This window comes from Aquibium sp. ELW1220 (assembly GCF_030398385.1).
Lineage (GTDB): Bacteria > Pseudomonadota > Alphaproteobacteria > Rhizobiales > Rhizobiaceae > Aquibium.
The window spans coordinates 57672-112478 of record NZ_JAOAOQ010000010.1 but is presented as its reverse complement, the minus strand read 5'-3'; the positions used below and the strand labels follow the sequence as shown (position 1 = coordinate 112478).

Annotated in this window: 62 protein-coding genes and 1 tRNA gene (2 of these 63 running past the window's edge); 14 read left to right on the top strand and 49 right to left on the bottom strand. The window is 67.3% G+C overall.

From position 1 onward, the window contains the following. From N1F91_RS11855 to N1F91_RS11820, 8 genes are all read left to right on the top strand, one after another. Positions 1 to 371, top strand: partial view of an OB-fold domain-containing protein gene (locus tag N1F91_RS11855; RefSeq protein ID WP_289992363.1) — the 3' portion only. The gene continues 46 nt to the left of window position 1, outside the view; only the last 371 of its 417 coding nucleotides appear in the window; its start codon lies off the left edge, out of view; the stop codon is at positions 369 to 371. Positions 372 to 385: 14 nt separating this feature from the next. Further along, positions 386 to 1375: a quinone oxidoreductase gene (locus N1F91_RS11850; RefSeq protein ID WP_289992362.1), complete on the top strand. Its 990-nt coding sequence runs from the start codon at positions 386 to 388 to the stop codon at positions 1373 to 1375. Positions 1376 to 1382: 7 nt separating this feature from the next. Then, on the top strand, positions 1383 to 2459 hold the full coding sequence (locus N1F91_RS11845) for an amidohydrolase family protein (RefSeq protein WP_289992361.1): 1077 nt from the start codon (positions 1383 to 1385) through the stop codon (positions 2457 to 2459). 7 nt (positions 2460 to 2466) lie between these two features. Further along, positions 2467 to 3324 (top strand): GntR family transcriptional regulator, encoded by an 858-nt coding sequence (locus N1F91_RS11840; RefSeq protein ID WP_289992360.1) that lies wholly within the window; start codon positions 2467 to 2469, stop codon positions 3322 to 3324. A 27-nt stretch (positions 3325 to 3351) separates the two neighbouring features. Then, positions 3352 to 4143 (top strand): alpha/beta hydrolase, encoded by a 792-nt coding sequence (locus tag N1F91_RS11835; protein ID WP_289992359.1) that lies wholly within the window; start codon positions 3352 to 3354, stop codon positions 4141 to 4143. 292 nt (positions 4144 to 4435) lie between these two features. After that, positions 4436 to 4765: a hypothetical protein gene (locus tag N1F91_RS11830; RefSeq protein WP_289992358.1), complete on the top strand. Its 330-nt coding sequence runs from the start codon at positions 4436 to 4438 to the stop codon at positions 4763 to 4765. A gap of 81 nt (positions 4766 to 4846) precedes the next feature. Continuing rightward, positions 4847 to 5245 carry a PRC-barrel domain-containing protein gene (locus N1F91_RS11825; RefSeq protein WP_289992357.1) on the top strand — a complete coding sequence of 133 codons (399 nt, stop codon included), beginning with the start codon at positions 4847 to 4849 and terminating at the stop codon, positions 5243 to 5245. Then, positions 5233 to 6210: a CAP domain-containing protein gene (locus N1F91_RS11820; protein ID WP_289992356.1), complete on the top strand. Its 978-nt coding sequence runs from the start codon at positions 5233 to 5235 to the stop codon at positions 6208 to 6210. The genes N1F91_RS11825 and N1F91_RS11820 overlap by 13 nt, the downstream gene beginning before the upstream one ends. A 64-nt stretch (positions 6211 to 6274) precedes the next feature. On the opposite strand, the gene N1F91_RS11815 is transcribed toward N1F91_RS11820, so the two are convergent. The 11 genes from N1F91_RS11815 to N1F91_RS11765 form a co-directional block, all read right to left on the bottom strand. Then, positions 6275 to 7309: a sodium:calcium antiporter gene (locus tag N1F91_RS11815; protein ID WP_289992354.1), complete on the bottom strand. Its 1035-nt coding sequence runs from the start codon at positions 7307 to 7309 to the stop codon at positions 6275 to 6277. Between the two features lie 212 nt (positions 7310 to 7521). Continuing rightward, the gene (locus tag N1F91_RS11810) at positions 7522 to 8415 is read right to left on the bottom strand and encodes an intradiol ring-cleavage dioxygenase (RefSeq protein ID WP_289992429.1); all 894 of its coding nucleotides are present in this window, start codon (positions 8413 to 8415) and stop codon (positions 7522 to 7524) included. Between the two features lie 10 nt (positions 8416 to 8425). Next, a complete protein-coding gene (locus N1F91_RS11805; RefSeq protein WP_289992353.1) occupies positions 8426 to 10180 on the bottom strand; it encodes an FAD-dependent monooxygenase in 1755 nt (584 codons plus the stop codon). Continuing rightward, positions 10173 to 11267, bottom strand: coding sequence for a branched-chain amino acid ABC transporter permease (locus tag N1F91_RS11800; protein WP_289992352.1), 1095 nt, complete (start codon positions 11265 to 11267; stop codon positions 10173 to 10175). Before N1F91_RS11800 ends, N1F91_RS11805 begins: the two co-directional genes overlap by 8 nt. A gap of 7 nt (positions 11268 to 11274) precedes the next feature. Beyond that, complete coding sequence (locus N1F91_RS11795; protein ID WP_289992351.1) at positions 11275 to 12138, bottom strand: branched-chain amino acid ABC transporter permease; 864 nt, start codon at positions 12136 to 12138, stop codon at positions 11275 to 11277. Further along, positions 12135 to 12845 carry an ABC transporter ATP-binding protein gene (locus N1F91_RS11790; RefSeq protein WP_289992350.1) on the bottom strand — a complete coding sequence of 237 codons (711 nt, stop codon included), beginning with the start codon at positions 12843 to 12845 and terminating at the stop codon, positions 12135 to 12137. The genes N1F91_RS11795 and N1F91_RS11790 overlap by 4 nt, the downstream gene beginning before the upstream one ends. Beyond that, the gene (locus tag N1F91_RS11785; RefSeq protein ID WP_289992349.1) at positions 12842 to 14068 is read right to left on the bottom strand and encodes an FAD-dependent monooxygenase; all 1227 of its coding nucleotides are present in this window, start codon (positions 14066 to 14068) and stop codon (positions 12842 to 12844) included. The genes N1F91_RS11790 and N1F91_RS11785 overlap by 4 nt, the downstream gene beginning before the upstream one ends. Then, positions 14065 to 14787: an ABC transporter ATP-binding protein gene (locus N1F91_RS11780; protein ID WP_289992348.1), complete on the bottom strand. Its 723-nt coding sequence runs from the start codon at positions 14785 to 14787 to the stop codon at positions 14065 to 14067. Before N1F91_RS11780 ends, N1F91_RS11785 begins: the two co-directional genes overlap by 4 nt. 77 nt (positions 14788 to 14864) lie before the next feature. Beyond that, positions 14865 to 16145 carry an ABC transporter substrate-binding protein gene (locus N1F91_RS11775; protein WP_289992347.1) on the bottom strand — a complete coding sequence of 427 codons (1281 nt, stop codon included), beginning with the start codon at positions 16143 to 16145 and terminating at the stop codon, positions 14865 to 14867. Between the two features lie 19 nt (positions 16146 to 16164). Further along, positions 16165 to 17226, bottom strand: a complete 1062-nt coding sequence (locus N1F91_RS11770) for a maleylacetate reductase (RefSeq protein WP_289992346.1) — start codon at positions 17224 to 17226, stop codon at positions 16165 to 16167. Beyond that, a complete protein-coding gene (locus tag N1F91_RS11765; protein ID WP_289992345.1) occupies positions 17223 to 18098 on the bottom strand; it encodes a dioxygenase in 876 nt (291 codons plus the stop codon). Before N1F91_RS11765 ends, N1F91_RS11770 begins: the two co-directional genes overlap by 4 nt. Before the next feature lie 84 nt (positions 18099 to 18182). Between N1F91_RS11765 and N1F91_RS11760 the strand changes: the two genes are divergently transcribed. Then, positions 18183 to 19133, top strand: coding sequence for a LysR family transcriptional regulator (locus N1F91_RS11760; RefSeq protein ID WP_289992344.1), 951 nt, complete (start codon positions 18183 to 18185; stop codon positions 19131 to 19133). 11 nt (positions 19134 to 19144) lie between these two features. Here N1F91_RS11760 and N1F91_RS11755 read toward each other — a convergent pair whose 3' ends face one another. Beyond that, positions 19145 to 19582, bottom strand: coding sequence for a YqaA family protein (locus N1F91_RS11755; RefSeq protein WP_289992343.1), 438 nt, complete (start codon positions 19580 to 19582; stop codon positions 19145 to 19147). 338 nt (positions 19583 to 19920) lie between these two features. Here N1F91_RS11755 and N1F91_RS11750 point away from each other — a divergent pair, with 338 nt between their 5' ends. Further along, positions 19921 to 20205: a nitrate reductase gene (locus tag N1F91_RS11750; RefSeq protein WP_289992342.1), complete on the top strand. Its 285-nt coding sequence runs from the start codon at positions 19921 to 19923 to the stop codon at positions 20203 to 20205. Between the two features lie 230 nt (positions 20206 to 20435). On the opposite strand, the gene N1F91_RS11745 is transcribed toward N1F91_RS11750, so the two are convergent. From N1F91_RS11745 to N1F91_RS11710, 8 genes are all read right to left on the bottom strand, one after another. Then, on the bottom strand, positions 20436 to 23171 hold the full coding sequence (locus tag N1F91_RS11745; RefSeq protein WP_289992341.1) for a cation-transporting P-type ATPase: 2736 nt from the start codon (positions 23169 to 23171) through the stop codon (positions 20436 to 20438). A gap of 222 nt (positions 23172 to 23393) precedes the next feature. After that, on the bottom strand, positions 23394 to 23624 hold the full coding sequence (locus N1F91_RS11740) for a formate dehydrogenase subunit delta (RefSeq protein WP_289992339.1): 231 nt from the start codon (positions 23622 to 23624) through the stop codon (positions 23394 to 23396). Further along, positions 23614 to 24444: a formate dehydrogenase accessory sulfurtransferase FdhD gene (gene fdhD / locus N1F91_RS11735; RefSeq protein ID WP_289992338.1), complete on the bottom strand. Its 831-nt coding sequence runs from the start codon at positions 24442 to 24444 to the stop codon at positions 23614 to 23616. Before fdhD ends, N1F91_RS11740 begins: the two co-directional genes overlap by 11 nt. Beyond that, positions 24441 to 27320: a formate dehydrogenase subunit alpha gene (gene fdhF / locus N1F91_RS11730; RefSeq protein ID WP_289992337.1), complete on the bottom strand. Its 2880-nt coding sequence runs from the start codon at positions 27318 to 27320 to the stop codon at positions 24441 to 24443. The genes fdhD and fdhF overlap by 4 nt, the downstream gene beginning before the upstream one ends. Before the next feature lie 211 nt (positions 27321 to 27531). Further along, the gene (locus N1F91_RS11725; RefSeq protein ID WP_289992336.1) at positions 27532 to 27744 is read right to left on the bottom strand and encodes a DUF4287 domain-containing protein; all 213 of its coding nucleotides are present in this window, start codon (positions 27742 to 27744) and stop codon (positions 27532 to 27534) included. After that, positions 27741 to 29297 (bottom strand): NADH-quinone oxidoreductase subunit NuoF, encoded by a 1557-nt coding sequence (locus N1F91_RS11720; protein WP_289992335.1) that lies wholly within the window; start codon positions 29295 to 29297, stop codon positions 27741 to 27743. The genes N1F91_RS11725 and N1F91_RS11720 overlap by 4 nt, the downstream gene beginning before the upstream one ends. After that, complete coding sequence (locus N1F91_RS11715) at positions 29294 to 29767, bottom strand: formate dehydrogenase subunit gamma (protein WP_289992334.1); 474 nt, start codon at positions 29765 to 29767, stop codon at positions 29294 to 29296. Before N1F91_RS11715 ends, N1F91_RS11720 begins: the two co-directional genes overlap by 4 nt. A 99-nt stretch (positions 29768 to 29866) precedes the next feature. After that, entirely contained in the window at positions 29867 to 30760 is an 894-nt protein-coding gene (locus N1F91_RS11710; protein ID WP_289992333.1) for a LysR family transcriptional regulator, read from the bottom strand. A 132-nt stretch (positions 30761 to 30892) separates the two neighbouring features. Between N1F91_RS11710 and N1F91_RS11705 the strand changes: the two genes are divergently transcribed. Further along, a complete protein-coding gene (locus N1F91_RS11705) occupies positions 30893 to 31735 on the top strand; it encodes a GNAT family N-acetyltransferase (RefSeq protein WP_289992332.1) in 843 nt (280 codons plus the stop codon). Positions 31736 to 31765: 30 nt separating this feature from the next. Here N1F91_RS11705 and N1F91_RS11700 read toward each other — a convergent pair whose 3' ends face one another. Next, positions 31766 to 33007: an AGE family epimerase/isomerase gene (locus N1F91_RS11700; RefSeq protein WP_289992331.1), complete on the bottom strand. Its 1242-nt coding sequence runs from the start codon at positions 33005 to 33007 to the stop codon at positions 31766 to 31768. A 427-nt stretch (positions 33008 to 33434) separates the two neighbouring features. Here N1F91_RS11700 and katG point away from each other — a divergent pair, with 427 nt between their 5' ends. Next, complete coding sequence (gene katG, locus N1F91_RS11695; protein ID WP_289992330.1) at positions 33435 to 35651, top strand: catalase/peroxidase HPI; 2217 nt, start codon at positions 33435 to 33437, stop codon at positions 35649 to 35651. A 90-nt stretch (positions 35652 to 35741) separates the two neighbouring features. Here the strand turns inward: katG and N1F91_RS11690 are convergent, their stop codons facing one another. The 3 genes from N1F91_RS11690 to N1F91_RS11680 form a co-directional block, all read right to left on the bottom strand. Continuing rightward, positions 35742 to 37100, bottom strand: coding sequence for an aspartate aminotransferase family protein (locus N1F91_RS11690; RefSeq protein ID WP_289992329.1), 1359 nt, complete (start codon positions 37098 to 37100; stop codon positions 35742 to 35744). A gap of 209 nt (positions 37101 to 37309) precedes the next feature. Next, positions 37310 to 37498: a hypothetical protein gene (locus tag N1F91_RS11685; protein ID WP_289992328.1), complete on the bottom strand. Its 189-nt coding sequence runs from the start codon at positions 37496 to 37498 to the stop codon at positions 37310 to 37312. Between the two features lies 1 nt (position 37499). Next, positions 37500 to 38348, bottom strand: coding sequence for a glycosyltransferase family A protein (locus N1F91_RS11680; RefSeq protein WP_289992326.1), 849 nt, complete (start codon positions 38346 to 38348; stop codon positions 37500 to 37502). 242 nt (positions 38349 to 38590) lie between these two features. Between N1F91_RS11680 and N1F91_RS11675 the strand changes: the two genes are divergently transcribed. Together N1F91_RS11675 and N1F91_RS11670 are read left to right on the top strand one after the other, a co-directional pair. Further along, positions 38591 to 38664 (top strand) — tRNA-Gly (locus N1F91_RS11675). A 201-nt stretch (positions 38665 to 38865) separates the two neighbouring features. Continuing rightward, the gene (locus N1F91_RS11670) at positions 38866 to 39888 is read left to right on the top strand and encodes an AI-2E family transporter (protein ID WP_289992325.1); all 1023 of its coding nucleotides are present in this window, start codon (positions 38866 to 38868) and stop codon (positions 39886 to 39888) included. Positions 39889 to 39910: 22 nt separating this feature from the next. Here the strand turns inward: N1F91_RS11670 and N1F91_RS11665 are convergent, their stop codons facing one another. From N1F91_RS11665 to rplB, 25 genes are all read right to left on the bottom strand, one after another. After that, entirely contained in the window at positions 39911 to 41263 is a 1353-nt protein-coding gene (locus tag N1F91_RS11665) for a replication-associated recombination protein A (RefSeq protein ID WP_289992324.1), read from the bottom strand. A gap of 13 nt (positions 41264 to 41276) precedes the next feature. Further along, on the bottom strand, positions 41277 to 42827 hold the full coding sequence (locus N1F91_RS11660; protein WP_289992323.1) for a DegQ family serine endoprotease: 1551 nt from the start codon (positions 42825 to 42827) through the stop codon (positions 41277 to 41279). 189 nt (positions 42828 to 43016) lie between these two features. After that, complete coding sequence (rplQ, locus tag N1F91_RS11655; RefSeq protein WP_126701555.1) at positions 43017 to 43445, bottom strand: 50S ribosomal protein L17; 429 nt, start codon at positions 43443 to 43445, stop codon at positions 43017 to 43019. A gap of 112 nt (positions 43446 to 43557) precedes the next feature. Next, positions 43558 to 44568, bottom strand: a complete 1011-nt coding sequence (locus N1F91_RS11650) for a DNA-directed RNA polymerase subunit alpha (RefSeq protein ID WP_289992322.1) — start codon at positions 44566 to 44568, stop codon at positions 43558 to 43560. 106 nt (positions 44569 to 44674) lie between these two features. Continuing rightward, positions 44675 to 45064 carry a 30S ribosomal protein S11 gene (gene rpsK / locus N1F91_RS11645; protein WP_289992321.1) on the bottom strand — a complete coding sequence of 130 codons (390 nt, stop codon included), beginning with the start codon at positions 45062 to 45064 and terminating at the stop codon, positions 44675 to 44677. 135 nt (positions 45065 to 45199) lie between these two features. After that, on the bottom strand, positions 45200 to 45568 hold the full coding sequence (gene rpsM / locus N1F91_RS11640; RefSeq protein ID WP_289992320.1) for a 30S ribosomal protein S13: 369 nt from the start codon (positions 45566 to 45568) through the stop codon (positions 45200 to 45202). 183 nt (positions 45569 to 45751) lie between these two features. After that, the gene (locus N1F91_RS11635) at positions 45752 to 46348 is read right to left on the bottom strand and encodes an adenylate kinase (RefSeq protein WP_289992318.1); all 597 of its coding nucleotides are present in this window, start codon (positions 46346 to 46348) and stop codon (positions 45752 to 45754) included. Beyond that, the gene (gene secY, locus N1F91_RS11630; RefSeq protein WP_289992316.1) at positions 46345 to 47685 is read right to left on the bottom strand and encodes a preprotein translocase subunit SecY; all 1341 of its coding nucleotides are present in this window, start codon (positions 47683 to 47685) and stop codon (positions 46345 to 46347) included. Before secY ends, N1F91_RS11635 begins: the two co-directional genes overlap by 4 nt. Before the next feature lie 121 nt (positions 47686 to 47806). Further along, entirely contained in the window at positions 47807 to 48277 is a 471-nt protein-coding gene (gene rplO, locus N1F91_RS11625) for a 50S ribosomal protein L15 (RefSeq protein WP_289992315.1), read from the bottom strand. A 19-nt stretch (positions 48278 to 48296) separates the two neighbouring features. Continuing rightward, a complete protein-coding gene (rpmD, locus tag N1F91_RS11620; protein WP_126701548.1) occupies positions 48297 to 48491 on the bottom strand; it encodes a 50S ribosomal protein L30 in 195 nt (64 codons plus the stop codon). Positions 48492 to 48519: 28 nt separating this feature from the next. Further along, positions 48520 to 49086: a 30S ribosomal protein S5 gene (gene rpsE / locus N1F91_RS11615; protein WP_187972026.1), complete on the bottom strand. Its 567-nt coding sequence runs from the start codon at positions 49084 to 49086 to the stop codon at positions 48520 to 48522. Between the two features lie 76 nt (positions 49087 to 49162). Continuing rightward, positions 49163 to 49522, bottom strand: a complete 360-nt coding sequence (rplR, locus tag N1F91_RS11610; protein ID WP_289992311.1) for a 50S ribosomal protein L18 — start codon at positions 49520 to 49522, stop codon at positions 49163 to 49165. 80 nt (positions 49523 to 49602) lie between these two features. Continuing rightward, on the bottom strand, positions 49603 to 50136 hold the full coding sequence (gene rplF / locus N1F91_RS11605) for a 50S ribosomal protein L6 (RefSeq protein WP_289992310.1): 534 nt from the start codon (positions 50134 to 50136) through the stop codon (positions 49603 to 49605). Between the two features lie 41 nt (positions 50137 to 50177). Continuing rightward, the gene (gene rpsH, locus N1F91_RS11600; protein ID WP_126701544.1) at positions 50178 to 50576 is read right to left on the bottom strand and encodes a 30S ribosomal protein S8; all 399 of its coding nucleotides are present in this window, start codon (positions 50574 to 50576) and stop codon (positions 50178 to 50180) included. A 12-nt stretch (positions 50577 to 50588) separates the two neighbouring features. Beyond that, positions 50589 to 50894: a 30S ribosomal protein S14 gene (rpsN, locus tag N1F91_RS11595; protein WP_126701543.1), complete on the bottom strand. Its 306-nt coding sequence runs from the start codon at positions 50892 to 50894 to the stop codon at positions 50589 to 50591. Between the two features lie 27 nt (positions 50895 to 50921). Beyond that, positions 50922 to 51479, bottom strand: coding sequence for a 50S ribosomal protein L5 (gene rplE, locus N1F91_RS11590; RefSeq protein WP_289992308.1), 558 nt, complete (start codon positions 51477 to 51479; stop codon positions 50922 to 50924). After that, entirely contained in the window at positions 51472 to 51783 is a 312-nt protein-coding gene (gene rplX, locus N1F91_RS11585; protein WP_289992307.1) for a 50S ribosomal protein L24, read from the bottom strand. The genes rplE and rplX overlap by 8 nt, the downstream gene beginning before the upstream one ends. A gap of 12 nt (positions 51784 to 51795) precedes the next feature. Continuing rightward, a complete protein-coding gene (gene rplN, locus N1F91_RS11580) occupies positions 51796 to 52164 on the bottom strand; it encodes a 50S ribosomal protein L14 (protein WP_126701540.1) in 369 nt (122 codons plus the stop codon). A 63-nt stretch (positions 52165 to 52227) separates the two neighbouring features. Further along, a complete protein-coding gene (gene rpsQ / locus N1F91_RS11575; RefSeq protein WP_126701539.1) occupies positions 52228 to 52479 on the bottom strand; it encodes a 30S ribosomal protein S17 in 252 nt (83 codons plus the stop codon). A gap of 10 nt (positions 52480 to 52489) precedes the next feature. Further along, entirely contained in the window at positions 52490 to 52690 is a 201-nt protein-coding gene (gene rpmC, locus N1F91_RS11570; protein WP_126701538.1) for a 50S ribosomal protein L29, read from the bottom strand. Between the two features lie 13 nt (positions 52691 to 52703). Beyond that, the gene (rplP, locus tag N1F91_RS11565; protein WP_289992306.1) at positions 52704 to 53117 is read right to left on the bottom strand and encodes a 50S ribosomal protein L16; all 414 of its coding nucleotides are present in this window, start codon (positions 53115 to 53117) and stop codon (positions 52704 to 52706) included. Positions 53118 to 53150: 33 nt separating this feature from the next. Further along, on the bottom strand, positions 53151 to 53867 hold the full coding sequence (rpsC, locus tag N1F91_RS11560) for a 30S ribosomal protein S3 (protein WP_289992305.1): 717 nt from the start codon (positions 53865 to 53867) through the stop codon (positions 53151 to 53153). Next, on the bottom strand, positions 53867 to 54256 hold the full coding sequence (rplV, locus tag N1F91_RS11555; RefSeq protein WP_187972035.1) for a 50S ribosomal protein L22: 390 nt from the start codon (positions 54254 to 54256) through the stop codon (positions 53867 to 53869). Before rplV ends, rpsC begins: the two co-directional genes overlap by 1 nt. Before the next feature lie 2 nt (positions 54257 to 54258). After that, positions 54259 to 54537, bottom strand: coding sequence for a 30S ribosomal protein S19 (gene rpsS / locus N1F91_RS11550; RefSeq protein ID WP_126701534.1), 279 nt, complete (start codon positions 54535 to 54537; stop codon positions 54259 to 54261). 14 nt (positions 54538 to 54551) lie between these two features. Then, positions 54552 to 54807 carry the 3' portion of a 50S ribosomal protein L2 gene (rplB, locus tag N1F91_RS11545; protein WP_289992304.1) on the bottom strand. 578 nt of this gene lie beyond the right edge of the window, so only the last 256 of its 834 coding nucleotides appear in the window; the start codon falls outside the window, past its right edge; its stop codon occupies positions 54552 to 54554.

The window sequence follows — 54807 nt, the reverse complement described above, 5'->3', positions numbered from 1 at the left end:
ATGACGAGCCGTTCTGGCGGCACATGAAGGACGACGGGCGCATGCACCTGCAGTGCTGCCGCGATTGCGGCGCCTGGCGCTATCCGCCCGGCCCCGCCTGCCATGCCTGCCTGTCGCCCGCCAGCGACTGGAAGCCGGTCTCCGGCGGCGGCGAGCTCCTGAGCTGGGTGACGTTTCACAAGCAGTACCTGCCGGCCTACCCGGCGCCCTACAACGTCATCGCCGTGCGGCTGGACGAGGGGCCGACGCTGATCAGCAACCTGATCGAGGATCCGGAGCCGGATCAGCGGCCGATCGGCCGCAGGGTGCGCCTGAAGGTCGTCGCCATGGCCGACGGCGTGGCGCTGCCCCGCTTCGAATTCGCGGATTGAAGGGAAGACAGACGATGGTCAAGGCGGTTCGCGTTCATGAATATGGCGGTCCCGAAAAGCTGCGCTACGAGGACGTCGAGATCGGCGAGCCGGGTCCCGGCCAGGCCTATGTGCGGCACACGGCGATCGGGCTGAACTTCGCGGACACGCACAATCGCGAGGGCCGGTATCCGCTGCCGTCCCTGCCGCACGTGCTGGGCGGCGAGGCCGCCGGCGTCGTCGAGAAGGTCGGGCCTGGCGTCACCGACGTGAAGGTGGGCGACCGGGTGGCCTATGCGGCTGGCGGACCGGCCTTCCCGCCCGGCGCCTATGCCGAGGCGCGCCTTTTCGATGCGAGCCGCCTGGTCCTCCTTCCCGACGAGATCGACGACGTGACCGCCGCAGGCATGATCGTGAAGGGATTGACGGCGCAGTATCTGCTCAAGAGCGTCTATCCGGTGAAGCCCGGCGACACGATCGTCGTCCATGCCGCAGCCGGTGGCGTCGGCACGATCCTGACTCAGTGGGCCGCGCATCTCGGCGCGAGGGTCGTCGGTGTCGTCGGCTCGCAGGAGAAGGCCGGCATCGCCCGCGCCAATGGCTGTCATCACGCCCTCGTGTCGAGCGAGGAGGACGTCGTCGCCCGCGTCCGGCAACTGACCGCAGGCGAAGGCGTGCCCGTCGTGTTCGACGGCGTCGGCCGCGACACGTTCCAGCTCTCGCTCGCCTGCCTCAGGCCGCACGGCCTGCTGGTGAGCTACGGCACCGCGTCGGGAAAGGTTCCGCCCTTCGACATCTTCGAGCTCAACCGGATGGGATCGCTTTCCGTGACATGCGCCGCCTTCGCGTGGTTCGTCCGCAGCCGCACCGAACTCCTGTCCCGGGCTAACGACCTCATGGACGTGGTGCTGCGCGGGGCGGTGCGGATCCAGGTCAACCAGACATTCGCCCTTGCCGACGCCGCCGACGCGCACAGGGCATTGGAAAGCCGCCGCACGCAGGGTGCGAGCGTGCTGATCCCGTAGCGCAGCGATGGCCTCCCAAGCCACGCCGAAGCACATTCCCGTCCGCAAGGATTGGCTGGCGCTGCGAACGGAGGAGGCGATCGAACCCGAGCGGCCGATCGTCGACGCCCATCACCACCTCTGGGACAAGCCGGGCGGGCGCTATCTGCTCGACGAGATGCTCGCCGACATCGGCAATGGCCACAACGTGGTGGCCACCGTCTTCGTGGAGGGCAAGTGCCATTGGCGGACCGACGGTCCGGAAGCCATGCGCCCCGTCGGCGAGACCGAAATGGTCGCGGACATTGCGGAAGACGCGGTGATGCGGGAGGCCGCCGCGCATGTCGGCGCTGCGATCGTCGGCTATGCGGACCTGCGCCTCGGCGAGGCGGTGGGTCCGGTGCTCGACGCGCATGTCGAGGCCGGCCGGGGACGCTTTCGCGGCATTCGCGACACCAGTGCCTGGCATGCCGACCCGGAAGCCCGCGGGTCGGTGATCGTCCAGCCTGCGGGCATGCTGTACGACCCGGGCATACGGGCCGGACTGGAGCAGCTTGCGCGGCGCAAACTCGTCTTCGACGCCTGGATGTACCACACGCAGCTGATCGACGTGATCGATCTCGCGCACGACCTTCCGCAACTGGCCATCGTGCTCAACCATGTCGGCGGGCCGATCGGCAACGGCCCCTATGCGGGTCGCCGCGGAGAGGTGGCGCAGGACTGGCGACACTTCATGATGCGGCTGTCGCGGTTCGACAACGTCGTGGTCAAGCTTGGCGGGTTTGGCATGCCGATGACCGGCTTCGATTTCCACGAGCGGCCCCTGCCGCCGACCTCGCGGGACCTGTCGTCCGCCTGGGGCGACACCATGGGCGCGGCAATCGACATCTTCGGAGCCGAACGCTGCATGTTCGAGAGCAATTTTCCAGTGGACAAGGGAACGGCTTCCTATCCAGTGTTGTGGAACGCCTTCAAGAAGATCGCGTCGCGTCGAACGGAGACCGAGAAGGATGCGCTGTTCTTCGAAACGGCGCGGCGGGTCTACGGCCTGACGTGTGTCGACAGGCGGGGAGAATTGTCGTCGCGAATGGCCGAAACGGGATGATCGACGGATGCCGGGCCTAAGCAGCACTCGACTGGACGATGCGGGCGTGTCCGGGCTGGCCGGTCCATCGCCGCGCGGGCTCGACCGGCCGCGCGGCAAGGACGGCAAGATGCTGCCGGAGGCATCGCTGGCCCAGGCGCAGCACGTCATCCGCTCCGTGGTGGCAAGCCGACACGACCGGCCCTCGCTGGTGGCGCAGATCGCCTCCGAGATCGGCGCCGAGATCGTGGAAGCGGTGATACCGCAGGGGCACGATCTCAACACGGTGGATCTGGCACGCCGGTACCACACGTCGAGGACGCCGGTTCGCGAAGCGCTGATCCTGCTCGAAAACGAAGGGCTGGTCGACATCCCCCCTCGCCGGCGCCCGCGGGCGCACATCCACACGATGACCGAGGTCTCGGAGATTTACCGGACCCGGACGGTGCTGTTCGAGCTGATGGCGATCGACCTCGCCAAGAAGGCGACTGACGATCACATCGCCGCGCTGGAAGCGATCCTCGAGCGCATGCGCGCGGCCGTGGCGATCGACGACGTCATCGCCTTCTCCTGGCTGAGCGTCGAATTCCACGACAAGGATACCCGCGCCTCCGGCAACATGACGGCGAAGCGGATTCACGATTCGCTGCTGCTGCGCACGCTGGCCATCCGGCGGCTGAGCCTGGCGTTGCCGGGCCGCATGGCGAAGTCGTTCGAAGACCATACCCAGTTGGTGAAGGCCTACGTCAACCACGATTCCAACCTCGCCGGCGCGATCCTGCGTGCCAACCATACAGCAGCCCTGGCAGCGCTGGAGCGGCACTTCCAGCAGACGGGCGCCCTGCGCTTCGCCGACGTCGCCGCCCAGCCGGCGCAGGCGCGGTAACCGCAGCGCCAGCGGCAGGGTCCACCGATGCAACTCGACGGCAATCTCAATTTCGAACGGGCAGGCAACCGCGCCGGGCGCACTCTGCTGCTTGTTCATGCAATGGGCGCCGACCTGACCTTCTGGGAGTCGTGCCGGTCGGTCTGGGAGCCGCATCTCGAATGCGTGGCGATCGACCAGCGGGGCGCAGGCCGGTCGCCGGCGTCCCCGGCGCCGCTGTCGCCTGCCGACCACGCGGCCGATCTCGCCGCCTTCTGCCAGCGCGAGAGCCTCGGCCCGGTCGTCGTCATCGGCTGCGCCGTCGGCGCCATGGCGGCGGCCCTGCTTGCCGCGCGCCGACCGGATCTCGTCGAGATGCTCGTCCTTTCCAACCCCGGATACCGGATCGACGAGGCGGCGCGGTCCGCGCTCGCCACACGGGCTGCGACCGCGCGTGCCGGAGGCATGGCCGCGATCCTTCCGGCCGCAACGTCGGCTGCCTTCGAGGGTTGCCCCGACGACGAGCGGCAGCGCGCCTATGTCGCGCGCTTTGCCGCGCTGGACCCGCAGGCCTATGCCCTTCAGATCGAGGGGATGTTGGAAGCCGACATTTCCGCAGTTGCAGGGTCGATCACCTGTCCCACCCTGATCGTCGCCGGCGGACGGGACCGCCTGCTTCCGGCCCGCCACGCCGAAGCCATCCATGCCGCCATGCCCGGCTCGCGACTTGTGCGCTTCGAGGATGGCGCCCACTTCATTCCGTATCAGCAACCGGAGCGTTTCGCGCATGAAGTGCTGACCTTCATCGCCCAGGCGGCGGGCGGGACGGCAGACTCTTGACCCGAAGCCTTCGCCATTGATGTGGGCGGCGGACACGCTTTGCCGGCAGCCTGGCCTGCTCCGGCCCCCTCGGCCGAGATAGCGACGCAGACCATTGCTCGCCAGGCCTCGCCAGGGTCCGTCGATGATGTCCGGGCGACGATGTCCCTGGGCTGACTTGCCGTCGAAAGAGGCCCGCCATCACCCCTCGGCCGGGAACCGACAGCCCGTGCTTCCGTGTCAAAGTCCTCGGCCGGCGGAACTTCCCGATCCCCGCGCGGTTGCATGCGCGAGAAGCCCAGGAAGGAGAAGGATGATGCAGGACGATCGAAGGACGACGCGGCCGCGCGCTTCCGATGAGGCATCGATCGCCTCCGGCAGCGGCACCGAAAACCGCCATGAACGCCGCGGCGGCGAGCCCGACGCCGGCGATCTGCGCGACCCGAAGGAGGTCTGGTCAGACGCTGAGACGAGCCCGCGTCCCGACGGCGAGACCACCGGCATGCCGGGGCGTGTGGCTGACCCCGGCGACCTCGGCAAGGCCAATCCCCAGCCCTACTCGACCGAGACCCAGGCTGATTCGCTGGCGCGGCAGACCGAACGGACCGGGGAAGAGCGTGCGGCGGAGAAGCCGAAACGCTGAGGCCGGGGCGGCGCGGCTTGCGGAACTTTCGGCGCGGGCATCGGTTTCGGAAGGGAAGTTCAACCTGACGGAGTAGACCGCATGAAGCCCACATTCGCCATCCTGTTTGCCACCACCCTCCTCGCGGCACCCGCTCTTGCCCAGCAGTCCCCGGCGCCTGCGCCCGCGCCCGCCGCCGGTGACGTCCTCGTCGAGATCGAGCGCGACGAGACCATCGTTCCCGGCCTCGGCATTTCGGTGGACGAACTGGAAGACATGCGCATCTTCGGGGCCAATGGTGAGGAGATCGGCGAGATCGACGACGTGCTCGGCGATGCGGCCGGTCAGCCTTCGGCGGTGACGCTGGAGGTCGGCGGCTTTCTCGGCATGGGCGAGCGCGAGGTGGTGATCGGACTCGACGAGATCGAGGTCATCGGCCTGCGCCTGACCCTCAACCGCACGCGCGAGCAGATCGAGGCACTGCCCGAATGGGCCGACTGATCGTGCCGCTGAAGCCAGGCCTCCGTCACGCCGCCCCCGCCCTGATCGCGGGCGCGCTCGTTCTCGGGGCGAGTGGGACGCTGGCGCAGCCGGTAACCCATGATGATCCTGCCCTTCGCGAACGAGCGCTCGAACTGGTGAATTCCGCCCGCGCGGAAAACGAGCTTCCGGCGCTCGAAGCCGACGACGTACTCGACGAGGCGGCGCTGGCGCATGCCCGCGACATGGCAGAGCGGGATTTTTACGCGCATGAATCGCCGGAGGGCGAGACGGTGCGCGACCGCTTCATGGAGGCCGGCGGCAGCCGCTGGAAACTGGTGGCCGAGAACCTCGCCCGTTGCGAGGGATGTCCCACTCCTCCGGGCGTGGAGCGTGTCGAGGGTTTCCAGAGCGGCTGGATGGATAGCCCCGGTCACCGCGCCAACATTCTGGCACGGGGGCTCGAAGGGTTCGGCTTCGCCATCGTCACGGATGACCGCACAACCTATGCCGTACAGACCTTCTCCGGCCCCGGTGCGCCGGAGGGCCTTCAGCCGGGTGAGGAACAGACCGCCCTCGCCGCCGAGGATGTATCCGAACGCGCGCTCAGCGCCCTGAACCGGGCCCGCAGGAACGAGAGTCTTGCGCCGCTCGAATCGAACGCAGCGCTCGACCGCGTCGCCGCGCAACTGATCGCCGGCGGCGATGGCGACCGGCTGATCGACGGTTCGGGGGACCTCTTCGACAAGTTGCCGGAGGGCGAACGACGCGACTGGTCCGGCCTCAACGTCGTCGCTGCCGGATGCGGCGGCTGCGGCGCCACGCCGACCGCGGCCGACATCCGGCGCTTCGTTCAGCAGTGGCTGGACAATCCGGCCTATGAAGGCACGCTCCTCGGCGGTTCGGCCGATCACGCCGGCTTTGCCATGGACGCAGACGGCGAAGGCCGCAAGGTTGCCGTCGCCGTCGTCGGAACCCGCCGCTGATAGCGACCCGGTGGCTGTGCTGTCTGGCCAAGATTCGCGGAGGCATGGCCTTGCGTCCAGCCGATCAGACGAACAGCACGACGACCGAGAAGGCATAGAGGAGGAGCACGCCGACGCTTTCGAATCCGATCCCTCCTGGACCACTTCGCTCGCGGCGGATCATGCCCAGCAGCAGGACGCCCGTCATGATCATGGCAATCAGCGCCGTGCTGCGGTCGGCCTCGCTCATCGCCGAATAGATGGAGCCGTCGTAGAAGAGGTCGGCAGCGGAGAGAAACATGACCTCGAAGGAGTTTCCTCCGACCACGTCTCCGACGGCAAGGCTGACGGCGCCGATCCGCACCGCGGCGATGGCCGTGACCAGTTCGGGCAGCGAGTTGGCGATGGCGGCAAAGACCGTCCCGACCGCCGTCTGCGACAATCCCGATCTCGCAACCAGCGCCAGGCTCGCTTCGCCGATGGCATAGCCGGCTGCGGCGGTGAAGCCCGCGAGCACGATGAAGCGGATCCACAGCGACCGGTCGGAATCCGCTCTCTGGCCTTCGTCTTCGGGTTCGGAGAGCGCCTGGCGCGTCTCGTCCGTCTGGACCGGTGTCCACATGGGTTCGTCGTGGATCTGCGTCAGGAGCCGCAGCCCGAAGGCGTAGGCAACGATGATGGCGAGGGACGCCGGATGGATGCCGAACATCGCGAAGTCCGGCTGGGCGTTGGCAAAGAGCGGGATGGCCAGCAGCACCACCAGCAGGACACCCTGCCCGAGGCCGGTGACGCTGGCAGCCGCATGTTCCAGATTGGCGCGGCGATAGAAGATGTCGGCGACGGCGATGAAGGCCGTCTGGGCGGTCAGCCCGCCGAGCGCGTTGCCGATAGCCAGTTCCGGCGCATCCTGCGCGGCGGTCGAAATCGAGGTGATGGCGCCGGGGAGCGACGTTGCCGCACCGACGAACAGGGCTCCGGCGATGACTTCGCCCATTCCCGTCCGATCTGCCAGCTTGTCGGCGACGGACGAGAGCTTGACGCCCGCCACGCCGATCACGGCGGCGGCCGCGACGAAGACGCCGCCGATGACCCACAGCGAATGGGACGCGAGATCGATCACCGGCCCACCGCCGGCGCCCGCAGGCACTCCTGCTCGGCTGGTTCCCGTGGAAGTATGGTTCGCGTCGGATGCGTCACAGGCTCAAAGGTGCCAGTTCATCGTTCCCGACGCGAACCCCGTTCCCCGCGATTCCGTTCCATTGCGGCTGCGATTCCGTGGCCGGCGCGACTTGAGGCGCGACCGACGCCCGAGCCGGTTCTGCCCCCTGCGCCTCAGGCCCCGGTCGCGCTGTCGCGCGCCAGCACGAAGTCGTGCTCGACCGACCAGAACCACCCCGGGAAGCCGAGATCCTTGGCCCGTGCGGGGTCGTCGACCCGGACGAACTCGGCCAGCAGGCTTTCCTTGACGCCGAACACCGCGTCCGTCCCGATGTAGGGGTCGTGAGGGTCGAAGATGTGGGTGGTCAGCGTCTCGAAGCCGCCTGCCTTGATGATGTAGTGCAGGTGCGCAGGCCGGAACGGATGGCGACCGAGGCGGCCGAGCAGCTTGCCCACCGTTCCGTCGTCTGGGATCGGGTAGAATTTCGGTTTCACCGCGCGGAACCAGTAGCGGCCATCGGCGCCGGTGCGGAAGATGCCGCGCAGGTTGAAGTCGGGCTGGATGCCCTTCTGCTGCACGTCGTAGAAGCCTTCGTCGTTGGCCTGCCAGACGTCGATGACCGCGTCGGCGACCGGCCGGCCCTCGGTATCGAGGATGCGGCCCGACACCACCATGTCCTCGCCCTTGGCGTCGAGGCAGATGTTCGCGCCCATCGGCAGTTCCGGCGCGTCGGCGACGTGAAAGGGTCCGAGCACCGTGCTTTCCGAAGCGCCGGACGGCTTGCGGTTGTTGATCGCGTCGACCAGCATCGAGACGCCGAGCACGTCGGAGAGCAGGATGAATTCCTGCCGCCATTCGTTGCAGAGGTGGCCGGTCTTCGTCAGGAACTGGATCGCCTCCATCCATTCGTCCTGCGTCGGCTCGATCTCCTTCACCGCTTCATGCAGCTTGCGGGTGATCACCTCCATGGCGAATTTCAGCCGCTCGTCCTTCGCCAGCGCGTTGCGGCCGGTGACGACGGCGACAGAGTTCTCCTCGGTGAAATAGCCCTTCTCGTGCTCGTGCATCATCGTCTCCTCAGCGTGCCAGAATCTGCGTCAGGACACGGCGGAGCTCGGCCGCCGGATCCGCCGGCATCGCCTCGCTGCGCCAGGCGACGTGCTGGTCGGGACGCACGAGCACCACGCCGCCGTCGCGCACCTCGCGGGCGCGCGCCCAGTCGCCGGTAAAGTCCTGCCAGTGCTGGCGCGGTCCGATGACGTGGGCTGCGATGTCGATGCCGAGCTCGGCTCCGACCGTCCTCGCCGCCTCGATCCAGCCCTGGCCGCCGATGCCGGTGAAGATGGTGAAGCGTCCCTGCCCGGCCAGATCGAGCGACGACACCCTCTCGCCCCGGTCGTCGAAGAGCCAGACATGGGGCAGCCGGGCGCCGGGCCAGGTCGTCGGCTGGTAGTGCAGTTCGCGGTCCTTCTCGAAGGCCGGCTCCGGCTGGCCGTCGGTCATGATCGCATCGGACGCATAGCGCTGGTTCATCTCGACGCCATGTGCGTCGAACTCGTAGACCTTGAAGGCGATCGCCTTGCGGATCGCCGCGCGCTGTTCCTCGGCCTCGGCGGTGTCGTCGCAGCGCGCATCCATGTTCTGCTGCATCTTCACCGGATCGATGGAATCGAGCAGGCCGAGCGCCTTGAAGATCGGCCCGAACTCCTCGATCGACTGGTTGGCACGGGTGACGATCTGTTTGGCGATGGGCGCGCGCTCGGTCGAATAGCTGTCGAGGAGCCTTTGGCCCGCCTGCCCCTTCACCACCATGGCGAGTTTCCAGGCGAGGTTGAAGCCGTCCTGGATCGAGGTGTTGGAGCCGAGCCCGTTCGACGGCGGGTGCCGGTGCACGGCATCGCCCATGCAGAACACGCGGCCGTTCTGGAGGTGCGTGGCGTACATGTTGTTGACGGTCCAGGTGTTGGCGGAGATCAGCTCGATCTCCAGCTCCGGGTCGCCGACCAGATCGCGCGCCACCTTGGTGGCCATCGCCGCGTCGACTGCCGGGGCCGGTTCGTTGATGTCGTAGCCCCAGACGATGAGCCACTCGTTCCAGGGCCGCACCATGCGGACCAGGCCCATGCCGATGCCGCCGACATTGGAGCCCGGCTGCATCACCCAGTAGAGCACCGACGGCCGGTGCGCGACGTACTTGGACAGGTCGGCGCGAAACAGGATGTTCATCGAGCCGGCGACGCCCATCTTGCCCTCGAAGGGCAGGCCGGCATGCTCGGCCACCAGCGAATTGCCGCCGTCGGCGCCGACGAGGAACTTCGAGCGGATGGTGAACTCGCGGTTGGTCAGTCGGTCGAGGCAGGTCGTGGTGACGCCCTCGTCATCCTGCTCGTGCCGGAGATACTGTGTCGACATGCGTGCCTGGGTGCCGCGCGAGCACGCCGTCTTGAACAGGATCGGCTCCATGAAGGTCTGCGGCAGGTCGTTCATGTGCGAGGGCGACGACAGGAGATGCTCGGCGCGCGACAGCGGGTGCTTGCCCCAGCTCTTCATGCGTCCGATCTCCTCGCCGGCAAGCGACGTGCAGAAGATGTTCTCGCCCATCAGGTCCTGGTGCGTGGCGTGGAGATAGGCCTCCTTTTCGACCTCCGGACCGAGGTCGCGCAGCACTTCCATCGTGCGCTGGTTGGTGATGTGGGCACGCGGCGTATTGGCCAGCCAGCGGTAGCGGTTCACCACCATGTTCTCGATCCCGTAGGTCGAGAGCAGCGCGGCCGTGGCAGAGCCCGCCGGGCCGGTGCCGATGATGAGAACGTCCGTGGATATGTCAGCCATGCGGCCCTCCCCTGGTGCCTTGATGATCGATGGATGGTCCGCCCTTCAGGATGCGGCGGACGGGAAAGAACTGGATGCCGGTGCGATCGCTGAAGAGCCCCCACAGCCCGCGCGGCGCAAACAGCATGACCGCGATGCCGATCAGTCCGAGCACCAGCAGGTACCAGGAGCCGAAGTCGGCGAGCGACTTCTGCAGCACGAAGAACACGATGACGCCGATGATCGGGCCTTCGAGCGTGCCGATGCCGCCGATCACGACGATGAAGATGACATAGGCGGTCCAGTCGATGACGGAGAAGGCTGCATCCGGCGAGATGCGCGCCTTCTGGACGTAGATCAGCGCGCCGGCCATGCCGGTGACGAAGGCGACGCAGACATAGACCGCCCACTTGATGCGCCGCGCGTCGACGCCCACCGAGCGTGCCGCCTCCTGGTTGTCGCGCACGGCCGAGAGGCCGAGGCCCTGGCGGGTGCGCAGCAGCCAGTAGATGAAGCCGATGGTCGCGCAGCAGAGCAGCAGCGCCAGCCAGTAGGTCAGGATGTCGGCCGCCTGCGAGGCGCGAACGGAGAAGGCTTCGGCAATCCACTGCACGGCCGCCATGTCGCGCGTGGCGGCATTGGGCAGCGACGTGCCGGTGCCGCCGCCGAGCGCGCGCCACTGGGCAAGCACGAGCCGCACGACTTCCGCCACAACCCAGGTTCCGATGGCGAAATAGGCGCCCTGCAGGCGGAACACGAAGAAACCTGTGGCCACCGAAAGCAGCGCCGCAGCCATGCCGGCGATCAGGATGGCCAGCATCGGATCGAGCCCGCCGAGGCTGACACAGGCGAACATCGCATACGCACCGAAGCCGACGAAGGCCTGCTGCCCGACCGAGACGAGCCCGGCATAGCCGGCGAGCAGGTTCCAGTTCTGCGCCAGAACCAGCATGGTCAGGATCAGGAACAGGTCCTGCAACAGGCTGCGCGAGACGAAGAGCGGGGCAGCGAAGGCCAACGCGATCAGGACAACCGCGAAGAAGGCGAAGCCGGTCGCCGCGCGCGTCCGCGTCTCGACCGTCCAGCCGGAGGAGGAAGGTGCTGACATCGCGGCCTCAGTCGTTGGCGCGCGGGAACAGCCCGCGCGGCCTGAGCAGGAGCACCAGAAGGAAGGCGACGTGGCCGGCCAGGATCTGCCATTCCGGGTTGATCGCGGCCCCCATCGTCTGCGCCACGCCGATGATGACGCCGCCGGCGAGTGTGCCCCAGAACGAGCCCAGCCCGCCGATGATCACGGCCTCGAAGGCATAGATCAGCCGCGCCGGGCCGATGGTCGGGTCGATGTTCGACCGCGTGCCGAGGTAGAGCGCGGCAATGGTTACGACGATCATGGCGATGCCGGTCGCGGTGGCGAAGAGCCGCTTCGGGTCGACGCCCATCAGCCCGGCCGTGACCGGGTCGTCGGAAGTCGCGCGGAAGGCGCGGCCGAGCGCGGTGCGGTAGAACAGCGCGTTCAGCGCCACGATGACGGCGACCGCCGACAGGAAGGTGAGCAGCGGCATGACGCCCACAGCGATCGGCCCGAGGCTGACGGAGGCCGCTTCCAGGCCGCCGACGGAGATGCGGCGGCTGTCGGCGGAGAAGCCCTCGAGCAGCGCGTTCTGGATGACGATCGACAGGCCGAAGGTGACGAGCAGCGGCGGCAGGATGTCGTCGCCGAGCGTGCGGTTGAGCACGACATACTGCAGGCCCCAGCCGAGGCAGAACATCACCGGCATCGCCACCAGCGCGGCCAGGAACGGGTTCAGCCCGAGCGCCGAGACGATGACGAGGATCAGGAAGGCGCCGAGCACGATCAGGTCGCCATGGGCGAGGTTGACCAGGCGCATGACGCCGAAGACGAGGCTCAGCCCCGCCGCGAACAGCGCATAGAGCCCGCCGAGCAGCACGCCCTGGACGATGGTGTCGACCCAGATCATGCGTGCACCCCGAAATAGGCGGCGTGGATGTCCTCCCGCGACAGCTCGGCGGGGCGGCCGGACAGCGTGACGCGGCCCTCCATCATGCAATAGACGCGGTCCGCCACCTTCAGCGCCTGGCCGATGTCCTGCTCGACGATGACGAGCGAGGCGCCGGCCGCGCGAATCTGCGGAAAGGCAGCATAGATGTCGCGGATCACGACGGGCGCGAGGCCGAGGCTGATCTCGTCGCAGAGCAGCACGCGCGGGTTCGACATCAGCGCCCGTCCGATCGCCACCATCTGCTGCTGCCCGCCCGACAGCGCGGTGCCCGGATTGTTGCGCCGCTCCTTCAGCACAGGAAACAGGCCGTAGACCGTCTCCAGCCGCCACGGCCCCTCGACCTTGCGGCCAAAGCAGCCCATCAGGAGGTTTTCCTCCACCGAGAGCGACGGGAACAGCTTGCGCCCTTCCGGCACCATGGCGATGCCGCGCGCCATCACCTGCGCGGCCGGCAGCGCGCCGATCGGCTGCCCGTCGAACGCCACCTCGTCGGGACCGTTGACGAGCACGCCGGCGATGGAGCGCATCAGCGTCGTCTTGCCGGCCCCGTTCGCCCCGATGATGGCGACCGTCTCGCCGGCGTCGAGCTGCATGTCGACCCCGAACAACGCCTGGAAATCTCCATAACGGGCCGTCAGGCCTCTCGTTTCGAGCAGCGCGTTCACTCGGCCCTCCGGGTGAAGCCCGCGATCTGGCGGTAGCGGCTTGCCACCGCCTCGACTTCGTGCGGCGCGATCAGATCCTCGATCCGGTCGTCCGGTCCCTTGATCCGCGCATCCGCAATGTCGAGCACCTGCTCGGGGCCTGCCTGCCTGTTGGCGAGCACGACGGCGGAGGTCTTTGGTCGCCGATCCGCCTCGTATGCTGCAAGGCCGTCGACGAGCGAGCCGGCCCCGGCCAGGTGCGCGGCGAGCGCGCCGCCATCCACCACGGCCTGCGAGGCGCCGTTGGCGCCGATCGGATACATGGGATGGGCGGCGTCGCCCAGCAGCGTGACACGGCCCTGGCCCCAGGAGGCGAGCGGGTCGCGGTCGATCATCGGATATTCCAGCACCGTCTCGGTCGCTTCCATCAGGGCCACGATGTCGATGTCGGGCATGCGGAAGCCGCGGAAGGCGTCGACGAAGCTGCGGTCGCCGCGATCCGCCCAGTCCGCCTCGGTCGCGGGGCGCGGCCGGTCGTGACGGACCTCTGCAACCCAGTTGACCAGCGCCCGCCCGCGCTGCCGGGCCTCTTCCGAGATCGGGTAGCAGACGAACTTCACGTCGTGATTGCCGGCGATGAACATCGTCCGCCCGTCGCCGAACGGCGCGCGCTCCACCGCGCCGCGATACATCATCATGCCCTCGGCATGAGCCGGGCCTTCGTTCGGGTGCAGGATGCGGCGCACCCGCGAGTGGAAGCCGTCGGCACCGACGAGCAGATCGCCCCTGACCAGCAGGGTTCGTTCGTCGGCGGCGCGGAAGATCGCGGTCACACCGTCTCCGTCCTGCTCGAACTCCTGCAGCCGCATGCCGGCCCGCACCGCGTCCGGACCGAGCCGCTCGCGGACCGCGTCGAGGAGCAGCATCTGCAGCTGGCCGCGATGGATGGAGTACTGCGGATGCTCAAAACCGGCTTCGATGCCGCGCAGGTCCGACGCGACGAGATGGCCATAGCGGGTGCGGTACTCGATCGCACGCGTCCGCACACCGATCCTGTCAAGCCGGTCGGCAAGGCCAAAGCCATGCAGCAAGCCGGCTCCGTGCGGCAGGAGATTGATGCCGACGCCGAGTGGCCGGATTGACGAAACCGCTTCGAAGACGGTGACGTCGTGCCCCTTCGCGTGAAGCGCGAGCGCCGCGGCCAGCCCGCCGATGCCGCCGCCGATGATGATGGCACGTGTCATATGTCGAGCCCCAGATAGATTTCGCGCACCTCCTTGGAGGCCATGATGTCGTCGGGCCTGCCCATGCCGATCACCTTGCCGAAGTCGAGGACGAGGAGCCGCTCCACGACCGAATTCAGCGCATGAAGCACGTGCTCGATCCAGATGATCGACATGCCGGATCTGTGGATGTCGCGGATGGTACCGACGAGCGCCGTGCATTCGCCCTCGGTCAGTCCGCCGGCGATTTCGTCGAGCAAAAGCACTCTGGGCGCCGTGGCGAGCGCGCGCGCGAGTTCAAGCCGCTTGCGCTCGAGCAGTGAGAGTTGCCCCGCCGGCACGTTGGCGCGGCCGATCAGCCCGGTCTGGACGAGGATGTCGCCGCAGCGCGCCGCCACCTCGGCTTCCCGCGCACGGGAGCCGAACGCGCCGGCGACGAGCAGGTTCTCGAACACGGTCAGTTTCGCGAAGGGTTGCGGAATCTGGAAGGTGCGGCCGATCCCCATCAGGCAGCGCTGCATGGGCGGTGCATTCGTGACGTCGCTGCCTTCGAAGACGATCCGCCCGCCGTCGACCCGCAGGTTGCCCGTGATCAGGTTGAACAGCGTCGACTTGCCGGCGCCGTTCGGCCCGATGATGCCGAGCGCCTCGCCCGGGGCCAGCGAAAACGTCACGCCGTCGGCCACCGTCAGGGCGCCGAACCGCTTGTTGACGGCCGAAATGTCGAGCACGGGCTGCACGCCGTCGGGCCTCCTTGCCGCGAACCGGTTTCATATGGCGGGGACGGGCGGACCGCCCGCCCCCGGATCGGCACCGATCAGGCGATCGGTTCCATCTTGCCGCCGACGGGGATCATCGGCGCGGTCTTGTTGTCGGTGATGACGAGGTCGTAGCCGCCGCCGTCCTTGAGCCGCCACTGGCCGCCGACCAGCGGCGTCTTGGCGACGTTCTTCTGGGCAAACGGCGGCAGCGGGCCGTCGCCCCACGACAGCGGCCCGACGATGGTGTCGAGCTTCGTCGCCGCGACCGCCTCGACCATGGCGGCGGAGTCGGTCGGGTCGGACGCCCGCTTGATCGCGTCGGCCGCCACCTCGAAGAGCGCGTGCACGAAGCCGATCGGCTGCGTCCAGGGCCGCCCCGTCGCCTGGGTGAAGCCGCGGGCAAGGTCGGCCGCGCTCTGGCCGGTCAGCGACGACTTGAACGGATGGCTGGGGGTCCACCACACCTCGGAGGAAAGATTGTGGCCGGCATTGCCCAGCGCCTCGACCGCCTGCGGGAACAGGATCGCCTTGCCGATCGAGGCCACCTTGGGAGCGAAGCCCTGCTGCTTGGCCTGGTTCCAGAAGGTCGTGAAGTCCGGCGGGATCATGACGCCTGTGATGATCTCGGCGTTGGCCTGCTTGAAGGCGTTGATCTGCGCCGAGAAATCGTCGGTCAGGTTCTGGTAGCGGCCCGGATCGGTGAGGGTGTAGCCCTGCTGTGCGAGCACTGGCGGGAAGCCGACGTTCGGGTCGCCCCAGGCATTGCCGTCGCCGTCGTTGGGAAAGAGGCCGCCGACCTGCTTGTTGGTCTCGACCTGCGCCCACATGTTGGTGAAGACGGCGATCACGTCTTCCAGGCCCCAGAAGAAGTGGAACGAGCTGTTGAACGGCTTCCAGGTCGACGGGTCGCCCGGATTGGCCTGCTGGCCGATGAACCAGGGCTGCCAGGGCGCCACGGTGGAGATGCAGGGGATTTCCTCGCCTTCGCAGGTCGTCGTCACCGGGTTCGTCGTCTCTGGTGTCGAGGCGACCAGCATCAGGCTGATCTCGTCCTGCACGATCAGCTCGTTGGCCACCTCGGCGGCGCGGTTGGGGTTGGACTGGCTGTCCTTGACGATCACCTCGACGTTCATGCCCGCGGCCTTGGCCGCCGCCTTGAAGCCCTCGATTATGAAATTGTCCGCCTCGGCGAAGGCGGCGAGCGGCCCGGTCTGCGGGCTGACATAGCCGATCTTCACGGCCGATCCCTGCGCCAGCGCCGGCATGGCGAGGCCCGACAGGCCGGCGAGCGCGCCGGTGGCGGCGGTGTTCTTCAGAAGCGTGCGTCTGTTGATCATGTCTTCCTCCCTGTGTGTTTCACGCCGCCGGACGCCGACCTTCCCAGGCGTCCTGCAGCAGGCTGCGTATGCCCCCGCGCTCGATCGGGCGCGGGTTCCAGTAGGCGTTGGCGGTGGCGAGATCGGCCGCGCGGTCGAGATCGGCCTGCGTCAGGCCGAGGTCGCGCAGCGCAAGCGCTGCGCCGATCGATGCTGCGAAATCCCACAGTCCCGCGCCGGGCAGGCCGCCGAAGATCTCGCCTACGGGAGCCAGCAGGTCCGGCACGGCGGCGACGTTGTAGGCGATGGTGTGCGGCAGCATGATCGCATGCGTCTCGGCATGCGGCGTGTCGAAGCTGCCGCCCAGCACGTGGCAGATCTTGTGGTGCAGGGCCATGCCGACATTGCCGAGCACGGTGCCGCAAAGCCATGCGCCGTAGAGCGCGTCGGCACGCGCCTCGGCGTCTCGCGGGCTGGCGACGATGGCCGGCAGCGCCGACTTCAGCGCCCGCAGCGCTTCGGTCGCCATCAGGCTCGCGACCGGGTTGCGATCCTGCGCGTACAAGCCTTCGGCGGCATGCGCCATGGCGTTCAGCCCGCTGGTCACGCTCATGCCGACCGGCAGGCCAAGCGTCAGGTCCGGATCGTAGAGCACGACCTCCGGCAGCACCTTCGCATCGCGCAGCGTGGTCTTCTTCCCGCCTTCGGTCTGGCCGAGGATGTCGGTGACCTCCGAGCCGGCATAGGTGGTCGGAATGACGATCTGCGGCAGGTCCGTGCGCAGCGCCAGCGCCTTGCCGAGCCCTGTGGTGGAACCGCCGCCGAGCGCCACGAAACAATCAGCACCCGCCGCGCGCGCCGCCGCCAGCGCCCTGTCCGTCACCTCGACCGGCGTGTGCATCGCGGCACCGGCGAAGATCCCGGCGGCCAGCGGTCCCAGCCGTCCCGCGAGCGCCTCGGCCTCGCCCGCCTGCTGCGGCGTCGAGAGCACCAGGGCGCGGGAACAGCCGAGCCTGTCGATCCAGGTGGACGCCTCCGCGCTCCGTCCGGGACCGAAAACGACCGTCGACGGACGAGCGGTGTAGACGAAGGCGCGGGTCATGCCGGTCTCCTCGCCGGGCGCGCCCGCGCCATCACGAAATCGAAGTCGAGAGCCCAGGCCGGCCGGCCGGCGGCTTCGCCGGCACGCCGGAAATCGCCCACCAGCCCCGGCTTCACGCCGAGGATCGCGTCCTCGTGCAGATATGGGTCGCAACCGTCGTAGACATGGGTGGTGAGCGTGTCGAAGCCGGCCGCCGAGACGATGACATGCAGGTGCGCCGGCCGCCGCAGCGGATAGCCGATGCGTCCGAGCAGTTGCCCCGCCGGCCCGTCGTCGGGCACCTTGTATCCGGACGGCTTCACCGTGCGCCAGGCGAAGCGGCCATCGGCTCCGGTCTGGAACACGCCGCGCAGGTTGAACTCCGGCTGCAGGTCCGGTTGCTGGTTCTCGTAGAACCCTTCGGCGTTGGCCTGCCAGGTCTCGACCGTCGCGCCGGCGATCGGCTTGCCGTCGAGATCGCGCACATGGCCGGACACGGACAGCGGCTCGCCCTTGCCGTCGAGGCAGATGTCGGCGCCCAGCGGCAGGCGCGGCGCGTCGGCGCGGTAGAAGGGGCCGCGCAGCGTGTTGGGCGTGGCACCCTTCGGCCGCTGCGAGTTGATGTCCTCCACCAAGGCGGTGACGCCAAGCAGGTCGGACAAGAGCACCCATTCCTGGCGCCGCTCGTCGGCCGCATGGCCGACCTCGGTCAGGAAATCGACCGCCGAGCGCCATTGCGCAGCCGTCGGCCGAACCTCGCGAACCAGCTGGTGGAGATGCGTCACGACGGCAGCCAGCCCGCGAACGAGATCGTCCTGCCCGGCGCGCGACAGCCGCTCACCGACGATCTCGGACGAGTTCCCTTCGCTGAAGGCGATGCTCACCGCGCTCATGTGTCTCCCCATGTTCGATGACAAGGTAACAGGCAGGGACCGTCAGGTTGATGATTTCTTCCGCCATCAATATAACGATCCGTTATGAAGCTCGACGAACGCCATCTGGTGCAACTCGCCGCCGTCGTCCAGAGCGGCGGCGTGACCGAGGGCGCCGCCTCGCTCGGCATGGCGCAGCCCGCGGTCTCGCGCACGCTGGCGATGCTGGAGAAGCGTCTCGGCGAGCCGCTCTTCGTCAGGGGACGCCGCCCGCTGCAGCCCACCCCGCTCGGCCGTGCGCTGGCCGAGCACGGGCAGGCCATGCTGCTCGCCTCTCGCAAGGCATCCGACCTCGTCACGAGCTTCCACCACGGCAGGAGCGGGCTGGTGCGCATCGGCGGCACGCCCTTCTTCATGGACGCGCTGATTTCGGGGACGATCGCGGAGTTCCAGAACCAGTTTCCCGACGTGCGCATCGACCAGAGCTACGGCTATCTCCCCGAACTCCAGGCCGGCCTGCTGGCGGGCCGGCTCGACCTTGCGGTCTGCCCGGTCGACATTCTCGACGAGGGGTCCGGGCTCCGCTTCCAGGAGATCCTGCCCGGCCGCAACGTAGTCGCCTGCCGCTCGACCCATCCGCTGCTGCTGAAGCGCAAGCTCAAGGCGCCGGACCTGCTCGATTATCCGTGGATCGCTCCGCCACCCGGCAGCCCGCTGCTCGCCGACCTGCGCAGCCTGCTCCTGTCGTTGGGCGCGACCGAGATCAAGGTGCGCTACTCGGGCGGCTCGCTCACCAGCGCCATGACCTACCTGAAGGGCACCGACGCGCTGACCGTGCTGCCGCACGGCGTGGTCTTCGCGTTTCGCAAGGAGAAGGCGATCACCGCCCTGCCGATCGGCCTGCCGCATCCCGAACGCGCGCTTGGCCTGCTCAGGCTCGCCGACGCGCCGCGCGCGCCAGCGGTGGAGGCCTTCGCCGGCCATGTCGGCCGGAGCTTCGACACGCTGCGCCATCTCATCAAGCGGCACGAGCAGGCCGTGGTCTGGGGCGCCTGAGGCGTTCCGGTTCAGACGAACCCGAGTGTCGCGGCGGCGAGCACCAGATAACGCCCGGTCTTGGCGACTGCGACCAGCACGAGAAAGCTCCAGAACGGCTCGCGCAGCACCCCCGCCGCCACCGTCAGCGCGTCGCCGACGATCGGAGCCCAGCTCAAGAGCAGGCTCCACCGCCCCCAGCGATGGTACCAGCCGGTCGCCCGGTCGAGCTGGGCGCGGCTTACCGGAAACCAGCGCCGGTCGCTGAAGCGCTCGACACCGCGTCCGAGCGCCCAGTTGACGACCGCTCCCAGCGTGTTGCCAAGGCTCGCCGCAGCAATCAGCAGCAGCACCGGCTGCGCGTCGGCGATAATCAGCCCGACGAGTGCTGCCTCGGACTGCGCCGGCAGGATGGTCGCCGCGACGAAGGCGACGGCGAAGAGGCCGGCATAGACGGCGAGATCACCCATCTCCGCCCTGCCCCGCCCGGCCCGCGTCCCGACGTCCATCCGCACCAAGCATCAGTTCCGCCTCATTCGTCATCCCGCGCGCGCGAATGCGTGCCGCGCGCGCGAATGCGTGCATCCCCGTCTTGATAGCGTCGGCTCCGACAAGGAAGGCTTAAGGCGCGCAGACAGCCGGGCGGGCCAGGTTCGACGTCCAGGGGAACCGGGAACCAGCACCGGCCCGTCGCCGCGCAACGCTTGACCGCCGCCGGCGGCGTGATAGAAACACCATATCGTTATAACATTACATGTCGCCGACCCGACCGGCACCGTCTTTTTCTCCACCCGGAGACTGCCTTCAGATGAGCCGCTTCTTCTTCAATCCGCTGGCGCCGAGGCCACGCCTGGACACCGCCCCGATCAAACGCTGGGCGCGCGCGGCGCTGGCGCTGTCGGATGACGTTCCGGTCTCGGTCTCGCAGGTGGCCTGCCGGGAGGCCGGATGTCCCGACATCGAGACGGTGATCGGCGTGATGAAACCCGGCTTCAACTTCACCAGCTTTCGCATCCCGATGCCGGTTGCCGAGGTCACCGAGGCCGATGTGCGCCGTGCGATAACGCCTCCGCCCGCCCCGGCTTCCGCCTAGCCTTCCTCGCCGAATGTGCCCGACCAGCGGAACGCGGCCAGGGCGGCGACGGCGATCAGGCCGAGTCCGACGACGTCTTCTCCGATCGAAAGGACCACGACGGCAGGCAGCATGGCGAAGGCTCCTCGATGTTGACCAGTCTCTCGCCGAAGTGCCGCGAAGCCTTCAGGTTCCATCGCGACCGCATCTTTTCGCCGCCACCGCTCCGCGGCCCCGTCGGCCGATCACGCTCACCGTCGCCATGCCTGAGCGACGCGCTTTTCGATCTCCACGATGACGAGCAGCAAAACGCCTGCCCCCACCACCACAAGACCATCGGCAAGCCCAACGGCCTCGGAGCCGAATATGGCCTGCAGCGGCGGCGCGTAGGTGAAGGCTGCCTGCGCCGCCACCACGACCGCCACGCCCGTCAGCACCGCCGGCGTCCCGAGCACGCCCCGCCAGGTCAGCGACGACCCGTGCACGTAGCGGACGCTGAACAGGTAGAAGATCTCCATCACCACGATGGCGTTGACGGCCATGGTCCGCGCCATGCCGACCGAGTGCCCCTCGGCGAGCGCGAACATGAAGATCCCCATCGTTCCGGCGACCATCAGTGCCGAGACGAAGAGGATGCGCCACAGCAGCCTGCCGGACAACAGCGCCTCGCGCGAACGCCGCGGCGGCCGCGACATGGCGCCTTCCTCCGTCGGCTCGAAGGCGAGCGTCAGCCCCAGCGCCACCGCCGTCACCATGTTGATCCACAGGATCTGGATGGCGGTGACCGGCAGGGTGAGGCCGAAGCCGATGGCGAGGATGATGGTGAAGGCCTCGCCGCCATTCGTCGGCAGCGTCCAGGCGATCACCTTGGTGAGATTGTCGTAGACCGTGCGCCCCTCGCGCACGGCGGCAACGATCGAGGCGAAATTGTCGTCGGCCAGCACCATCTCGCTCGCCTCCTTGGCGGCCTCGGTGCCCTTGCGGCCCATCGCGACGCCAACGTCCGCTCGTTTCAGCGCCGGGGCGTCGTTGACGCCGTCGCCGGTCATGGCGATGACGTCGCCATTCGACTGCAGCGACTCGACGAGCCGCAGCTTGTGCTCGGGGCTGGTGCGCGCGAACACCGAACCCTCGCGCGCCAGTCTGCTGAACTGCGGACCGTCGGACGCGTCGAGATCCTGCCCGGTATATGCCTTCGGATCGTCGGCGAGCCCGAGTTCGCGCGCGATGGCACGGGCGGTCGCGGCATGGTCGCCGGTGATCATCTTGACCTGGATCCCGGCCCTCCGGCACTCGGCGATCGCCGCCACCGCTTCCGGGCGGGGAGGGTCGATCAGCCCGACGAGCCCCAGGAATGCGAGACCGGTCTCGACGTCGGCAGGCTCGATGTCGGTCGTGCCGGCGGGCATGGTCCGCCGCGCGATCGCGATGATGCGGCGTCCGTCCCCGGCAAGCCGATGCACGGCTTCATTCCACGTCGCCCGGTCCAGCGGCGCCTCGCCCCCGCGCGTGACGATCTGGCCGCACATGTGGATGATGCGTTCCGGCGCACCCTTGACGTAGACCACAGCGTCGCCGTCGGCCGACTGGTGCAGGGTCGCCATGTAGCGGTGACGCGAATCGAAGGGGATCTCGTCACGGCGCGGGAAAGCCGCCCCGGCTTCGACGGGATCGAGGCCGGCCTTGAGCGCCAGCGAGATCAGTGCCCCCTCCATCGGATCGCCCGCGACGGACCAGCGGCCGTCCGCCTCGCGCAGTCCGGCGTCGTTGCACAGGAACGCCGCGCGGATCAGTTCCGCGAGGACCGCGTCCGCCAGCGGATCGACCGCCCTGCCCTCGACATCCTCGAACGCGCCCTTCGGTTCGTAGCCGGCGCCGCTCACGGCGACGGTGCCGTCCGCCACGACAAGCGCGCCCGCCATCATCTCGTTGCGTGTGAGCGTCCCCGTCTTGTCCGAACAGATCACCGACACCGCGCCCAGCGTTTCCACCGCGGGCAGCCGCCGTATGATCGCGTTGCGGCCCGCCATGCGCTGCACGCCCACGGCGAGCGCGATTGTCATCACGGCCGGCAGCCCCTCGGGGATGGCCGCCACGGCGAGGCCGACGACGGTCATGAAAGCCTCGTCGATCGCATAGCCCTGGACGTAGAGAGCATAGGCGAACACCAGCACCGACGCGGCGAGCACCGCCATCGTCACCTGTCGCGCGAACTGGTTCATCTGCCGCACCAGCGGCGTCGCCAGTTGCTCGACCGCCCCGATCATCGAAGAGATGCGGCCGAGTTCGCTCGCCGCACCGGTCGCAACCGCGATGCCGGTGCCTTGTCCCGCCGCCACGAAGGTGCCGGAAAAGGCCATCGAAGTCCGGTCGCCGAGCGAAGCGTTCAGGGCGGCCGGCCGCGTGGCCTTTTCGGTGGGCACCGACTCGCCGGTCAGGATCGCCTCGTCGATCCGCAGGTTGCGCGCCTTGACCAGCCTGAGGTCGGCCGGAACGCGGTCTCCGGCCTCGAGCAGCACCAGGTCGCCGGGAACCACGTCGTCGGCCGCGATCGTCATCCTTCGGCCGCCGCGTAGCACGGAGGCATGCGGGTCGATCATGCCGCGCACGGCTTCCAGCGCTTCTTCGGCGCGCCCTTCCTGGATGAAGCCGATGATCGCGTTGGCCAGCACCACCGCGAGGATCACGGCCGCGTCGGTCACATGGCCGATCCCGGCCGCCATGATGCCCGCTGCCATAAGCACATAGATCAGGAGGTTGTGGAACTGGGCCAGAAACCGCATCAACGCGCTGCGACGAACGCCCTCCGGCAGCCGGTTCGGGCCGAAGGCGGCGATCCTTCGTGCGGCCTCGGCGTCGGTCAACCCGTCTTGCGGAACCTCCAGGGCCTCCTGGGCCGCATGCACGTCCTCGGCGTGCCACTCCCCGGCCGGCAGGCGCTCCAGAAGGGTGTCCCCGACATGCGACGGGGCATTCGACTGGATCATGTCGTCTCCGGTATTCGTTTCCTGTCACCGCACCAGCGGACATGAAGTCGCCCGCCGCCGCAACGACGTTGATGGAGCACAACCGGAGAGCGCGCTTTGATCCGCGTCAGTTTGCAGCGACCTGGACGTGTCGTGCGAAAGCGGTTCAGACACCGGCACGGAAGTGCCCGGTGTGCCCGGATTCCCGATGTCGCGAAGGCCCGCCCGGACCGCGAACGCCGGTCAGACCGCTGCCGCCGTTTTCGGCCGCCTGATTCGAGCAGCCGCCTCCACAACCAGCGGCTTCAGCCCTTCGCCACCCGCATCCACGATCGCGAAAAACTGTGCCCGCATGCGGGGTTCCCAGAAATTGTTGATGTGCTCCGCGATGCCAGCGACCGCTTCCTCGTGCTTGCGCGTCTGGAAGAAGGTGGCGATCTGGTTGGCCATGTAGACGAGCTTGTCAGGCGACATCGGCGATCCCTCCGGCAATGCGGTCGGCATGGGTGAAGACTTCGAATTCGGGCCCGCGCACCACCGCCACCAGGGTGATGCCGGCTTTCTCGGCCGTGCGTACCGCCAGAGCGGTCGGCGCCGAAACGGCGAAAAGGAACGAACAGCCGATCGCTGCGGTCTTCTGCACCATCTCGACCGAGATGCGGCTGGTCACCACCACCGCGCCACGCGCCGGGTTGGCGCCCGACCGCAACAGCGCGCCTGCAAGCTTGTCCAGCGCGTTGTGACGGCCGACGTCCTCGCGCACGGCGACCATGCCCTTGTCGAAATCATAGAAGCCGGCGGCGTGCACGGCGCGCGTGGCACGATTGAGCGGCTGCTCTCCTTCGAGCGCCGCCACTGCCGCCGACACGGTCGCCGCAACGATCCGGATGCCGGGATCGGCGACCGGCCGCGGCTCGCGCAGGGCCTGCTCGATGCTCTCGATGCCGCAGAGCCCGCAGCCCACAGGTCCCGCGAGATGCCGGCGACGCGCGGTGAGCGCCGCCCCCGCTTCGCCCGCCAGGCTGATCTGCAAATCGATCCCCGGTCCCGCCTCGACGACGTCCACGCTGTCGATCCCGCCGGCCGAGCCGATGATGCCTTCCGTCAGGCTGAAGCCATGGGCAAAGTCCACGAGGTCGTCCGGCGTCGCCATCATGACGGCATGGGTCGAGCCGCCATAGGAAAAGGCGACCGGCGTTTCCTCGGGAACCGCCCGGCGGTCTTCCACACGCGCGCCGTCGCGGCGCGCGACGCGATCAACAAGCCGCCGGGACGGAAACGCCGCCACGCTCATTCGGCCGGTTCGGGCACGGCCACCCGCCGCGACTGCCGAGCCTGCTCGGCATACTCCATCTGCCAGTCGGTCGGGCCGTTCGACGGCGAGACCTGCACGGCGGTCACCTTGTATTCGGGACAGTTGGTCGCCCAGTCCGAAAAGTCGGTGGTGATGACGTTGGCCTGCGTGGTGGGATGGTGGAAGGTCGTGTAGACGACGCCCGGCGACACGCGATCGGTGATCTTCGCCCGCAGACCGGTCTCGCCCGAGCGGCTGGCGAGCTTCACCCAGTCGCCCTCCTTGATGCCACGGTTTTCGGCGTCGTGCGGGTGGATCTCCAGCACGTCCTCGTCGTGCCAGACGACATTGGCGGTGCGTCGCGTCTGCGCGCCGACATTGTACTGGCTGAGGATGCGCCCGGTGGTGAGCAGCAGCGGGAAGCGCGGGCCGGTCTTTTCATCTGTCGCCACGTAGTCGGTGCGGATGAAGCGGCCCTTGCCGCGCACGAACCCGTCGACATGCATGATCGGCGAGCCGTCCGGCGTCCGGTCGTTGCAGGGCCACTGCACCGAGCCCTTTTCCTCCAGCAGCTCGTAGGTGACGTTGGCGAAGGACGGCGTGGTCATGGCGATCTCGGCCATGATCTCCGAGGGATGCGCGTAGCTCCAGTTGCCGCCCATGGCGTTGGCCAGCATCTGGGTGATCTCCCAGTCGGCATAGCCGTTCCTCGGCGCCATCACCTTGCGCACGCGGTTGATGCGTCGCTCGGCATTGGTGAAGGTCCCGTCCTTCTCCAGGAAGGTCGAGCCCGGCAGGAAGACGTGGGCGTAGTTGGCCGTTTCGTTCAGGAACAGGTCGTGGACGATGACGCATTCCATCGCGGCGAGGCCGGCCGACACGTGCTTGGTGTCGGGGTCGGACTGCAGGATGTCCTCGCCCTGGCAGTAGAGGCCCTTGAAGGTGCCGTCGACCGCCGCGTCCAGCATGTTGGGGATGCGCAGGCCCGGTTCCTCGGAAATCTCCACGCCCCAGAGATCCTCGAAGATCTGGCGCACGTCAGCGTTCTTGACGTGGCGATAGCCCGGCAGCTCGTGCGGGAACGAGCCCATGTCGCAGGAGCCCTGCACGTTGTTCTGGCCGCGCAGCGGGTTCACCCCGACGCCGCGCCGGCCGATGTTGCCGGTCAGCATGGCGAGGTTGGCGATGCCGATGACGGTGGTCGAGCCCTGGCTGTGCTCGGTGACGCCGAGGCCGTAATAGATCGCGCCGTTGCCGCCGGTGGCGTAGAGCCGGGCCGCCGCGCGCAGTTCCTCGGGGTCGACGCCCGTCAGGAGTTCGACCGCCTCGGGGCTGTGGATCGGGTCGGACACGAACTCGGCATAGTCCTGGAACTCGTCCCAGTCGCAGCGCTCGCGAATGAAGGCCTCGTCGAACAGGCCCTCGGTGACGATGACATGCGCCAGTGCGGTGACGACGGCGACGTTGGTGCCCGGCCTGAGCGGCAGATGGTGCGCCGCCTGGATGTGCGGCGAGCGGACGAGGTCGATGCGGCGCGGATCGATGACGATCAGCTCGGCGCCCTGGCGCAGCCGCTTCTTCAGCCGCGAGGCGAAGACCGGGTGCCCGTCGGTCGGGTTGGCGCCGATGACGATGACGACGTCGGTATCCTCGACGGAATCGAAATCCTGCGTGCCGGCCGAGGTGCCGAAGGTCTGGCCGAGGCCGTAGCCGGTCGGCGAGTGGCAGACGCGGGCGCAGGTGTCGGTGTTGTTGTTGCCGAACACGCCGCGCGCCAGCTTCTGGACGAGATAGGTCTCCTCGTTGGTGCAGCGCGACGAGGTGATGACGCCGATCGATTCCTTGCCGTACTTCTTCTGAATACCGCGCATGCGCCCGGCCGCGAAGGTCAGCGCTTCCTGCCAGGACACCTCGCGCCACGGCTCGTCGATCGTGTCGCGGATCATCGGGTTGAGGATGCGGTCGCGGTGCGAGGCGTAGCCATAGGCGAAGCGGCCCTTGACGCAGGAATGGCCGCGGTTGGCCTTGCCGTCCTTGTAGGGCACCATCCGCACCAGCTCGTCGCCGCGCATCTCGGCCTTGAACGAGCAGCCGACGCCGCAATAGGCGCAGGTCGTCACGACCGAGCGGTCCGGCTGGCCGATCTCGATGACCGACTTCTCGCGCAGCGTCGCCGTCGGGCAGGCCTGCACGCAGGCGCCGCAGGAGACGCATTCGGAACCGAGGAAGCTCTCATGCGCGCCGGGCGAGACGCGGCTGTCGAAGCCCCTGCCCTCGATCGTCAGAGCAAAGGTGCCCTGCACCTCCTCGCAGGCCCGCACGCAGCGCGAGCAGACGATGCACTTGGCCGGATCGTAGGTGAAGTAGGGGTTGGATTCGTCCTTCGGCATCCAGCGCGCGTTGAACGCATCGACGCCGTCGCGGGCCTTGAAGTGGTTGTCGACCTCGCTTCCGTAGCGCACGTCGCGCAGGCCGACCACGCCCGCCATGTCCTGCAGCTCGCAGTCGCCATTGGCCGCGCAGGTCAGGCAGTCGAGCGGATGGTCGGAGATGTAGAGTTCCATCACGCCCTTGCGGATCTGCTTCAGGCGGGAGGTCTGGGTGTGGACGACCATGCCCGGCGCCACCGGCGTCGTGCAGGAGGCGGGCGTCCCCGCCCTGCCCTCGATCTCGACGAGGCAGAGCCGGCAGGAGCCGAAGGCGTCGACCATGTCCGTCGCGCAGAGCTTCGGCACGCTGATCTCGGCCTCCATCGCCGCGCGCATGATCGACGTGCCCTCCGGCACCGATACCTCGAACCCGTCGACGGTCAGCGTCACCATCCGCTCCGACTTTGAAGCGGGCGTGCCGTAGTCGATTTCATGGACGAGCGACATCAGAAGGCTCCCTTGAAGTGATTTGAGGGGCCGCGTTCCTTCGCGCCCCCCTCTGTCCTGCCGGACATCTCCCCCACACGGGGGGAGATCGGCAGCTTCGAACTTGCCGCTCGTCTTGCAACGTCGGCGATTGGAACGACCAGACGCGACAGCCGATCTCCCCCCTCGTGGGGGAGATGTCCGGCAGGACAGAGGGGGGCGCCGTCAAGTGTCACCGTCCCGCCTCAGCCAGCGTATGCGCCACCAGCGCGTTCGCATGGCCGTGGCCGAGGCCGTGCTGGGCCTTCAGCCAGGCCACGATCTCCATGTGCTTCTTCCCGGCCTGACCGTCGATCAGCGTCTTCCAGTGCGCGATCGGCTGACCGTAGGTCTTCTCGATCGACGGGAAGTAGGAGGCCGGTCCCTTGACCTTGTCGGTGCTCACTCCGCCGCCTCCCGCACCGGACGCGGCGCGAAATCCGCGGCGAAATGCGTCATGGCGCTCATCACCGGATAGGGCGTGAAGCCGCCGAGCGCGCAGAGCGAGCCGAACTTCATCGTCTGGCAGAGGTCGGCCACGACGGCGCGGTTCTTCTCCGGCTCGATGCCCCTGGCGATGCGGTCGATGGTCTCGGTGCCGCGCACCGCGCCGATGCGGCAGGGCGTGCACTTGCCGCAGGATTCGACCGCGCAGAACTCGAAGGCGAAGCGCGCCTGCTCCAGCATGTCGGCCGTGTCGTCGAAGACAACGACGCCGGCATGGCCGACGAGACCGTCCTTCGCTGCAAACGACTCGTAGTCGAACGGCGTGGAAAACAGCGACGGCGGGAAATAGGCGCCGAGCGGCCCGCCGACCTGTACGGCCTTCACCGGCCGGCCCGTCAGCGTCCCGCCGCCGATCTCCTCGACGATCTCGCCCAGCGTCAGGCCGAAGGCCGTCTCGAACAGGCCACCATGGCGCACGTTGCCGGCGATCTGGATCGGGATCGTGCCGCGCGAGCGGCCCATGCCGAAGTCGCGGTAGTGCGCTGCACCCTTCGCCATGATCACCGGCACCGAGGCGAGAGAGATCACGTTGTTGACCACCGTCGGGCGGCCGAGGAAGCCCTTCAGCGCCGGCAGAGGCGGCTTGGCGCGCACCACGGCGCGCTTGCCCTCCATGCTGTTCAGGAGCGACGTCTCCTCGCCGCAGACATAGGCGCCGGCACCGATCCTGATCTCCATGTCGAAGGCATGGCCCGAGCCCAGCACCGAGCGGCCGATCACGCCGGCGGCCCGCGCAGCGTCGATGGCCCGGTTCATCACGCGCGCCGCATCGGGATATTCGGAGCGAAGGTAGACGTAGCCTTTCGTCGCGCCGGTGGCGAGGCCGGCGATCGCCATGCCCTCGATGAGGACGAATGGATCGCCCTCCATGATCATCCGGTCGGCGAAGGTGCCGCTGTCGCCCTCGTCGGCATTGCAGACGATGTATTTCTGCGGGCCCTCGGCATCGAGCACCGTCTTCCACTTGATCCCGGTCGGGAAGCCCGCGCCGCCGCGTCCGCGCAGGCCGGACTCGGTGACTTCGCGCACGATCTCGGCGGCAGGCATCGCGACGGCCCGCTCCAGCCCTGAGAGCCCGCCATGGGCGCGGTAGCCGTCGAGGTCGACGGGATCGATGATGCCGCAGCGCTCGAAGGTCAGCCGCGACTGCCGCGCCAGGAACGGATGTCCCTCCGGCCGGCCGATGCACAGCGCGTGCGCGCCGCCCGCGGGCAGGCCCGCGTCGAACAGGCCCTCGACATCGGCGGGCTTCACCGGGCCGTAGCCGATGCGGCCTTCGGCGGTCTCGACTTCGACCAGCGGCTCCAGCCACATCATGCCGCGCGAGCCGTTGCGGCGCACCGTCACGTCGAGCCCACGCGCGACCGCCACCTCGGCGATACGCCGGGCGACGCGGTCGGCTCCGACCGCCTTGGCGCCGGAATCGGCAGGAACCCAGATCGTGACGCTCATGTCCGCACCTCGTGCACGATCTCTTCCGCCCGCTCGGCGTCGACGCGACCGATCACCTCGCCGTCCAGCATGACGGCGGGCGCGCAGGCGCACAGCCCCAGGCAGTAGACCGGCTCCAGCGTCACCGATCCGTCGGCTGCGGTCTCGTGCCAGTCGAGCCCGAGCAGGCGCTTGAAATGGTCGGCCATCTCGCGGCCGCCGACGGCCTGGCAGGCTTCCGCGCGGCAGATCTTCAGCACGTGGCGTCCGGCCGGTTCCTTGCGGAAGTCGTGATAGAAGGAGATGACGCCGTGCACCTCGGCACGCGACAGGTTCAGCGCGCGGCCGATCACCTCGGCGGCGTTCTCCGGCATGTGGCCGAAGCTCGCCTGCACCTCGTTGAGAATCGGCAGGAGCGGCGCCTCCCGCGCGATCCAGCCATTGACGATGTCGATCAGTCGCTCTTCCGTCCGGCCTGCATTGTTTCGCATGGAAACGCAGTCTCCTCCGTACTTGGCCTATGGCGGCAGCCATGCACAGGAAAGTGGCACGGATTCAATAGCGAGGTTCCGTCGAACGATAGGATTTTTCTATCGTTCGTGGGCCTGCGCCATGGCGGCGGCCTGGTGGAGCAGCGCCGAGACCAGCGGCGTCTGCGGGTCGCGATGCGTGGCCACCATGCCGACGAGATGGCGCGCGTCAGGCTCGACGATCGGGATCGCCCGGATGGGGTCCGTGAAGCCCAGCGTCTGGGCGAGGTTGACCGGCATGATGCTCGACCATTTTCCGGTCCGGATGTGGGAAAACAGCACGATCATCGAGTTCGATTCCAGCGTCGGCCGCGCCTCGACACCGGCTTCGCGCAGATGCTGGTTGATGATGCGCCGGTTCTGCATGTCCGGCGTCAGCAGGCAGAGCGGCAGTTCGGAGATCTCGCGCCAGGTAACGCTCGTCCGGTCGGCAAAGCGGTTTCCGGCCGCCGTGATCAGCTGGTAGCGCTCCGAATAGAGCGGCACGGCGGTGACGCGCCCCAGCGGCTCGTTGTCGAGATAGGTGATGCCGACGTCGATCTCCAGATTGTCGAGCAGCGTCAGCACCTCGATGGAGTTGCGCGACAGCACGGAGAAGGTGACCTCGGGGTGCTTCTCGCGAAACGGCGTCGTGATCTCCGGCACCATCGCCAGCGCCGTCGGAATGGCGGCGATGCGGATGTGCCCGGCGAGACCCTGCCGCACGGCGCGCATCTCCTCGCGCATGGTGCGGGTGTCGCCGACGATGCGGCGCGCCCATTCCAGCACGCGCTGACCTTCCGGCGTCAGGCCCTGATAGCGCGAGCCGCGCTTCACCAGCATCACGCCGAGTTGCTCCTCGAGCTGCCGGATGGCGGCCGAGAGCGTAGGCTGCGTGATGTTGCATTCCGCTGCGGCCTTGCCGAAATGCTGCGCCTGCGCCAGCGCGATGAACCATTCGAGCTTGTCGAGCAAATCCGGCACCTCCCCGGACCGAGTTAAAGCCCTTTCGTCCGGCATCGGCAATGGCCCGCCACGGCTCGACCGGATCGGGTGATCGACCTAAGGTGCACGGCCCCAGTCCCTCCGACCACGAGGATCGCGTCCATGCCTGCCAGTCCGCCCCTCGTCCGGCCGCTTACGGCCCGTGAAACCGGCACGCTGATCGACTGGGCCGCGACCGAAGGCTGGAACCCCGGCTTGGCGGATGCCGAAGTCTTCCAAGCCGCCGACCGCGAGGGCTTCCTGGGGGCCTTCGTCGACGGAGAGATGGCGGCCGGGATCGCCGCCACTGCCTATGATGCATCGTTCGGCTTCGTCGGGCTCTACATCTGCCGGCCCGACCTGCGCGGCCGCGGCATCGGCAAGGCGGTCTGGGACGCAGGCATGGCGCGTCTCGGAGGGCGGACGATCGGCCTCGACGGCGTTCGGGAGCAGCAGGCGAACTACCGTTCGGCGGGCTTCGTCGCCGACCACGAGACCGTGCGGTTCAGCGGCCGGCCGGCACCGGGCGAAGACGACCGCGCCGCCGTCCGGCCGCTCGCGCCCGAACGCGTCGAGCAGGCCGTGGCGCTGGATCGCCGGTGTTTCCCCGCCCGGCGCGACGACTTCCTCCGGACATGGCTCGCCCAGCCGCACATCGCGATGGCATCGACGGCGGGAGAGATGCTGACCGGCTTCGGCGTCGTCCGCCCCTGCCGGGAAGGCTGGAAGATCGGCCCGCTCTTTGCGGACGACGAGACGCTGGCGATGCAGATTCTGCGTGCGCTCGCCGGCGCCTGCGGCGGCGAAATCCACATCGACGTCCCGGCGAACCAGACCTCCTTCACCGCGCGCATCCTGGCGGCGGGTCTGACGCCCGGCTTCCGGACGGCGCGCATGTACCGGGGACCGGCGCCCCGCACCGACAGGAGCCGCGTTTTCGGCATCACCACGCTGGAGCTCGGCTGACCGGCTGGCCCGGCACCGCGCGGCGCCGCATCAGTCGAGCGGCGGCTGCGCCCGCAGTCCGTCGAAGGGCCTGGCGATCCCGGGCGCCAGCGGCAGCAGCGCCGCCTGCAGCGAATGGTAGAGGTCGGGCTTGCCGTCGAACTGCCGCGCCACCGGTGCACCATGCTCGTCGATCTCGGGAAACCAGCCGCCCCGCGCGTGATCGACGAAGTGTCCGTCGGCGAACCGCCACAGCCTGCGGTACCATGCCTCGTCCGTCGGCTGCGGCTCGCATTTCAGCAGCGCCGCCATTGCTCCGATCCCCTCCGTCACCGGCCACCAGTAGCGGTCGCGGACCGCCGGACGCCCATGCTGGTCGAGCGTGTAGACCAGCCCGCCATCCGCGCGCCAGGCATCCGCGAGCGCCTGCTCGATCAGCCGGCGCGCCCGCAGGGGCGCGTCTCCGGCAGGCCGTCCGGCAAGATCCCACCAGTGCAGGAGAAGCCGGCCGAGTTCGAGCGAATGGCCGGGCGTGGTGCCCGCCGGCCGGAACATCGGGTTGCCGGCATAGGCCCGGTCGATCGCCCAGTCTTCGGTGTAGTGCTCCGGCAGCCGCCACCCATGGTCAGGCGCGATCTGCGCGGTAAAGAAGTCGAGGATGCGACCCGCACGGTCGAGATGGAGCGAACGGCCCGTCGCCTCGAAGACCGCCAGCAACGCCTCGACGCCGTGCATGTTGGCGTTCATGCCGCGATAGGTCGAAAACGGCGTCCAGTCCGCCCCAAACTCGTCGCGAAGGAGACCGTGCGCCTCGTCCCAGAAGTGCCGGTCGAGGATGTCCGCGACGTCGTTGATCAGCCGGTCCGCGTGGGGATGCCCGACCTGGCGGGCGCTCGCTCCCGCCAGCAGCACGAAGACATGGCCATAGGCGAGCTTGGTTGCGTCGGCCGTGCCCTCCCCGGTCGCAGACCACGCATAGCCGCCCCGGACCGGATCGCGATGCCTGTCCCACAGGAACGCCATCCCGGCATCGATGACGTCGTCGCACCCGCTCGCACCGGCCGCCCTGGCCAGTGCAAACGAGTGGACGAGCCGTGTGGTGGTGTGGAGTTCCTGCGCCCCGCGCGGCAGGGCCGTGCCGTCGCGGTCGAGCACGTCGAACCCGCCGTCCAGGCGCAGGCTTTGCCGGAAGAAGTCGATCTGGCGCGACGCCTCCCGGGCAAGCCACTGCCGGTGCACCGGATCGCGGAGCCAATGTCCATCGTTTGCTCCGTCCGCCAGGCTGTCCGCCATTCTCATCCTCCCTCATGTCGCTCCCGCACGCGGGCGCGCCGCTACGAAAGCACGAAGCGCCGGTAGCTGCCAGCCTTCCGAAGCGTTGCAGAAGCACGGCGGAAAGCATCGCCGCCATTCAGTTTCGATAGGCTGGTCTTATCGTCGCAATCGGAACTTTCAACTTTCTGCTATCGCCGCAGTGCGGTAGAAAGGGACAACAAGAAGAAGCTCGAGGAACGGCCTCCGGTCGCCCGCGAAGCCGCACCGTCTCCCGAGGGGGCCGGCCGGCGCACGGACCCGAAGGCGTGCCGAGGAGCCACAAGGGCGATGACGACGGTTCCGTTGATGCGGATGCGGTTCGTGCCGGCTCGTGGGAATGCCCGTGTCGCCGGTCCTTCATCGACTTCACCTACGAAGCAGAACGCTGCCACGAACGGAGAGAGCAATGGACGGATTTAAGGTTTCAGGCGCGGGACAATGCCCCGTGGCGCACGGCACCACCAACATGTCGATGCGCACGAACAGAGATTGGTGGCCCAACCAGCTCAACGTGCGGATGCTTCATCAGAATTCGCCGCTGTCGGACCCGATGGGCAAGAGCTTCGACTATGCCGAGGAGTTCAAGAAGCTCGACCTCGCCGCCCTGAAGCAGGACCTCACCGCGCTGATGACGGACAGCCAGGAATGGTGGCCGGCAGACTATGGTCACTACGGCGGCCTCTTCATCCGCATGGCCTGGCATTCCGCCGGCACCTACCGCACGGCCGACGGCCGCGGCGGCGGCGGCACCGGCCAGCAGCGCTTCGCCCCGCTCAATTCCTGGCCGGACAACGGCAATCTCGACAAGGCGCGCCGGCTGCTCTGGCCCATCAAGCAGAAGTACGGCAACCAGATTTCCTGGGCCGACCTGATGATCCTCGCCGGCAACGTCGCGATGGAATCCATGGGTTTCAAGACCTTCGGCTTCGCCGGCGGCCGTCCCGACGTCTGGGAGCCCGAGGAAGACACCTACTGGGGCGCCGAGAACGAGTGGCTCGCCCGCAGCGACCATGATCTCGCCCGCTACTCCGGTGACCGTGAGCTGGAAAACCCGCTGGCGGCCGTCCAGATGGGCCTCATCTACGTCAACCCGGAAGGTCCGGACGGCAATCCCGACCCGCTGGCCTCCGCAAAGGACATCCGCGAGACCTTCGCCCGCATGGCGATGAACGACGAGGAGACCGTCGCGCTGACCGCCGGCGGCCACACCTTCGGCAAGACCCATGGCGCCGGCCCCGTCGAGCATGTCGGCCGCGAGCCGGAAGCTGCGTCCATCGAGGCGATGGGTCTCGGCTGGCTGTCGACCTACAAGAGCGGCAAAGGCGTCGACACCATCACCTCGGGCCTCGAGGGCGCATGGACGCCGAACCCGACCCGCTGGGACATGGGCTATTTCGACGTCCTGTTCAAATACGAGTGGGAGAAGACCAAGAGCCCGTCGGGTGCGTGGATCTGGCGTCCGATCGGCCTTGAAGAGCAGGACATGGCACCGGAGGTCGACGGTTCGGGCAAGAAGGTCCCGATCATGATGTCGACGGCCGACATGGCGATGAAGCTCGACCCGATCTACGGGCCGATCTCCAGGCGCTTCCACGAAAACCCGGACCAGTTCGCCGATGCCTTCGCCCGCGCCTGGTTCAAGCTGACCCACCGCGACATGGGTCCGAAGTCGCGCTACCTCGGCTCCGAGGTTCCGGCGGAAGACCTGATCTGGCAGGATCCGATCCCGGCTGTCGACCACCCGCTCGTGGACGGTGCCGACGTCGAGGCGCTGAAGGCGCGGCTTCTCGGCGCCGGCCTCACCCCGGCCGAGCTGATCCAGACCGCCTGGGCCTCCGCATCGACCTTCCGCGGCTCCGACAAGCGCGGCGGCGCCAATGGCGCGCGCATCCGCCTCGAGCCGCAGAAGAGCTGGGAAGGCAATCAGCCCGAGCAGCTCGCCAAGGTTCTCGGCGTGCTCGAAGGCATCAAGGCGGCCTTCGATGCCGAGCAGAGCGACGGCAAGAAGGTCTCGCTCGCCGACCTGATCGTGCTCGGCGGCGCGGCTGCCATCGAACAGGCGGCCAAGGCTGCCGGCCACGACGTCAAGGTGCCGTTCGTTCCGGGTCGCGGCGACGCGACGCAGGAGCAGACGGACGTCGAGTCGTTCGAGTTCCTGGAGCCGGTCTCGGACGGCTTCCGCAACTACCAGAAGCGGGCCTACACGATCTCCGCCGAGGAGTTGCTGATCGACAAGGCGCAGCTGCTGACGCTGACGGCGCCGGAGATGACGGTCCTCGTCGGCGGCCTGCGGGTTCTCGGCGGCAATGTCGGTGGTTCGCAGCACGGCGTCTTCACCAGGCGCCCGGGTCAGCTGACCAACGACTTCTTCGTCAACCTGCTCGACATGAGCACGACGTGGAAGCCGGCGACGGAACATGCCGATGTCTTCGAGGGCCGCGACCGCAAGACCGGCGACGTCAAGTGGACCGCCACCCGTGTCGACCTCGTCTTCGGCTCCAACTCGCTGCTGCGCGCTCTTGCCGAAGTCTACGGCCAGCAGGACAGCAGCGAGAAGTTCGTCAAGGATTTCGTCGCCGCCTGGACGAAGGTGATGAACGCCGATCGTTTCGATCTCGCCTGATCGAAAATCATCCAAACTTGGAAACGCGGCCGCTCGTCGGCCGCGTTTTCGTTTGGGAACCGCCGCATCGGCGCAATGTGTGCGATATCGTCAGTCCCGCGCCCGCGGCAGGCCGAACCGGTCGGCGAAAGCGTCGAGGCTCTCCACCAGCAGGCCCATGATCTCGGCGATCTGCTCGCGGCTGACGATGAGCGGCGGGCAGACCATGAAATGGTCGCCTTCGAGCCCGCCGCGGGTGCGCCGCGAATAGAGGATCAGGCCGCGCGAATAGGCCTCCTCGACGAGGTGCACATGCGCATCCATCGCCTTCGGCAGCGGTGCCATCGTCCCGCGATCCGCCACCAGCTCGAAGGCCGTCAGCAGGCCCTTGCCGCGCACGTCGCCGACGAAGGGATAGCGCTCCTTCAGGCCCGAGAGCCCGGCCATCAGCGCCTCGCCCATGGCACGCGCATTGTCGCACAGGTCGAGCCGGTCGATCTCGCCGAGCACCGCCAGACCAGCCGCGCAGGCCAGCGGATTGCCGGCATAGGTGAAGCCATGCACGAAGCCGCCGGCCGCAAGCACTGGCTCGACGAGCCGGCGGTGCGCGACCATGGCGCCGAGCGGCACGTATCCGGCGCCGAACCCTTTCGACAGCACGACGATGTCCGGCGCGAGGCCCCAGTGTTCTGCGGCAAGGAAGCGTCCCGTGCGGCCGGCACCGGTCATCACCTCGTCCAGGATCAGGAGGATGCCGTGCTCGCGGCAGATCTCGGCCACCCGCGCGTAGTAGCCGTCGGGGGCAACGAGCGCGCCGGTCGACGCACCGCCGACAGGCTCCATGATGAAGGCGAGAACCGTCTCCGCCCCCTGCCGCTCGATCTCCTCGCGCAGCATCTCGGCATAGCGTAGGCCGCGCTCTTCCAGGCTGTGGTTGTCACGGTCGAGATAGCATGTCGGCGCGGCAATCTTCGGCATCGCGCGAAGCATCGGCTCGAACGGCCGGCTCATCAGGTCCATGCCGGTCAGTGCCAGCGCGCCGAGCGTCGAGCCATGATAGGAGGGATAGCGCGAGATGATCTTCCAGCGCTCCGGCTGCCCGGTGGCGACGGCCCACTGCCGCGCGAGCTTGGCCGCGCTCTCCACCGCCTCGGAACCGCCGGACACGAAGAACACCCGGTCCAGCCCCTCGGGCATCTTCGCCGCCGTCAGCCGCGCCAGCTCCTCCGCCGGTTCGTTCTCGAAATGCAGCCGGTAGGCAAAGGTCGCCTTCTCCATCTGCGCGCGCATGGCGGCCAGCACACGCTCGTTGCCATGGCCGATATTGGAGACCATCGCGCCGCTGGTGGCGTCGATGTATCGCTTTCCGTTCACATCGTGAATGTAGATGTCGCGCGCCTCGGCAACCAGCGGGCGCCGTTGCCTCGTCTGGTAGAAAAGGTTGGATGGAAGTGCATCGTGACCGTTCATTGCCTGATCCGTCCCCCGCGCAGCCTCGCGCCTCTCCGCCCGGCCAAGGCAGCCTTGCGTCAGATGGAAGGGAGTAACGCGCCGACAGCGCAGCCTGTCAACGCCAGGCGTGAGCAAGGGACGCGACCGGTGATACCGACACGCCCGTGCCAAGTATCTGACGCGAAATCCGACAAGACGGGCAGGAATTTTCGGCGGGGATCGGCGGACTAGCGCGAACGTTCCGACGTCTCGCGCACAGCGATCCGGCGATCGAGAGGATCGCCATCGTCCAGTCTCGCCTGAAGCCTGGCGAACTGGGTGCTGATTTCACGCCAGGCGGTCTGGGTGTAGGCGCCGTCGAACTTGACGGCATCGACACCGAGGGCGATCACGGCGGCGAGGAGGAAGAGGCGCATGTCACGCTCCGTTCTTTTCGTCGGACCAGAACGTGCCTCTGCTTCTTCCGTTCCCGCGATCCCGGCGGGCAGTGCGTACCTTTCGAGCCAGCCAGCGCGCCAGCTTCGTCGCCGGCGAGAACCGCTGCCGCGGCGGCCGGACGTAATCCTCCTGCCGGCTCATCAGTTCGTCATAGATGGCCAGGATCGCCAGCGCCTGCCGATCCGAATCGGGGCGGAAGCCGAGCCCGTGCTCGAAGCCCCCGAAATAGCGATTGTTGGTGCCCACGATCCCGAGATGCTGCACGCGGCTCCGTTCGAACGCGACGATCGGAACGCCGCGCTGGCCAAAGAGGGTGCAATAGGCATCGTCGATATTCACGAGCGTCTGGTTGCTGCCGAGTTCGGCCAACACGCGCTCGGCCAGCGGCCGCGTCCAGAGCGTTCCGGCATTGCCGACGGTGCGCTTCGACAACCGATCCTCGCCATCCGGCAGACCCGGATGGTTGCGCGAATTGTAGAGCGAGATGAGCCCGTCGAAGCCTTTTCGAAGCCGCAGGCCGTCCATCACCGCAGTCCGGTTGGCGATCATGTCACTATCGAGGATCAGCAGGTGCCGATGCCGCCCGTCCAGGAAATGCCGCCACATGACACAGCTGGTGCGCGACGGTCCCCTCTGCATCTCGGCGCGATGGCACAGCACGGGAAGGCCGGCCTCGTGCATGAGGCGTTCCACGTCCATGACCGGGCTTGCATCGTCGAAAACCACCACCTCGCTGCCCGGCGGCAGAACCAGTTCGGCGACCGTCGACAGGCAATGCCGGACCAGCGGCTCGCGTTCATGCGTCGGTATGGCAACAAGTGCAGACATGATCCCCTCGCGATGAGTCCCCTCGGCAGATTAAGATGAACGGAGAGCGGATTGAAACGACTCTCTTTTCCGGCTGCGAAGGCCAGGCGCCTCACGCCCGGCATGCGCCGGACGCTCCCAGGGATAGCTTGCCGCAGCTTTCGCAGATGCGCCGGCAGAGCAGAAGACAGACCGGCATCCGGGCTCACCAGCCACGTCGGTTCTTGACCATCGCCGATGCGTCGAGTAGGAGATCAGCCGCTGCGGGTATGGTGAAATGGTATCACATGAGCCTTCCAAGCTCTTGGTGCGGGTTCGATTCCCGCTACCCGCTCCAGGCCGCCGGCAGTTCCGAAAATCTGCTCTGCGCCCGTCCGGCTCGCTCTGCAACTCGCTTCTCTGACTGATCGGCCTCAGGCCACCGCCCCCTCGCCGCAGTCCTCGCCTCCCCGTCGAACGCGTGACGTGCCAGCGATTGTTCCTGCTCCGGGCAACCCGAGAGCCTGCACTTCGTTGTCCTCCACAGGCTGAGGGCAACATGACGCGACAGACCATTTCACTGCTCCTGCTCGCCGCCACGATGGCGATCCTGCTGCTGCTCGTTCCCGATGTCCTCCTCATCGTCTTCGCCGGCATCCTGCTTGCGGTCTTCCTCCAGGGCGGCGGCCACTGGATCGCTTCGAAGCTCGGGCTTGCCGACGGCTGGGGGATCGGCGTGTTCCTGCTCGGCATCGTCGCGGCGCTCGTGATCTTCGGGCTTGCCGTGGCGCCCGCCATCGGCGCGCAGGTCGACGAACTGACCCGCCGGGTTCCGGAGGCCTTCGAAACATTCCGCCAGCGCCTGGCGGAGTACTCCTGGGGATCGGCCCTCCTCGACCGGTTGACGCCCGAGACCCTGGCGTCCACCGAAAGCCGCAGCGCGGCCATGACGGCGGTCTCGTCGACGTTCGGCGCGCTCGGCAATTTCGTGATCATCCTCTTCATCGGACTCTACGGCGCGCTCGATCCGAAGGTCTACCGCAAGGGGCTGACGCTGCTGCTCGCGCCCTCGATCCGCAGGCGCGGCGACGAAATCCTGCGCGCGACGGCCGCGACCCTGCGGAACTGGCTGTCGGCGCAGCTGATGGCCATGACCGTGGTCGGCGTACTGACGGCGCTCGGCCTCTGGTTTGCCGGCGTGCCGCTCGCCTTCGCTCTCGGGCTCCTCGCCGGACTGCTGGCCTTCATCCCCAACATCGGGCCGGTGCTCGCGATTGCTCCAGCCCTGCTGCTGGCCTTCCCGGATGGCCGGTCCATGGTTCTGATCGTGCTCGCGATCTATCTCGGCGTGCAGGCGCTGGAGAGCTATGTGGTCACGCCGCTGATCCAGCAGGAAAAGGTATCGCTGCCGCCGGCGCTCGTCATTTCAGCGCAACTGCTGTTCGGCGTGCTGTTCGGGATCCTCGGCCTCGCACTGGCGACGCCGATCGCCGCCGCGCTGATGACGGTCATCGGCCTCGCCTATGTCGAGGACTACCTCGGTCGCGAGAAGCCGGCGGGAATCGAAGGCGGGCGGAGGTAGCTTCCGCGGGCCCAGCCCGCGGTCAGTCCCGCCTGCGTTGCGCGCGGGCCTTCTCCCAGAAGTCGAGGCGCTTGCGGATGTCGCGTTCGAACCCGCGCTCGTTCGGACGATAGAATTCAGGACGCGCGGCGCCGGTCAATTCCTCTGGGAAATACTCCTGGCCGGAATAGGCTTCCGGAAAGTCGTGATCGTACTGGTAGCCGGCGCCATATCCCAGCTCCCGCATCATCTTCGTGGGCGCGTTGAGGATATGCTTCGGCGGCGGCAGCGAACCGGTGCGGTTCGCCAACTCGAGCGCGGCATCGAAGGCGCGATAGGCGGCGTTCGACTTCGGCGCCGTGGCGACATAGGTGATCGCCTGGGCGAGGAAGAGCCGACCTTCGGGCCAGCCCACCCGCTCGAACGCGTCCCAGGCCGAAAGCACCTGCGGCATCGCCTGCGGGTCGGCCATCCCGACGTCTTCCGAAGCGGCGCAGGCCAGCCTGCGGAAAAGCGTGGCCGGATCCTCGCCTCCGGCGATCATGCGAGCAGCCCAGTACAACGCGGCCTGCACGTCGCTCCCGCGCAGCGTCTTGTGGAAGCAACTGAGCAGGTTGTAGTGCCCCTCCTGCGCCTTGTCGTAGACCGCGGCCCGCTTCTGCACCGTTCGCGACAGGCCGGCGACGTCGAGGATGTCGGGTCCGGAGAGGCCGAGCAGGTCCTCGGCGAGGTTCAGCAGATAGCGCGCGTCGCCGTCCGCCATGTCGATCAGGGCGTCGCGCGCGTCCGGATCGAGCGGCAACTGGCGCCCCTGGTGGCGCTCCGCCCGGTCCAGCAACTGGCCGAGCGACATGCGGTCGAGCCGGTTCACGACCAGCACCCGCGCTCGCGACAGAAGCGCCGACACAAGGCTGAAGCTCGGATTTTCCGTCGTGGCGCCGATCAGCACCACCGTGCCGTCCTCGACATGCGGCAGCAACGCGTCCTGCGTCGTCCGGTTGAAGCGGTGCAATTCGTCGATGAAGACGGCCGTCTGCCGGCCCAGGGCGTTCCTGACGTGCCTGGCCGTCTCGATCACCTTCCTCAGGTCGGCGATCCCCGCATTGACGGCCGATAGCTGCAGGAACTCGATCCCCGCTTCGGCGGAAACGAGGCGGGCGATGGTGGTCTTGCCGGTGCCGGGCGGTCCCCACAGGACGAAGGACGACAGCCTCTTTGCCGCCACCATCCGGCTGATGGGCGATTCGGGGCCGAGCAGATGATCCTGCCCGACCACTTCCGAGAGGCGCCGAGGTCGCAGCGTCTCGGCGAGCGGCCTCGGCGCGGACGCCTCGAACGCGCCCGGCGCGGGGTGCCTTGCCGCCGGTCCGTCGTCGCGTCCGAAGAGGTCCGCCATCTTGTCCGTCCGGTCAGTAGCGCAGCATCTGGCGCATGATGTTTCCGTTGCGGTCGACCGTGAAGCGCCACCAGCGCGTCCGCTCGGCCGCCGCCTTTTGCAGCGTCTCGGGCGTGTCGATGGCCGTCCCGTTCACCTCGCGCACGATGTCGCCCGGGCGGAAGCCGAAGCCCGCCGCGGGCGAATTGCGCGGCACCTCCACCATCACCACCCCACGCGTGTCGTCGCGCAGCCGGAGCTTGCGGGCGAGCCGCGGCGACAGGTCCGCAACCTTCGCTCCGGTGAACGGGCTCTGGCCTGAGATATCGAGCGTCGCCGCGGACGCACCTTCCGGCGCCCGCACCAGCGTCAGCGAAACTGCGCGCTGCTTGCCCTTCGACAGCACGTCGAAGGTGACCGTCGCGTTCAGCGGCTGTGTCGCGAGCCGGTAGCCGAGCGCGTCGACATGCTGGATCGGCACGCCGTTCATCGCCAGAACCACGTCGCCCGGTTCGATGCCCGCCGCCTCCGCGGGTCCGTCCTCGTAGATGGCCGTCACGATCGCGCCCTGCGGACGCGGCATGCCGAGCGCTTCGGCGATCTGCGGGGTCACCTGGTCGAACTCCGCACCGAGGAACGGCCGTTCGAAGTTCTGCTCGCCGGCCCGCGCCGCCTCGACGAAGGCGCGCACCATGTCGGAGGGAATGGCGAAGCCGATGCCGATCGACCCGCCGCTGCGCGAGAAGATGGCGGTGTTGATGCCGACCAGCCTCCCCGCCATGTCGATCAGAGCGCCGCCGGAATTGCCGGGATTGATCGCCGCGTCCGTCTGGATGAAGAAGCCGAAGTCGGACACGCCGATATGGTTGCGCGCCAGCGCCGAGACGATCCCGCTGGTCGTTGTCTGCCCGACGCCGAAGGGATTGCCGATGGCCAGCACCAGGTCCCCGACCTCGAGCGCATCCGAATCGCCGATCGGCACGACCGGGAACGGCTCGCCGCCTTCGATCTTGAGCACCGCGAGGTCGAGCGATTCGTCCTTCAGGAGCACCCTGCTCTCGAACTCGCGCCCGTCCGACAGCGCCACCCGAACCTCGTCGGCGTCGCGGATGACGTGGAAATTGGTCACGACGATGCCGGAAGGATCGACGAGCACGCCCGAGCCGAGCGACGACTGCACGCGAGGCGGCATCTGCTGCCGGCCGAAGAACTGCTCGAAGAAGGGATCCCCCGCGAAGGGCGACCGCGACTGGACGAGTTGCTTGGCATAGACGTTGACGACCGCCGGACCCGTCTCGCTGACCAGCGGCGCAAAGGAGAGCTGCACCTCAGCACGCCCGAACGGGACGCGACGCGTCTGGCTGGCTGCGTCGGACGACGGCAACGGCGTCACAGGGGCCGGCTGGGGCGGCGCGGCGTCGCCGGCAGGCGGTGTCTCCTCCGGCTTGTCGCCGCCGAAAGGCAGGATCTCCTCGAGGAACCCGCGCAACCCGCCCTGCGCCAGCGCCGGCTGCGCCAGCACCGGCGCCGCGATCATCAGCACCACGAGGGCGATGCGCGAAAAACCCGGAATCTTGGCTGCCATGGCGATTCTCTCCACGTCTTGTCGAAGGCTAACCTTTAGAGCCAGCAATGTGGGGAATGGAAGGCTTTGCCCTGTTCCCGGACGCGATTGCCAGAGCCCGGCCCACGGCCGCATTCGACCGGCCAGAACGCCGAAAGGCCCCGGGGCTTCGCCGCGGGGCCTTTCGGACATTTCATGGACGCGAAGCGATCAGGCCGCTTCGGCTTCCTCGGACGCCTCGGCTTCCGTGCGGGCGCGGTCGCCTGCGCCCTTGGCCGACGTGTCGCGATCGACGAACTCGATCACGGCCATGGCGGCGTTGTCGCCGTAGCGGAAGCCCGCCTTCATGATGCGCAGGTAGCCGCCGTGGCGCTCCGCATAGCGCGGCGCGATGGTGTCGAACAGGCGCTTGACGAGGACGGCGCTGCCGACCTGCGAGATCGCCTGACGACGCGCATGAAGATCGCCGCGCTTGCCGAGCGTCACGAGCTTCTCCACGATCGGGCGAAGTTCCTTTGCCTTGGGCAGGGTCGTCGTGATCTGCTCATGCTCGATGAGCGAGGCGGCCATGTTGGTGAACATGGCCTTGCGGTGGCTCGAAGTACGGTTCAGCTTGCGGCCGGAACGTCCATGGCGCATGGCTTGTCTCCTAGGGTTTCGGCGCAACGCGCCAGGTGTTTAAGGAGCGATCGGCGGATAGCGAGTTGCGAACGGAAACCCCTGCCCGCCGCTCGCTAATCCCCATTCGCGCTCAGTACTGGTCTTCGTAGCGCTTGGCGAGGTCTTCGATGTTCTCCGGCGGCCAGTCCTGGACCTCCATGCCGAGATGGAGACCCATAGCGGCGAGAACTTCCTTGATCTCGTTCAGCGACTTGCGACCGAAGTTCGGCGTGCGCAGCATCTCCGCCTCGGTCTTCTGGATGAGATCGCCGATGTAGACGATGTTGTCGTTCTTCAGGCAGTTGGCCGAGCGGACCGAAAGCTCGAGTTCGTCGACCTTCTTCAGCAGCGCCGGATTGAACGCGAGTTCCGTGACCTGCTCTTCCGGCTGCGCCTTCTGCGGCTCGTCGAAGTTGACGAACAGGCCGAGCTGGTCCTGCAGGATGCGCGCGGCGAACGCCACCGAGTCCTCACCGGAGATCGACCCGTCGGTCTCGATCGTCATGGTCAGCTTGTCGTAGTCGAGAACCTGGCCCTCGCGGGTGTTTTCGACCTTGTAGGAGACCTTCTTGACCGGCGAATACAGGCTGTCGACCGGGATGAGGCCGATCGGTGCGTCCTCGGCGCGGTTGCGCTCGGCCGGCACGTAGCCCTTGCCGGTATCGACCGTGAACTCCATGCGCATCTCGGCACCCTCGTCGAGCGTGCAGATGACGTGGTCGGGGTTCAGGATCTCGACGTCGCCGACCGTCTGGATGTCACCGGCGGTGACAACGCCCGGACCCTGCTTGCGCACGACCATGCGCTTGGGTCCGTCGCCCTCCATCTTGATGGCGATTTCCTTGATGTTCAGGATGATGTCGGTCACGTCCTCGCGCACGCCGGCGATCGAGGAGAACTCGTGCAGCACGCCGTCGATCTGCACCGCCGTCACGGCAGCCCCGCGCAGCGACGACAGGAGCACGCGGCGCAGCGCATTGCCGAGGGTGAGGCCGAAGCCCCGCTCCAGCGGCTCGGCGACGAGCGTGGTGAGCGTCTTCTTTTTGGAAGAGAACTCGATCTTGTTGGGCTTGATCAGTTCCTGCCAGTTTTTCTGGATCATGTTCTGTCCTTCCGTTTCCCCGCCACCATCCAATCGTGGCGGGCGATCTGGAGAACCGTAGAGGGGCGCCGGATGGCGCCCTTGCGGCAATCGTGAAAAAGAGCCGTCAGACGCGCCGCTTCTTGCGCGGGCGGCAGCCATTGTGCGGGATCGGCGTCACGTCGCGGATCGACGAGATCGTGAAGCCCGCAGCCTGGAGCGCGCGCAGTGCCGACTCGCGGCCGGAACCGGGGCCCGACACCTCGACCTCGAGCTGGCGCATGCCGTGCTCCTGCGCCTTCTTGGCGCAATCCTCGGCAGCCATCTGGGCCGCGAACGGGGTCGACTTGCGCGAGCCCTTGAAGCCCTGCGCACCGGCCGACGACCAGGCGATCGTGTTGCCCTGCGCGTCGGTGATGGTGATCATCGTGTTGTTGAAGGTCGAATTCACGTGGGCAACGCCCGACGAGATGTTCTTGCGTTCGCGACGGCGAACGCGGGCGGCTTCCTTGGCCATGGTAGTCCTTTCTGTCGATATCCACGCCGCCGTAATGCCAGCGGCTACACCCGAGAAGCGAATGGTGCGTGGCGAATGGCGAGTAGAAGGGCTCTGCCCGACTATTCGCTATTCGCCCATTCCCTACTCGCTCAACTACTTCTTCTTGCCGGCGATCGCCTTCGCCGGACCCTTGCGGGTGCGGGCGTTGGTGTGCGTGCGCTGGCCGCGGACCGGCAGCGAGCGGCGGTGACGCAGGCCGCGGTAGCAGCCGAGATCCATCAGGCGCTTGATGTTCATCGACGTCTCGCGGCGCAGGTCGCCCTCGACGCGGTAATCGCGGTCGATGGTCTCGCGGATCTGGAGCACCTCGGCGTCGGTCAGCTGGTGCACGCGGCGCTCGGCCGGGATGCCGACCTTTTCCACGATCTCCTGGGCAAACTTAGAGCCGATGCCGTGGATGTACTGCAGCGCGATGACGACGCGCTTGTTTGTCGGAATGTTGACGCCAGCTATACGGGCCATGTCTCTCTCCATCTGGGCCGGCGAACCGGCGCTTTGCTGTTGCCCCGCGTCCGGTGGAGGCCGGCCCTTGCGGGTATTCCCTTCGAACGACGAAGCCGAGCCTGTGAGGCCCGGCTGACAGCCTGTGCGAGCGGGAGACGTGGCGCTATAGTCCAGCGCACACGTCCCGTCAACCAGGCAAGCTCAGTTTTTGCGCGACACGCCGTCGAGCAGGCGCTCGATCTGCATCGTGACCGAGTCCATGTCGTCCATGCCGTCGACGCCGGTACGCAGCCCCTTGGCATGGTAGTAGCCGATCAGCGGCGCGGTCTTCTTGTAGTACTCCCGCAGGCGTTCCTCGAAAACCGCCGGGTTGTCATCCTTGCGCACCGGCTGCCCGGCGGCCTGCGCCTCGTCGGCGCGCTTGACGATGCGACCCACGAGCGCCTTGTCGTCGACGACCAGTTCGATGGCGATGTCGAGGCCGATCCCCTTGGCGGCCAGCATCGCCTCGACCGCGTCGGCCTGCGCGAGCGTGCGCGGATAGCCGTCGAGAATGAAGCCGTTCGCACAGTCCGGCGCGTCGATGCGCTCCGACACGATCGCGTTGACGATGTCGTCGGATACGAGTTCGCCCGCATCCATCACCGCCTTGGCGCGCTTGCCGACATCGGTCTCGGCCTTCACTGCCGCACGGAGCATGTCGCCCGTGGAGAGTTGCGGGATACCGTGCCTCTCCACCAGCCGCTGCGCCTGCGTCCCCTTCCCCGCCCCCGGCGGGCCGAGCAGTATCAGCCTCATTTCCCTCTTTTTCCTCCGCGGAGCTTCGACTTCTTGATCAGCCCCTCGTACTGGTGCGCGATCAGGTGACCCTGAACCTGCGCCACCGTATCGAGGGTTACACTGACGACGATCAGAAGCGAAGTACCACCAAGGTAGAACGGAACGCCAGTCGCCGAAATGAGAAACTCCGGAAGGAGACAGATGAGGATGAGGTAGACCGCTCCGATGACGGTGATTCGCGTCAGGACGTAGTCGATGTACTCGGCCGTCCTCTCGCCCGGGCGGTAGCCTGGGATGAAGCCGGAATGCTTCTTCAGCTGGTCGGCCGTGTCCTTGGGATTGAACACGATCGCGGTATAGAAGAAGGCGAAGAAGCCGATCAGCGAGGCATACAGCAGCATGTAGAGCGGCTGGCCGTGGCCGAGCGTCGCCAGCACGGAGTTCGCCCAGGACGGAAGCGTCGTCGAATCGGAGAAGCCGGCGAGAGTGGCGGGCAGGAGCAGCAGCGACGAGGCGAAGATCGGCGGAATGACGCCGGCCGTGTTGAGCTTCAGCGGCAGGTGCGAGGTGTCGCCCTGGAACATCCTGTTGCCCACCTGGCGCTTCGGATACTGGATCAGCAGCCGGCGCTGGGCGCGCTCGAAGAACACGATGACGGCGATGACAACGATCGCGATGATGATGATCGCCAGGATGATGCCCGTCGACAGTGCGCCGGTCCGGCCGAGCTCCAGCGTTCCGCCGATCGCACTCGGCAGACCGGCGACGATGCCGGCGAAGATGATGAGCGAGATGCCGTTGCCGATGCCGCGGGCCGTGATCTGCTCGCCGAGCCACATCAGGAACATGGTGCCGCCGACGAGCGTGATGACGGCGGAGATCTTGAAGAACCAGCCCGGATCCGTGACGATGCCGGTGCCGCTCTCGAGCCCGACCGCGATGCCGTAGGCCTGGACGGTCGCGAGAAGCACCGTGCCGTAGCGCGTGTACTGGTTGATGACCTTGCGGCCCTGCTCACCCTCCTTCTTCAGCTGCTCGAGCGTCGGGACGACCGACGTCATGAGCTGCATGATGATGGATGCGGAGATGTAGGGCATGATGCCGAGCGCGAAGATCGCCATGCGCTCGACGGCACCGCCCGCGAACATGTTGAACATGCCGAGCACGCCGCCCGCCTGCTGCGAAAAGGCCTGCGCGAAGGCGTCGGGATTGATGCCGGGGATGGGGATGTAGGTTCCCAGGCGATAGACCAAAAGGGCGCCGAGCGTGAACCATATCCGCTTCTTCAGGTCCTCCGCCTTGGCGAAGGCCGAAAAATTCAGATTGGACGCGAGTTGCTCAGCAGCAGATGCCATGGAAAATTCTCCGCTTCGTGACGCAGACGAGCCGCCCGAGGGGGCGGCGCGCAACTGCGAAGCCCGGAAATAGGCTCCGGCCGGCCATCATGCAAGCGACGGCGCGAGCCGTAAGACCGCCTTATTCGGCGGCCTTCTCCGGAACCTTCACCGACCCGCCGGCCTTCTCGACCTTCTCGACCGCGGCCTTCGAAGCACCGGCCACGTCGAACGCAACCTTGCCCTTCAGCTCGCCATCCGAAAGAAGACGCACGCCAGCCTTGGCGCGGCGCAGCACGCCGGCCTTGATCAGCGTCTCTTCCGTCACGGTCTCGCTCGCGTCGAGCTTGCCCGCGTCGATCGCGATCTGCACGCGACCGAGCGAAACGACGTTGTAGTCCTTCGCGAAGATGTTCTTGAAGCCGCGCTTGGGCAGACGACGGTAGAGCGGCATCTGGCCGCCCTCGAAGCCGTTGATGGCCACGCCCGAACGAGCCTTCTGGCCCTTCACGCCGCGCCCGGCGGTCTTGCCCGAGCCCGAGCCGATACCACGGCCGAGGCGCTTGCGCGCGTGGGTCGCGCCTTCTTTGTCGCGGAGTTCGTTGAGTTTCATGATCTTTCTCCCGCGTCGGTCAAGCCTCGTCCACGACGCGGACGAGGTGCTGCACTTTCGCGATCATGCCGCGGACGGACGGAGTGTCCTCGAGCGTCCGGCGGCGATGCATCTTGTTGAGGCCCAGGCCGACCAGCGTCGCGCGCTGCTCGGACGGGCGGCGGATCGGGCTGCCGATCTGCTCGACCGTGACGGTCTTCTTGTTCTCAGCCATGTGCGTGTTCCTTCTCGCCGTCCGCGGACTATTCGTCTGCGACGGCCGCGCCGCGGCGGCTCTGGATCGCGGAGTACTTGATGCCGCGCTGCGCCGCGATGTCCTTCGGGTGCATCTGGTGCTTCAGGGCATCGAAGGTCGCGCGGACCATGTTGTAGGGGTTCGACGACCCCATCGACTTGGCGACGACGTCGTGCATGCCGAGCGTCTCGAAGACGGCGCGCATCGGACCGCCCGCGATGATGCCCGTACCGGCCTTGGCGGTGCGCAGCAGAACGCGTCCGGCGCCATGGCGGCCGGCAACGTCGTGATGCAGCGTGCGACCGCCGCGCAGCGGCACGAAGATCATGTCGCGCTTGGCCGCCTCGGTGGCCTTGCGGATAGCTTCCGGCACTTCGCGCGCCTTGCCATGGCCGAAGCCGACGCGACCCTTCTGGTCGCCGACGACGACGAGCGCGGCGAAGCCGAAGCGACGACCACCCTTGACCACCTTGGCGACGCGGTTGATGTGGACGAGCTTGTCCACCATCCCGTCGTCGCGTTCTTCACGCTCGCGGTCGCGGCCACGGCCGCCGTCCCTGCGTTCCTGTGCCATATCCTCGTTCCTTGTTCTTTTCCGGTAGCACGGGTTGATGGGTGCCGCGGGGACTTTGCCCGGCGGCGGCGAAAAATCAGAAGCTCAGGCCGCCTTCGCGCGCGGCCTCGGCCAGCGCCTTGACGCGGCCGTGGTAGATGTAGGCGCCACGGTCGAACACGACGTCGGTGACGCCGGCCTTGACCGCACGCTCCGCGACGAGCTTGCCGACGGCGGCAGCAGCCGCGGTGTCGGCACCCGTCTTGAGCGAAGCCTTCAGATCCGTATCGAGCGACGAAGCGGCAGCCAGCGTGTGGCCTTTCGAATCATCGATGATCTGCGCGTAGATGTGCTTCGAAGAGCGATGCACGGACAGGCGCGGACGCCCGTTCGCGACCTTCTTGATCTGCTTGCGGATGCGCGTGGCGCGCTTGGTGATGGAAACCTTGGAAGCCATGTCTATACGTCCTTGCCTTCAACAGACGGGTGCGGCCCTGTGCGGTAGGCTTGAGCCTCCCGCGACCGCTGCCCGCGGCGTTACTTCTTCTTGCCTTCCTTGCGGACGATCTTCTCGCCCGCGTAGCGCACGCCCTTGCCCTTGTAGGGCTCGGGACCGCGATACTCGCGGATTTCCGCCGCCACCTGGCCGACCTTCTGCTTGTCGATGCCGGTCACGACGATTTCCGTCGGCTTCGGCGTCGCGATGGTGATGCCATCGGGCGTCTGGTAGACGACGTCATGGCTGAAGCCAAGAGCCAACTGCAGGTTCTTGCCCTGCATGGTGGCACGGTAGCCGACGCCGGTGATCTCGAGCTTCTTCTCGAAGCCGTCCTTCACGCCCGCCAGGATGTTGGCGATCTGCGTGCGGGACATGCCCCACTTGGAGCGGGCGACCTTCGACTGGTCGCGCGGATCGACGGCGATCAGGCCATCCTCCATCTTGACCAGCACTTCGTCGTTGACGACGAACTTCAGTTCACCCTTCGGGCCCTTGGCCGTCACGGTCTGACCGTCGACGGAAGCGGTCACGCCCTGCGGCACCGATACGGGTTTCTTGCCAATACGAGACATGGTCTTGTCCTCGTTCCTGTTCCTATCTCATGCCTGCGGGATCAGAAGATCCGGCAGAGCACTTCGCCGCCGACGTTCTGCTCGCGCGCCTCGTGATCGGCCATCACGCCCTTCGGCGTCGACAGGATCGAGATGCCTAGGCCGTTGGCGACCTGCGGAATGGTCTTGGCCGAGACATAGACGCGCCGGCCCGGCTTGGAGACGCGGGCGATCTCGCGGATCACCGGCACGCCGTCGAAATACTTCAGCTCGATTTCGATCTCGGACTTGCCGTTGTCGAAGTCGGTCTGGCTGAAGTCGCGGATGTAGCCCTCGCTCTTCAGCACCTCCAGAACGCGGGCGCGCAGCTTCGACGCGGGCGTCGAGACCTTGGTCTTGCGGCGGCCGATCGCGTTGCGGATGCGGGTCAGCATATCGCCGAGAGGATCACTCATGGACATCGTTCGTGCTCCTTACCAGCTCGACTTGACCAGGCCCGGGACGAGCCCGAGCGAGCCGAGTTCGCGCAGTGCGATACGCGACATCTTCAGCTTGCGATAATAGGCGCGCGGACGGCCCGTCACTTCGCAGCGGTTGCGGATGCGGTTGCGCGCCGAGTTGCGCGGCATCGCCGCGAGCTTCAGCTGAGCGCGGAAGCGGTCCTCGAGCGGCAGATCCTGGTTCATGATGATCGCCTTGAGCGCCTTGCGCTTGGCTGCATACAGATCCACGAGCTTGCGCCGCTTGTTGTTCTTCTCGATTGAGCTGGTCTTTGCCATTCTCGTTAAATCCTTCTATCGCCGCCGTTACTGCCGGAAGGGGAAGTTGAAGGCCTTGAGCAGCGCCCGGGCCTCGTCGTCCGTCTTGGCAGTCGTACAAACGATGATGTCCATGCCCCAGATCTGATCAACCTTGTCGTAGTTGATCTCCGGGAACACGATGTGCTCCTTGACGCCCATGGCGAAGTTGCCGCGGCCGTCGAAGCTCTTCGGATTGAGACCGCGGAAGTCGCGAACGCGCGGCAGCGCGATCGTGATCAGGCGGTCCAGGAACTCGTACATCCGGTCCTTGCGCAGGGTGACCTTCGCGCCGATCGGCATGTTCTCGCGAACCTTGAAGCCGGCGATCGACGTGCGGGCGCGCGTCACCACAGCCTTCTGGCCCGCGATCATCGCCAGGTCGGCAGCCGCGACCGTCGGCTTCTTGGAATCCGCGGTCGCCTCGCCGACGCCCATGTTGATGACGATCTTGTCGAGACGCGGAATCTGCATCTCGTTCTCGTACTTGAACTGCTCCTGCAGCGTCTTGCGAATGGTATCGCGGAAGACGGCTTTCAGGCGCGGCTCGTAAGCTGTGTCAGACATCGATCGAAGCTCCCGAACGCTTGGCCACGCGCACCTTCTTGCCATCCTTCACCTCGAAACCGACGCGGGTCGGCTTGCCGTCCTTGGGATCGGCGATCGCGATGTTGGAAACGTGGATGGGCGCTTCCTTGGAAATGATGCCGCCTTCCGTGGTCTGGGACTGCCTCTGGTGGCGGCGGATGATGTTGATGCCGCGCACGAGTGCCTTGTCTTCCGACGGCATCATGCGAAGGACTTCGCCGGTGCGGCCCTTGTCCTTGCCGGCGAGCACGACGACCTTGTCGCCTTTGCGAATCTTCTGCATTGGTCGGGCTCCTTACAGCACTTCCGGCGCGAGCGAGATGATCTTCATGTGGTTCTTGGCGCGGAGTTCGCGCGGAACCGGGCCGAAGATGCGCGTGCCGACCGGCTCCTTCTTGTTGTCGACGAGGACGGCGGCGTTCTTGTCGAAACGGATGACGCTGCCGTCGGCGCGGCGGATGTCCTTGGCGGTGCGAACCACCACGGCCTTCATCACGTCGCCCTTCTTGACCTTTCCGCGCGGAATGGCCTCCTTGATCGACACGACGATGATGTCGCCGACCGAAGCGTACTTGCGCTTCGAACCGCCGAGCACCTTGATGCACATGACACGACGCGCGCCGGAATTATCGGCAACGTCGAGGTTAGTCTGCATCTGAATCATGACTGGCCGCCTTCTTCTTCACCGGCTCGCGGGCGCCCGCCCGACGGCCGTACGTTGTTTTATTTATGCCTGCGCTTCGGCCTGCGCCTCGGTCAGGACGACCCAGCACTTGTCCTTCGAAATCGGCTTCGATTCCTGGATGAACACCTGGTCGCCGACCTTGTGGGCGTTGGTCTCGTCGTGCGCCTTGTACTTCTTCGACATGCGAACGGTCTTCTTCATCACCGGATGCGTGAAGCGGCGTTCGACCTTGACGACGACCGTCTTGTCGTTCTTGTCGCTGACGACGGTGCCCTGCAGGATGCGCTTTGGCATGGTCTTGTCCTTAAGCCTTCTTGCCGGCCGACTTCTCGGCGGCGATGGTCTTGATGCGCGCGATGTCCCGGCGGACTTCCTTCACGCGCGCTGTCTTCTCGAGCTGGCCGGTGGCCTTCTGGAAGCGCAGGTTGAACTGCTCCTTCTTGAGGCTCGCGAGCTCGTCGTTGAGCTGGTCGGGCGACTTGGCCCGGACGTCGGAGGCTTTCATCTCTGGCCCTTCCCTATTCCGCAATGCGCTGTACGAAGCGCGTCCTGACCGGCAGCTTGGCGGCGCCGAGGCGCAGCGCTTCGCGTGCGATCACTTCCGAGACGCCGTCGATCTCGAACATCACGCGGCCCGGCTTCACCCGGCAGGCCCAGTATTCCACCGAGCCCTTGCCCTTGCCCATGCGGACTTCGGTCGGCTTGGAGGTCACCGGAACGTCCGGGAACACCCGGATCCAGACCCGGCCCTGGCGCTTCATCTCACGCGTGATCGCGCGGCGGGCCGCCTCGATCTGGCGCGCGGTGACGCGCTCGGGCTCCAGCGCCTTCAATCCGAAAGCGCCGAAATCGAGGTTGGTCCCGCCCTTCGCAGCGCCATGGATACGGCCCTTGAACTGCTTGCGGAACTTCGTGCGCTTTGGCTGCAGCATCTCTGTCTACTCCGAATTCAATCCTGTTGCCGCTCAGGCGTGTTCGCGCTCGCGGCGGCGACCACCGCCACCCGAAGACGCTTCGCCCTCGGTCGCGCGACGCTCCGACGCCATCGGGTCGTGCTCGAGGATCTCGCCCTTGAACACCCAGACCTTGACGCCGCAGATGCCGTAGGCGGTCTTCGCCTCGGACGTGCCGTAGTCGACGTCGGCGCGCAGCGTGTGCAGCGGAACGCGGCCCTCGCGGTACCATTCCATGCGTGCGATTTCGGCGCCGCCGAGACGGCCCGAGCAGTTGATGCGGATGCCCTCGGCGCCGAGACGCATGGCCGACTGCACCGCGCGCTTCATGGCGCGACGGAAGGCGATGCGGCGCTCGAGCTGCTGCGAGATCGACTGCGCGATCAGCGTGGCGTCGATTTCCGGCTTGCGCACCTCGACGATGTTGAGATGCGTCTCGGACTTCGTCATCTCCATCAGCTTCTTGCGAAGCTTCTCGATGTCGGCGCCCTTCTTGCCGATGATCAGGCCCGGACGCGCGGCGTGGATCGTGACGCGGCACTTCTTGTGCGGACGCTCGATCACGACCTTCGAGATCGCGGCCTGCTTCAGCTCGTTCATCAGATACTTGCGGATCTTGATGTCCTCGTGGAGCAACTGGCCGTACTCGCCGGTGTTGGCGTACCAGCGCGAGTCCCAGGTGCGGTTAATCCCGAGGCGCAGGCCGATCGGGTTGACTTTCTGGCCCATCAGGCAGCCTCCACTTGCTCTTCGACTTCGCGCACGACGATCGTGAGGTGCGAGAACGGCTTCTCGATACGGCTGGCGCGGCCACGGCCACGGGCGTGGAAACGCTTCATGACGATCGACTTGCCGACATAGGCCTCGGCGACGACCAGAGAGTCGACGTCCAGGTCATGGTTGTTCTCGGCATTGGCGATGGCCGATTCGAGCGTCTTGCGCACGGTCTCGGCGATCCGCTTGCGCGAGAACTCCAGTTCGGCGAGCGCGGTCGCCACCTTCTTGCCGCGGATGAGCGCGGCGACGAGATTCAGCTTCTGCGGGCTGACGCGGATCGTGCGCAGAACGGCGCGCGCCTCGTTGTCAGCAAGCCTGCGCGGAGCTTTGGCCTTGCCCATGATTACTTCCTCTTCGACTTCTTGTCCGCGCCGTGCCCGTAATAGGTCCGGGTCGGCGAGAACTCGCCGAACTTGTGCCCGACCATGTCTTCCGACACGTTGACGGGGATGTGCTTCTGGCCGTTGTAGACACCGAAGGTGAGGCCGACGAACTGCGGCAGGATCGTGGAGCGGCGGCTCCACATCTTGATCACCTCGTTGCGGCCGCTGTCACGGACCTTCTCTGCCTTCTTCAGCAGATAGCCGTCGATGAACGGGCCTTTCCAGACTGAACGGGTCACGTCTCTACCTCTTCTTAGCTCTTGCGCGCGTGGCGCGAGCGCATGATGAACTTGTCGGTCGCCTTGTTGGACCGCGTCCGCTTGCCCTTCGTCGGCTTGCCCCACGGGGAGACCGGATGACGGCCGCCGGAGGTGCGGCCTTCGCCGCCGCCGTGCGGATGGTCGACCGGGTTCATCGCCACGCCGCGGTTGTGCGGACGCTTGCCGCGCCAGCGGGTGCGACCGGCCTTGCCGTCGTTGATGTTGCCGTGGTCCGGGTTGGACACGGCA

Coding starts and splice junctions, on each gene's coding strand:
- rpsQ (WP_126701539.1), bottom strand. CDS start 52,479: ATGCCAAAGCGCATCCTGCAGGGCACCGTCGTCAGCGACAAGAACGAC.
- N1F91_RS11785 (WP_289992349.1), bottom strand. CDS start 14,068: ATGACACGTGCCATCATCATCGGCGGCGGCATCGGCGGGCTGGCCGCG.
- rplP (WP_289992306.1), bottom strand. CDS start 53,117: ATGCTGCAGCCAAAGCGCACGAAGTTCCGCAAGCAGTTCAAGGGCCGT.
- N1F91_RS11825 (WP_289992357.1), top strand. CDS start 4,847: ATGAAGCCCACATTCGCCATCCTGTTTGCCACCACCCTCCTCGCGGCA.
- N1F91_RS11740 (WP_289992339.1), bottom strand. CDS start 23,624: ATGTCGCCTGACAAGCTCGTCTACATGGCCAACCAGATCGCCACCTTC.
- fdhD (WP_289992338.1), bottom strand. CDS start 24,444: ATGAGCGTGGCGGCGTTTCCGTCCCGGCGGCTTGTTGATCGCGTCGCG.
- N1F91_RS11700 (WP_289992331.1), bottom strand. CDS start 33,007: ATGGCGGACAGCCTGGCGGACGGAGCAAACGATGGACATTGGCTCCGC.
- N1F91_RS11760 (WP_289992344.1), top strand. CDS start 18,183: ATGAAGCTCGACGAACGCCATCTGGTGCAACTCGCCGCCGTCGTCCAG.
- rplE (WP_289992308.1), bottom strand. CDS start 51,479: ATGTCTGACACAGCTTACGAGCCGCGCCTGAAAGCCGTCTTCCGCGAT.
- rplX (WP_289992307.1), bottom strand. CDS start 51,783: ATGCAGAAGATTCGCAAAGGCGACAAGGTCGTCGTGCTCGCCGGCAAG.
- N1F91_RS11810 (WP_289992429.1), bottom strand. CDS start 8,415: ATGCACGAGCACGAGAAGGGCTATTTCACCGAGGAGAACTCTGTCGCC.
- N1F91_RS11805 (WP_289992353.1), bottom strand. CDS start 10,180: ATGGCTGACATATCCACGGACGTTCTCATCATCGGCACCGGCCCGGCG.
- N1F91_RS11745 (WP_289992341.1), bottom strand. CDS start 23,171: ATGATCCAGTCGAATGCCCCGTCGCATGTCGGGGACACCCTTCTGGAG.
- rpsN (WP_126701543.1), bottom strand. CDS start 50,894: ATGGCAAAGACCAGCTCAATCGAGAAGAACAACAAGCGGCGCAAGCTC.
- N1F91_RS11670 (WP_289992325.1), top strand. CDS start 38,866: ATGACGCGACAGACCATTTCACTGCTCCTGCTCGCCGCCACGATGGCG.
- rpsK (WP_289992321.1), bottom strand. CDS start 45,064: ATGGCCAAGGAAGCCGCCCGCGTTCGCCGTCGCGAACGCAAGAACATC.
- N1F91_RS11720 (WP_289992335.1), bottom strand. CDS start 29,297: ATGAGCGTCACGATCTGGGTTCCTGCCGATTCCGGCGCCAAGGCGGTC.
- N1F91_RS11690 (WP_289992329.1), bottom strand. CDS start 37,100: ATGAACGGTCACGATGCACTTCCATCCAACCTTTTCTACCAGACGAGG.
- N1F91_RS11800 (WP_289992352.1), bottom strand. CDS start 11,267: ATGTCAGCACCTTCCTCCTCCGGCTGGACGGTCGAGACGCGGACGCGC.
- rpmC (WP_126701538.1), bottom strand. CDS start 52,690: ATGAAAGCCTCCGACGTCCGGGCCAAGTCGCCCGACCAGCTCAACGAC.
- rplN (WP_126701540.1), bottom strand. CDS start 52,164: ATGATTCAGATGCAGACTAACCTCGACGTTGCCGATAATTCCGGCGCG.
- katG (WP_289992330.1), top strand. CDS start 33,435: ATGGACGGATTTAAGGTTTCAGGCGCGGGACAATGCCCCGTGGCGCAC.
- N1F91_RS11845 (WP_289992361.1), top strand. CDS start 1,383: ATGGCCTCCCAAGCCACGCCGAAGCACATTCCCGTCCGCAAGGATTGG.
- rpsM (WP_289992320.1), bottom strand. CDS start 45,568: ATGGCCCGTATAGCTGGCGTCAACATTCCGACAAACAAGCGCGTCGTC.
- rpmD (WP_126701548.1), bottom strand. CDS start 48,491: ATGGCTGAGAACAAGAAGACCGTCACGGTCGAGCAGATCGGCAGCCCG.
- N1F91_RS11850 (WP_289992362.1), top strand. CDS start 386: ATGGTCAAGGCGGTTCGCGTTCATGAATATGGCGGTCCCGAAAAGCTG.
- N1F91_RS11840 (WP_289992360.1), top strand. CDS start 2,467: ATGCCGGGCCTAAGCAGCACTCGACTGGACGATGCGGGCGTGTCCGGG.
- N1F91_RS11765 (WP_289992345.1), bottom strand. CDS start 18,098: ATGAGCGCGGTGAGCATCGCCTTCAGCGAAGGGAACTCGTCCGAGATC.
- N1F91_RS11705 (WP_289992332.1), top strand. CDS start 30,893: ATGCCTGCCAGTCCGCCCCTCGTCCGGCCGCTTACGGCCCGTGAAACC.
- N1F91_RS11820 (WP_289992356.1), top strand. CDS start 5,233: ATGGGCCGACTGATCGTGCCGCTGAAGCCAGGCCTCCGTCACGCCGCC.
- N1F91_RS11685 (WP_289992328.1), bottom strand. CDS start 37,498: ATGCGCCTCTTCCTCCTCGCCGCCGTGATCGCCCTCGGTGTCGATGCC.
- N1F91_RS11755 (WP_289992343.1), bottom strand. CDS start 19,582: ATGGGTGATCTCGCCGTCTATGCCGGCCTCTTCGCCGTCGCCTTCGTC.
- rplR (WP_289992311.1), bottom strand. CDS start 49,522: ATGGCTTCCAAGGTTTCCATCACCAAGCGCGCCACGCGCATCCGCAAG.
- rpsH (WP_126701544.1), bottom strand. CDS start 50,576: ATGTCCATGAGTGATCCTCTCGGCGATATGCTGACCCGCATCCGCAAC.
- N1F91_RS11795 (WP_289992351.1), bottom strand. CDS start 12,138: ATGATCTGGGTCGACACCATCGTCCAGGGCGTGCTGCTCGGCGGGCTC.
- N1F91_RS11835 (WP_289992359.1), top strand. CDS start 3,352: ATGCAACTCGACGGCAATCTCAATTTCGAACGGGCAGGCAACCGCGCC.
- N1F91_RS11770 (WP_289992346.1), bottom strand. CDS start 17,226: ATGACCCGCGCCTTCGTCTACACCGCTCGTCCGTCGACGGTCGTTTTC.
- fdhF (WP_289992337.1), bottom strand. CDS start 27,320: ATGTCGCTCGTCCATGAAATCGACTACGGCACGCCCGCTTCAAAGTCG.
- N1F91_RS11750 (WP_289992342.1), top strand. CDS start 19,921: ATGAGCCGCTTCTTCTTCAATCCGCTGGCGCCGAGGCCACGCCTGGAC.
- N1F91_RS11660 (WP_289992323.1), bottom strand. CDS start 42,827: ATGGCAGCCAAGATTCCGGGTTTTTCGCGCATCGCCCTCGTGGTGCTG.
- N1F91_RS11650 (WP_289992322.1), bottom strand. CDS start 44,568: ATGATCCAGAAAAACTGGCAGGAACTGATCAAGCCCAACAAGATCGAG.
- N1F91_RS11665 (WP_289992324.1), bottom strand. CDS start 41,263: ATGGCGGACCTCTTCGGACGCGACGACGGACCGGCGGCAAGGCACCCC.
- rplQ (WP_126701555.1), bottom strand. CDS start 43,445: ATGCGCCATGGACGTTCCGGCCGCAAGCTGAACCGTACTTCGAGCCAC.
- rplV (WP_187972035.1), bottom strand. CDS start 54,256: ATGGGCAAGGCCAAAGCTCCGCGCAGGCTTGCTGACAACGAGGCGCGC.
- N1F91_RS11830 (WP_289992358.1), top strand. CDS start 4,436: ATGATGCAGGACGATCGAAGGACGACGCGGCCGCGCGCTTCCGATGAG.
- rplO (WP_289992315.1), bottom strand. CDS start 48,277: ATGAAACTCAACGAACTCCGCGACAAAGAAGGCGCGACCCACGCGCGC.
- rplF (WP_289992310.1), bottom strand. CDS start 50,136: ATGTCTCGTATTGGCAAGAAACCCGTATCGGTGCCGCAGGGCGTGACC.
- secY (WP_289992316.1), bottom strand. CDS start 47,685: ATGGCATCTGCTGCTGAGCAACTCGCGTCCAATCTGAATTTTTCGGCC.
- N1F91_RS11680 (WP_289992326.1), bottom strand. CDS start 38,348: ATGTCTGCACTTGTTGCCATACCGACGCATGAACGCGAGCCGCTGGTC.
- rpsE (WP_187972026.1), bottom strand. CDS start 49,086: ATGGCACAGGAACGCAGGGACGGCGGCCGTGGCCGCGACCGCGAGCGT.
- rpsC (WP_289992305.1), bottom strand. CDS start 53,867: ATGGGCCAGAAAGTCAACCCGATCGGCCTGCGCCTCGGGATTAACCGC.
- N1F91_RS11775 (WP_289992347.1), bottom strand. CDS start 16,145: ATGATCAACAGACGCACGCTTCTGAAGAACACCGCCGCCACCGGCGCG.
- N1F91_RS11635 (WP_289992318.1), bottom strand. CDS start 46,348: ATGAGGCTGATACTGCTCGGCCCGCCGGGGGCGGGGAAGGGGACGCAG.
- N1F91_RS11715 (WP_289992334.1), bottom strand. CDS start 29,767: ATGCGAAACAATGCAGGCCGGACGGAAGAGCGACTGATCGACATCGTC.